Below are 57,671 nucleotides of genomic sequence, written 5' to 3' on the forward strand. Positions count from 1 at the left end.
CCCTTAAGGGGCAGCCCGTGAAAGAAATGCGGTCGGCAAACCTTTCGGGGCCCCTTAAGGGGCTTCGTCCGTATCATGCCCTTCTAGGGCTTACTCAAGCCTCCGGCTTTGCCGGAGGTTTTGACTCTCCCGTTTCCGAAAGGCGGAAGGGCCGCACGGCGCTTAAGCGCGCCGGTAGGTCCGGGTGATGTGCCGGAGCCGTTGGGCCACGTCGTCATTGAGCGCGGCCTGACGTACCCGCCAACTCCAGTTCTGGGGCCCGGAGGTGCCGGGCGCGTTCATACGCGCGTCCCCGCCCAGTCCCAGCAGGTCCTGCATGGGGGCGATGGCCAGGCGGCAGGGGGTCATCCAGGCCCCGCACACCGCGCCCCAGCCGAAGCCCTCGTCGGAGCGCAGGCGCAGGTAGTCGGAGGCAAAGGCCCGCTGCGCCGGACTGGCTTCGTCGAAAAGCCACTGCACGAAGGTAGGGGTATCGTGGGTGCCGGTGTAGGCCACGGCATTGACCGGACAGTTATGGGGCAGGTAAGCGCTCTCGCCTTCGGGGTCGAACGCATAGAGCAGGATCTTCATGCCGGGCAGGCCGCTTTCAGCGATGAAATCCCGGGCGGCATCGTCCAGGTCGCCCAGATCTTCCGCGATGAGCGACAGGCCTTCGATCGGCCGGAGCGCCTCCAGCAGAGCCGCGCCGGGGCCGGGCTCCCAGTGGCCGGTACGGGCGTCCTGCGAACCGGAGGGAATGGACCAGTAGGTGTGAAAGGCGCGGAAGTGGTCGATCCGCACCACGTCGTACAGACGGGCCATATGGGCGCAGCGGCGTTTCCACCAGGCAAATCCGGTGCGCCTGTGGTAGTCCCAGTCATACAGCGGATTGCCCCAGTGCTGGCCCAGTTCGGAGAACGCGTCGGGGGGCACCCCGGCTTCCGCGGAGAGCGTCAGATCCTCATCCAGCTGGAACAGGCGCGGCTCGCCCCACACCTCGGCGCTGTCCGGAGAGACGTAGATGGGCAGATCTCCGATGATGGATACGCTTTTTTGATGGGCATAGCTCCGCAGGGCCTCCCATTGCCGGAAGAAAAGCAGCTGCAAAAAGGCGTGGAACGCGGCGTCGTCCGCCAGCAGAGCGCGGCAGCGCTCCATGGCCTCCGGTTCCCGGCGGCGGACATCCCGGGGCCAGTCTTTCAGTTCCGCGCCGCCGAAGTGGTCCCGCAGAGCCATAAACAGGGCAAAATCAGGCAGCCAGCCGCACTCCTGCGTCAGAAAATCCTGAAGAGGGGCGGCATACCGCGTTCGGGCCCGGTCCCACGCCTTCCGCAGCAGGGGCGGGCGGCTGTCGTGGAGCCAGGCGTAGTCCGCCCGGTCGGGACTGCCGGGGTAGCGGGCGCACGCCAATTCCGCGCGGGTGAGCAGGCCCTCCTGCGCCAACGCCTCCAGGTCCAGAAACAGGGGATTGCCCGCGAAGGAAGAGGGAGACATATAGGGGGAATCCCCTCCCCCGGGGGGCACCAGGGGAAGGATCTGCCAGTAGCGCTGGCCGGCCTGGGCAAGAAAATCGATCAGGCGCCGTGCGGACTCGCCCAGAGTGCCGATGCCGTAAGGGCCCGGCAGGGCCGAGACCGGAAGCAGGATGCCGCTGGAACGCCGTTGCATGGGAAGACCTCCATTCGGTAAATAACATCTCCCACATTATAATGCCTACCAAACCAAGCCGCAAGCCATACCTGAGCGGATATGCGGAAAAATGGCCCGGGTGGGCGCCGGCGTCCCGGCCTGCGCGGAATATGTGCAGGGGGCGCATGGCGCTTTGCCATGCGCCCCCTGCCTGTGGAGCGTTACTGTCCCTGTTCGATGGTGTCGCGGATGGAGTCGAAAACGGCATCCTGCCCCTCGCACATGACCATGAGGACGGTACCGTCGTCCAGCGTCTCCAGCCGGGTGTTGACGGCGTTTTCGTACTCCACCTCCAGATACTGCCGGAAGCTCTCCTTCTGGTTTTCCACATAATCGTTCAAGGCCTCCAGCACATCGTCGTCCTTTCCGGCGGCGGGCAGGACGGCCGCAATGGCGTAAGCACGCACATTGACTGGAGAGACCGACAGGGCGTAGGAGGTCATATCCTCCTCGGACAGACCCAGCAGCAGAAAGATCAGGGATGCCTGCTCGTCGTCGGCGGAGGTGATGATCCCCATATAGTCGTTGGTTTCGGAATCCCGGGCGTTCTCAATGGCAGTCTTATAGAGCTGGGTGCGCGCTTGCGCGGTCAAAGGCTCTTTCTGGGCCGGACTTTTACAGCCGCCCAGGGCGCAGAGCAGCGTCAGGGCGGACAGCGTGAGGGCAAAGATGCGTCTCATGGCGTTAAATCTCCATTTCCTTGGTATTGAGCGCCTGCTGCGCGGCAGGCACGGGGGTAAGGGAAAGCGCGGCGTCCTGCACGTGGAGCAGGGCGGCGCAGCCCCGTGTCAGCGCTCCGCTGAGCAAAAGCTCGGCGCAGATATCCTCCACCTGGGTCCGGATGGCCCGGCGCAGGGGCCGGGCGCCGTAGTCCGGGTCGAAGCCGGAACGGGCCAGGGCGTCCACCGCCTCGTCGGTATAGCGCAGCTCCACCCCGAGGGCCTCCAGCCGCCGGGCCACCTGCTCCAGCAGCCGCCGGGCGATGGCGCGGATTTCCTCCCGGCCCAGCTGGGTAAAGACGATCGTCTCATCCAGACGGTTGAGAAATTCCGGACGGAAGACCTTTTTCAGATCCTCCAGCACCGCCGCGCGCAGCTCGGACTGGGGGCGGGTCTCGTCCCCGCGGCGCTCCTGAAGGGCAAAGCCCAGGCGGCTGCCCTTGGAGGTGATGCGCCCGGCGCCCACATTGGAGGTGAGCACGATGACGGTGTTGCGAAAGTCCGCCTTGCGCCCCTGGGCGTCGGTGGCCACGCCGTCCTCCATGATCTGGAGCAGGATCCCCCAGATGTCCGGGTGGGCCTTTTCGATCTCGTCGAAGAGCACCACGGAGTAGGGCCGCCTGCGGACCCGTTCGGTGAGCTGTCCGCCCTCCTCGTGTCCCACGTAGCCGGGGGGCGAGCCGATGAGCCGGGAGACCGTATGCTTTTCCATATACTCCGACATGTCAAAACGCAAAAGGGCTTCCTCGCTGCCGAAAAGCGCCTCGGCCAGGGCCTTGCACAGCTCGGTTTTGCCTACGCCGGTGGGGCCCAGAAAGAGGAAGCACCCGGTAGGCCGGCCCGGCTCCTTCAGGCCGACCCGGCCCCGGCGCACCGCCCGGGCAACGGCCCGGACGGCCTCCTCCTGCCCCACCAGGCGCTGGTGGAGCACTTCCTCCAGACGCAGCAGCCGCTGGCTCTCCGCCTCGGTGAGGGTGGTGACGGGCACGCCCGTCCAGCCGGACACCACCGCCGCCACATCCTCAGCGGTGACGCACCCGGCGTGCTGGCCGGAGCGCCATACGGTCTGCTGCGCCTCCAGCTCCCGGCGGAAGTCGCCCTCCGCGTCCCGCAGCATGGCGGCCTTCTCAAAATCCTGATTCCGGATGGCCTCCTCCTTCTCCCGGCGGGCGGCGGACACCTTCTCCTCCAGGGCGCGCAGGTCGGGCGGCGCGCCCAGCCGTTCCATCCGCACCCGGCTGGCCGCCTCATCGATCAGGTCGATGGCCTTGTCGGGCAGCCGCCGGTCGCAGATGTACCGGGTGGAGAGGGAGATGGCCGCGTCGATCGCCTCATTGGTGATGGTCAGCTTATGGTGGGCTTCGTACCGGTCCCGCAGACCGTGGAGAATGGCGCGTGTGGTGTCCGGATCGGGCTCCTGGATGGTCACGGGCTGGAAGCGCCGCTCCAGGGCGGCGTCCTTTTCGATATACCGGCGGTACTCGTCGGTGGTGGTGGCGCCCACCACCTGGATCTCGCCCCGGCCCAGGGCCGGTTTGATGATGTTGGCCGCGTCAATGGCGCCCTCGGCGGACCCCGCGCCCACGATGGTGTGCAGCTCGTCGATGAACAGGATGATATCCCCCAGACGGCGCACCTCAGTCAGAATGTTCTTCACCCGCTCCTCAAATTCGCCCCGGTATTTGGTGCCTGCCACCATGGCGGACAGGTCCAGGGACAAAAGCCGCTTCCGGCGCAGCTCGTCCGGGACCTCTCCGGCGACCAGCCGCCGGGCCAGCCCCTCCGCCACGGCGGTCTTGCCAACGCCGGGCTCTCCGATCAGGGCGGGGTTGTTCTTCTGCCGGCGGGAGAGGATCTGGATGACCCGGTCGATCTCCTTGTCCCGCCCGACCACCGGGTCCAGCAGCGCGCTGGCGGCCATGCGGGTCAGGTCCCGGCAGAACTGCTCCAGCAGCTTGCTTTCCCCGGCGTAATCCCGTTCCGAGCGGGGCTTTCCGCCGCTGCGGTACGGGGGCGGCGCCTCGCCGCCCATGGCCGCGGTCACATCGCCCAAAAGCCGGCGGGGCTCCAGCCCGGCTCCGCTCAGTACCCGCACCGCCACGCCGTCCCCTTCCCGGAGGATACCAAGCAGCAGGTGCTCCGTGCCTACATAGTGATGGCCCAGGCGGGCTGCCTCCGCCAGAGAGATTTCAATGATTTTTTTGCACCGGGGCGTGAGTCCCTGCGAGGGCAGCGCCCCAGGCGCGCCCACGCCCACCGTGCGCGCGATGGCGGCGCGCAGCGTCTCCGGCTCCAGTCCTGCGCTCTGGAGCACCCGGGCCGCCACGCCCCGCCCCTCCCGGGACAGGCCCAGCAGCAGATGCTCGCTGCCCACATAGCCGTGGCCCAGTTCGGCCGAACACTCCTGGGCCAGACGGAGCGCCGTCTGGGCCCGTTCGGTAAATCTGGTCTCGTTCAAGGGATCACCTCGCCTCTTTCTCAGCCAAAACAGGAACCTGTGCTTTCGTTTGACGGGCTTCATCTGCGCTCCCACGCCCCTTCTCTTTCGTGTTGCGGAGGTGCTCGGCACTGTGCGGCGCGCCCTCCAATGCCGGGGTCAGGCTCCCGGCGGCCTCCATTCGGAAGCGGTCCTGCTTACGTTCCATTCCGCAGCCTCCTTGTCCCCTATTTTTTCCCGCTGTATGAAAATATACCCGGCCTGACTGCAAATTAGCATTGCAATTTCAAAAAGTTGTGGTAAAATGGCTTTAGTTTTATGTAGGAGGTGTATCCCCATGGCCTATGTTATCAGCAGTGACTGCGTGAGCTGCGGCGCTTGCGAGGGCGCCTGCCCCGTGTCCGCTATCTCCCAGGGCGATGAGCACTACGAGATCGACGCCGGTACCTGCATCGATTGCGGCACCTGCGCCGATACCTGCCCCACCGGCGCGATCTCTCAGGGTTGAGCGGGTACTTAAGGTAAAAAAACAGCGGCGCGCCGTACGGTGCGCCGCTGTTTTTCCGGTTGCAAAGCAGGGGGAGAGCTGGTACAATAGAGGCCGGGCAATAGCCCTGTTATGTTCTGTCCGCGCGGTATGCGCCGCGCAATTTCTCGGAAAGTGGCGGTGAGCGTATGTCGGCAGAGATTTCCATCGGGGTCCTGTTTGTGGTAATGGGGCTGGTGTTCGTGCTGATCCCGCTGGAGCACCTGAAAAAGGCGTTCCCCCGGATGCGGTCCAGCTATACCACCAAGTTGGGCGGCGCCGCTCTTTTGATCGCGGGCCTGGGGCTGATCATCAGCCGCCTGACCGCGCTGTACGGATAAATGGAGACGAAGCATTGGCGCAGCGGCGAGGGCCGCTGGGCGCTGGAGGCTTGGGCCGTGCATACCGGCGGAGGGATCGCCGTGTACCTGGGCGGAGGCGAAACGCCCCATGTGGGCTGTAGCGTCCTGGCCGAACCGCGGGCCAGCCTGACCGGGGCGGGGCGGTCCTGTACGCTGAGTATGCTCAACCGGCTGGGGCATAAGGACGATCAGTTTGCTCAGGAGTTGGCCCGCCGTCTTTGCGTGGGGACGGGGGAGCCCGTCAGTGTCGCCGCCGGCGTCCATGTGGAAGGGGCCGGGGGGGAAGACCTGCTTCGTCTCCAGGAACAGTTTTATGCCCTTTGTGCGCAAATCGAGGCGGATTTTTCGTGAAATCCATCCGCGGTCCCGCTCAGACAGCCGGACAGGCGTAAGATCCCGTCCGACGGATTCTTGTTTTTAAGTCCATCGGAAAGCCGCACCGGCGCTGGCGTCCGGTATGGCTCAGACTGTCGAAAAACCCTCCTGGAGAAGGGCCTCGCAGAGTTGAGTCGTCCGCAGACGACGGAAGGAAAGGAAGCTCCGTCATTTTCGGCGACAGGTGCGTCGGAAATGACACCTCGCATGACGGACAGGGCGACTTTTCTGCAAGAATCGAGCCCTGTCCGTCATGCATTCCGCTGTCGGAAAAGGCCAAAGGCCTTTTTCGACAAGCTGAGCCGCACCGGCGCTGGCGTCCGGCACGGCTTTTTTCAAGTACCGAAGAGATGCCCCAAACGCCGGCGGAGCGGGACATATGAAAATGTTGGAGAAATTTGCCGCAGGAAGTTGACAAAATGTTCCAATAGTGGTATGTTTAAGTGGGCCGCGGCAGAGGATGCGGAGGCCCAGGCCGATCAGGAAAGCAGCAGAAACCCGTATTGAGGGGAGGCGCATGCGGCAGGCAGACAGTGTTCCGCAGCGATCCGATCGTGCGAAAAGGGGGATACGATATGCAAAAAAATGTCGCAAGCATGCTCAACGAACAAGTCAACAAGGAATTTTACTCCGCCTATCTGTATCTGAGCTTTGCAAACTATTTTGTTGAACAGGGGCTCAACGGCTTTGCAAACTGGTATCAGGTGCAGGCGCAGGAGGAGCGGGATCATGCCATGCTGTTTGTCAAGTACCTGCAGAACAATGATGAGCCGGTCGTGTACGAGGCCATTTCCAAGCCCGACGGCACATGGACGCAGAGCCTAGAGGTGCTCGAAGCGGGTCTGGCCCATGAAAAGTATGTGACAGGTTCCATCCACGAGATCTATCACGCCGCTGCGGAAGAGAAGGACTACCGCACGATCCAGTTTCTGGACTGGTTCGTCAAAGAGCAGGGCGAGGAAGAGACCAACGCTGCCGATCTGATCAAAAAAATGACGCTGTTTGGAAGCGATGCGAAGGGGCTCTATCTGCTCGATCAGGAATTGGCAACGCGGGTCTACGCGGCGCCTTCGCTCGTCCTGTAGTCAAAAGGGAATACGGCGCGGCCGCCTGCGCTTGAAAGGAAGGTTTTCCATGAAATTTTATGAATGCAGCCATTGCCATAACATCATCGCCTATGTCAAGAACTCCGGGGTACCTGTGATTTGCTGCGGCGAGCCCATGAAGGAGCTGGTCCCCAACACCACGGATGCCGCCAATGAAAAGCACGTCCCGGTGGTGAAGGTGGAGGGGACGAAGGTCACCGTTACGGTGGGTTCCGTGGAGCACCCCATGCTGGACGAGCACTACATCATGTGGATCGCGCTGGAGACCAAGCAGGGCAATCAGCGCAAAGAGCTGCGTCCGGGCGCCAGACCGGTTGCGGAGTTCAGGATCTGCGAGGACGACGAAGTGGTCGCCGCCTATGAATACTGCAATCTGCACGGCCTTTGGAAGGCGGAGGCGTAAAAAGCGGCGGTCCCGTTGGGCATTTTTGCAGGCCCGGCGGGTTCAGCCGTAAAACGCGCGCTTGTCCCCTGAGAGCCGAAAGCGATTCTTCTCGACTTCGAGCAGCCCCTCCCGCTGCATCTTTCCCAGTTCGTTGGAGAGCGCGCTCCGGTCCACGCTGAGGTAGTCGGCAAGCTGCTGGCGGTTAAACGGAATCGTAAAGTCGCGGCGGCCCTGGCGGACGGCCTGAAACGACAGATAAGACAGCAGCCGTCCGCGGATGGATTTGGAAGATGTATGAAAAATGCGGCGGGATAAATTGAGATTCTTTTGGGCCGAGATGGTCAGCAGATTGCGGATGAGCTTGCCGTGATGCTCGCAGGCATGCGGGCAGATGCGGAGCAGGCGGCTGACGTTCATAAAGAGGATATCGGAGGCTTCTGCTGCCACAACGCTGACCATCAGCGCCTCTCCGGAAACACAGGCGTAGGTCTCCGCAAAGACTTGGCCCGGGCCGATGCGGTCGAGAATGCTTTTGTTGCCCCAGAGGTCGTCGTTTTCGATCGATACGCTGCCCGAAAGCACCATTCCGAGCGATGTGACGCTATCACCGGCGTGATAGATCACATCGCTCTTTTGATAGTGTTTTTTCTCTGCCTGGAGGCATTCCAGTATGGACTGCACCTCCTGCGGCGTGGTCCCCCGGAACAAAAGGGTCTTTGATAAGAACAAAACGTCCATCTTTTTTCACTCCTGTTGTTAAAACAACATACTTGTCGCTGAGACTATATTATAGTAAGCCCAGAAAGTCAAGGCCCGAGCAACAGGTCGCAAGCGCGGCAGAAAAAAACGGTTCGAACGATCTGTTTTCTGGTTCAGATGCAAGGAGGAAATTAGATGGAAAACAAAATGTTCTGCTATCAGTGTCAGGAGACTGCGGGCTGTTCCGGATGCACGCAGTCCGGCGTGTGCGGCAAGAAGCCTGATGTAGCGGCTGCGCAGGATCTGCTGGTCTACGTGACCCGCGGCCTCTCGGCCGTTACCACCGCGCTGCGCGCCGCGGGAAAGCCGGTTGCCCCGGAGATCAATCATCTTGTCACGTTGAATCTGTTTACGACCATTACCAATGCAAATTTTGACAAGGAAGCGATCGTGGCCCGCATCCATATGACGCTGGACGCCAAGCGGGACCTTCTTTCCCAACTCGACGGCACCGGCACGCTTCCGGAGGCGGCTGTCTGGGACGGAGTGGAAGCTGATTTTATGGCCAGGGCCGCCGAAGTGGGCGTGCTGGCCACGGAACATGAGGACATCCGTTCCCTGCGGGAGCTCATTACGTACGGCCTGAAGGGCCTGTCCGCCTATTCCAAGCACGCCAATGCCCTGCTTCAGGAGGACGGCGAGGTGGACGCCTTCCTGCAGCGCGCGCTGGCCGCCACGCTGGACGACAGCCTTACGGTGGGCGAGCTGGTGGAACTGGCCCTGGAGACGGGGCGATACGGCGTGGCCGGCATGGCGCTGCTGGACCGGGCCAACACCGGGCGTTATGGCGCCCCTGAGATTACGCGGGTTTCGATCGGTGTGGGCAAAAACCCCGGCATTCTGGTCTCCGGGCACGACCTGCGGGACTTGGAGATGCTCTTGGAGCAGACGCAGGGGACCGGCGTGGATGTGTATACCCATTCTGAAATGCTGCCGGCCCACTACTATCCGGCCTTCAAGAAGTATGCCCACTTCGTGGGCAACTATGGCAATGCCTGGTGGAAGCAGAAGGAAGAATTCGAGTCCTTCAACGGCCCCATCCTGATGACCACCAACTGTATCGTTCCCCCGAAGGAGAGCTACCGGGAACGCCTGTACACCACCGGGGCGGCGGGCTATCCAGGCTGTAAGCATATCTCGGGCGGAATCGGGGAGGAGAAGGATTTTTCCGAGCTGATCGAACATGCCAAACGCTGTGCGCCGCCCATCGGGCTTGAAACCGGCGAGATCGTCGGCGGCTTTGCCCACAATCAGGTCCTGGCCCTGGCGGATCAGATCGTAGATGCCGTGAAGTCCGGCGCCATCCGGAAATTCGTAATCATGGCCGGCTGCGACGGCCGCGCCAAGAGCCGCAGTTACTACACCGATTTTGCCAAGGCGCTGCCCGGAGATGCCGTCATCCTCACCGCGGGCTGCGCCAAGTACAAATACAACAAACTGAATCTGGGCGACATCGGGGGGATCCCCCGGGTGCTGGACGCGGGGCAGTGCAACGATTCCTACTCGCTGGCGGTCATCGCGCTGAAGCTCAAGGAAGTATTCGGCCTGGAGGATATCAATGACCTGCCGATCGTCTATAATATCGCCTGGTATGAGCAAAAGGCGGTCATCGTACTGCTGGCCCTGCTGTATCTTGGCGTAAAGAAGATCCATCTTGGCCCCACGCTGCCTGCATTTCTCAGTCCGAATGTGACCCAGGTGCTGGTGGAGCGCTTCGGTATCGCCGGCATCGGCACGGTGGAAGACGACTTGAAGCAGTTTTTTGAATAACGACAGGGCCGTGGGATAATGTTGCCCCACGGCCCTCCGCCTGTCGAAAAGTTTTATACGATGGAAGAAAGACGTCTTCTTGCACAAAAAGAAGCCGGCGGCAGGGCTTGTGAGCCAGCTCCGCATCAAGAGGCGCCGGGTTCTACGCTCCCAATAGGCCGCTGGGATATTTCCTTGCTTTTTAGCGGCGCGAGATCCCGACGCGGTGACGCGGCGTCTTTTTGCCGCAGAGTTGATAAAGGGAGAGCTGCGCCGGGCAGATTCACTTTGCCGGAATAGTTCCATCACGCTCAGGTGGGGCGGTTAACGAAAATAAAACCAAAGCAAAAGGACATCCGTTCGGATGTCCTTTTGCTTTGGTGCGAGTGGTGATACAGAACTTTTTGAAAAAGCCAGTAATATCAACGATTTTCAAGGCGGACGAGTAGCAAATAACTTGTATATATCCCCTTTTCGGGCGACTGTTTTTAAGACAGTCGCCCTTTTTCTATACCTAAATTCAAGTGTTGTGATTAGGGTGTGAAAGCCTCTGTTTTTTCCTCTCTGACCGCCGCAAGCAGGCGGGCATGGATGTTTTCCTATGGATCACATCCGAGAGGCAAACCGGAGGCTTTTTTCATCGAAATCAACACTTTTCATTTTCAGAGGAAGGAGGTGCGAAGATGGCTGTATTCCGTATCGAAAAGACCAGGGATTACACGGTGATGTCCAACCACCACCTGCGGGACAGGTCGCTCTCGCTGAAAGCGAAGGGCCTTCTCTCCCTCATGCTCTCCTTGCCGGAGGAATGGGACTATACCACCAAGGGGCTGGCTCGGATCTGCAAAGATGGCGTTGACAGCATCTGCGCCGGGGTGCGGGAGCTGGAGGAACACGGCTATGTGATCCGCCAGCGGGTCCGCAACACAAACGGTCAGCTCGGCGCCATCGAGTACACGATCCTGGAGCAGCCCAGACCGCCGGAACCTAAACCGGGAAAACCTGAACGGGAAAATCCAGTCTTGGATAATCCAGAACAGGCTTACCCTGTCTTGGGAGACCCTGAACAGGAAAACCCCGCACAATTAAATACTAAAGAATCAAGTAAAGATAAATCAAAAAAAGATTTATCAAGTACGGAAGGATCAAATCCTATCCTATCAAGCCCCCAAACCCCCAGGGGCTCGGATAGGGCCGGACGGGATTTGATGCGGGAGCGAGAGAGCTATCGGGCATTGATCTTAGAGAACATCGAATATGACGTTCTCTCGCAGAACGTGCAGCTTGACAAGGACCGACTGGACGAGCTGGTGGAGCTTATGGTGGATACCGTCTGTTCCAACCGGGAGATGATCCGCGTGGCCGGGGACGACTACCCGGCAGAGGTCGTCCGATCGCGGTTCCTGAAGCTGAACGCCTCGCACATCGAGTATGTCCTTGACCGGATGCGGGAGAACACCACCTATGTCCGCAACATCAAGAAATATCTGCTGGCGGCGCTGTATAACGCCCCGGTCACGATGGATAGCTATTACACATCCCTTGTCAGCCACGACCTGTACGGCAGCGGAGATCGGAGGTGAACGCCTTGCAGGAAGAAATCACGCAGAAAACCCTTGCGCTATGTGTGGAGGCCAGCAAAATGACCGCACAGCTCTTGCAGCAGGCCATGAAGAAGGTGCTGGCAGACATGGAGAAGCACAAGAAAAATCCCCAGCTCCGGCACGGCAAGCAGACGCTCCGGCAGCTTATGAAACACAACACCGGCGTTTCCAACATCGAGATCACGAATCAGAACATCCGGGCCTTTTCTTCCACGGCGAAGAAGTACGGCCTGGATTTTGCTTTGAAGAAAGACACCTCCGGGGAGCATACCCGTTACCTGGTGTTCTTCAAGGGCCGGGATGCCGATGTCATTACGGCGGCCTTCCGGGAGTTTTCCGCTAAAAACCTGAGCCGCGAGAAAGCAACTTCCATCCGGCGCAAGCTGGAAAAGGCGCAGGATCAGTCCAAAACACAGCACAAGGAGCAGGAGCGCGGCGAAAAGGTCAAGACCAGAGAACGGAGCGTGGAGCGATGAAGGACAAACTCAAAAAATATCTTCTGCCAAACCTGCCGTATCTGTTCTTTGTGTATCTCTTTGATAAGCTCTGCCAGGCGGTGCGGCTGACGCCGGGGCTTGACGTCTCGGAAAAGCTGCTGCATATCGGGCAGGGCTTTCAGACCGCCTTTGCCAGCTCCGCGCCCAGCTTTCATGTGCTGGATATCTGCGTCGGCATCCTCGGCGCAGTCCTCGTCCGGCTGGCGGTGTATGTCAAGGGCAAGAACGCGAAGAAGTACCGCAAGGGTATCGAATACGGCTCTGCCCGCTGGAGTGCATAATTTTAAGTGTAAATGACACATACATGGACGCACAGGAGGTTATGCACATGACTGATTATAGTAAAATTACAGCCCTTTACTCCCGCCTTTCTGTGGGCGACGAGGACAGGGACGGCGGCGAGAGCAACAGCATACAGAACCAAAAAATATTTTTGGAGAACTATGCCAAAGGGCAGCACCTAACCAATATCCGGCACTACATTGACGATGACGAAAGCGGCAGGTTTTTTGACCGTTCCGCCTACTCCCGCATGATGGACGATGTGGAAAACGGGAAAATCGGTGTCTGCATTATGAAAGACCTTACCCGCTGGGGGCGTGACTATCTCCAAGTCGGCAACGCGATGGAGATATTCAGACGGAACAATGTGCGCTTTATCGCGGTCAACAACGGCATTGACAGCGAGAAGCCCGACACATTGGAGTTTGCGCCCTTTATCAATATCATGTCGGAGTGGTACGCAAAGGACATCAGCAAGAAAGTGAAAACAGGCATTAAGACCAAAGGCATGAGTGGAAAGCCGATTGTCACCGAAGCCCCTTACGGCTATGTCAAAGACCCGGACAACAAGGATTTCTGGATAATCGACGAGGAAGCCGCCGAGGTTGTCCGTTTGATTTTCCGTCTGTTTATCGGCGGGAAAAACCGCAACCAAATCGCCGTACATCTGACACAGGAGCAAATCCCAACCCCCACTTTCTACATGAAAGACCGCGGGCGGGGAACCTGTAAAAATAAGACGCTCAACGAGGATAACCGCTGCAAGTGGAACAAAGCCACCTTGACCAATATCCTCACACGGCAGGAGTATTGCGGCGATGTGGTCAACTTCAAGACTACAAAGCATTTCCGGGATAAACATAACCACTATGTAGACCGGAGCCAATGGCACATCACAGAAAATGTGCATGAGCCGATTATCAGCCGCAGTGATTTTGAAACCGTACAGCGGATTTTGGAAAACGCACCCGTCAAACGCCCCAACGGGGACGGGGAAATCCACCCTCTGTCCGGCTTGATTTTCTGTAAAGACTGCGGCGCAAAAATGCACATTCGTATAGATTATCGGAATGGCGGCAAGCGTCATGTTGCCTATTGCAGCGAGTACCACAAGGGAAAAGCCAAGAACCCCAAATGCCATTCCCCGCACATCATGGACGCGGACTTGCTCATGCAGACCGTCGCGGAAGTGCTGAAGAAAATCGAGGACTATTCTATCAGCAACCGGGCGGAGTTTGAAGCCTTAGTGAAAAAGAACCTTGCCATGCAGCAGACCGACCAGACCAAGAAGCAGCAGAAGCGTATTCCGCAAATCACGACGCGCCTTGAACAGATTGACAAGGTGCTGAACAAGCTCTATGAGGACAACGCCCTCGGCACGATCCCGCAAGACCGCTATGAGCAGATGTCGCAGAAGTATTCGGAAGAATACTACTCACTGAAAGCCGAGCTTGAACAGCTTAGGGAGCAGCTATCCGCTTATGAGAACGCGGGAGGACGGGCGCAGAAGTTTTTGAAGCTGACGGAACGCCATGCCGCCTTTACCGACCTTACCCCCGCCATTCTCAACGAGTTTATCAGCCGGATTGAAGTGCATGAGCGCGACCAGAAAAGGGCGAGATACGCAATTCAGCACATCAGCATATATTTCAACTATATCGGCAAGTTTGAGAACGAGGTGACGCAGCTTGCAGAGCCGACGGAGCAGGAAATCCGACAAATGCGGGAGGAAATCGAAGAAGCCAAAAAGGAAAAGAGCCGCGCCTATCATCGGCAGTATTCAAGGGAGTACCGGGCGCGAAACCTTGAAAAGCAGCGGGAGTATGACCGTATCAAGGCGCGGGAATACCGGGCAAGGAGAAAGGCGCAGGCTGCCGCCGCACAGTCCACACAGTAAAACAGAACAGCTGAAAAAGCTGCAAAACGGCTGGACAAACAAGCGCGACAAGTACGAGGAAGCCCACCGCGCCGAGCTGACCCTATGGAACGCAGCAAGCCGCTATCTCCATGCAAATCTGCCGAAAGGAACAAAGACCTTGCCTATTGCGGAATGGGAACAGGAATATGCTGACCTCAAAACACAGAGGGACAGCGATTATACCAAACTGAAAGAGACCCGCGCCGAGGTTGCCGAGCTTCAGAAGATACGCAAATGCGTGGATATTGCACTCCGCGCCGACCAACCGGAACAGACACAGAACCGCACCAAGCTGCACGAACAGGAGCGATAAAGAAAAGGACGGGCAAGCTGTTTTACTTGTCCGTCCTCTGTACTATTGGATGGATAAAAGGTAACTCATTTCTTTTTGAATTTTGTTACAATCTTATTTACCCATATATCTGCAATTATATCACCTATGGTTGCAAGGAAATCAACTATTAAATCAATCATAAGATCACCTCTTAAATCCAACTTGCTAACCCCATTATATTTGAAATCTGTGAACAATTCAACCACAGAAAGAGAGGTATTAACCATGTATTACACTCAAGAACAAATAGACCGCGCCAACCAAGCCGACCTTGTTTCTTTCCTGCAATCACAGGGCGAGCAGCTTACCCGCGCCGGACAGGAATACCGCTGGAAACGGCACGACAGCTTGACCGTCCGGGGAAACAAATGGTACAGGCACAGCCAGAGCAAAGGCGGCGGCCCCGTTGATTTTGTCATGGAGTTTTTCGGCAAGAGCTTTACCGAATCCGTGGAACTTCTCACAGGCGAAAAAGGAGCCGCCCCGCCGCCGGACAGACCAAGCCCCGCGTCCTTTTCTGACTTCCGACTGCCGCCCCGTAGCCCCGACAACCGAACAGCGAGGAACTACCTCACAGCCGCTCGCCGCATTGATGAAGATGTGACGGGCTTTTTCTTTTCTGCCGGGGATATTTACGAGGAAGCCGCCCGCCATAACGCCGTATTCGTAGGGCGGGACGAGGACGGAGTACCACGCTACGCCCACCAGCGCGGCACAGCCGGGAACTTCCGGCTTGATGTGAAAGGCAGCGACAAAGCCTTTAACTTCTGCTACCGGGGCGAGGGCGAAAGGCTTTTTGCCTTTGAAGCCCCGATAGATTTACTTTCTTTCCTCTGCCTGTTCAAAAAGGATTGGCAGAAGCAAAGCTACCTGTCATTGGGCGGCGTGGGAGAAAAAGCCCTGCTCCGCTTTCTCTCTGACCGTCCGAACATCAAGACCGTTTTTCTCTGCCTTGACAACGACAACGCCGGAAACGATGCTTGCAGCCGCCTTGCGGAGCTTGTGCCGGAGGGCTTGACCGTCCACCGCCTTGTGCCGCTTTACAAGGACTGGAACGAGGTACAGACGCGCCGGGGAGAAATCACAGACGGGAAATATCTCCGCGAAGCGGTCTATGGACTGAAAGAGCCGCCACAGGTGGAAACCGTCGAGATTATCCGCATGAGCGAGGTTGACACGCAAGCCGTTGAATGGCTATGGGAGCCGTATATTCCATTCGGCAAGGTTACAATCGTACAGGGCAACCCCGGCGAGGGCAAGACCACCTTTGCCTTGCGCCTTGCCGCCGCCTGCACCACCGGGAGGACGCTGCCGAACATGAAGCCCCTACCGCCTTTCAATGTGATTTATCAGACAGCGGAGGACGGTTTGGGCGATACGGTCAAGCCCCGGCTAATGGAAGCCGCCGCAGACCTTGACCGGGTACTTGTGATTGACGAAGCGAAGCAGGAACTATCCCTATCCGACGAGCGCATAGAGCGAGCTATCCGGCAGACCGGGGCGCGGCTGATTATCCTTGACCCCATACAGGCGTACATGGGAGAAAAAGCGGATATGAACCGCGCCAATGAAGTGCGCCCTATCTTTCGCCGCCTTGTCGAAGTTGCCGAGCGTACCGGGTGCGCCGTTATCCTTATCGGGCATTTGAACAAAGCGGCGGGCGGTCAATCAGCCTATCGCGGTTTAGGTTCTATCGACTTCCGGGCGGCGGCGCGGAGCGTCTTACTCATTGGGCGCGTGAAGCGCGAGCCGAATGTGCGCGTAGTCATTCACGACAAATCTTCCCTTGCGCCGGAGGGGAAGCCCGTAGCCTTTTGCCTTGACCCGGAAGCGGGCTTTGAATGGATAGGCGAATACGACATCACCGCCGACGAGCTGCTGTCCGGCGCGGGCGGCAACAACGCCACCAAAACCGAACAGGCTGAAAGGCTGATACTTGACCTGCTTGCAGACGGGAAAGAGCTTGCCAGCGAGGACATTGTAAAAGCCGCAGCCGAAGCCGGAATATCCGAAAGGACGGTACAGAACGCCAAGCGCAACATGGGCGGCATTTTAGACGCAAGGCGTGTCGGCGGTCAATGGTACAACTTCATCAAGAAGAAGCAGCCCCCCGAACCCGCAAGCTGAAAGTGCAAAGCGCAGACCCTTTGCACTTTGCACTTTCGCACTTTCACGATAATTTGCGTCAATAACTCAAAAAAGCACTTGACAAAACGCTTCATGGGGCACGGCGGCGGATATCGCACCCTACATAGACCCTGTTTCCGATTGGAACATCCCGCTGACCCGGACAGAAAGCCTCACCATGACCAGCCGCCCGAAGCAGCCAAAGTATGCGAGAAACAAAAATATTCTCGTCATCGGCGGCTCCGGCAGCGGCAAGACGCGGTTCTTTGTCAAACCGTCCATCATGCAGATGCACAGCTCCTATGTCATCACCGATCCAAAGGGGCAGCTTTTGACGGAAACAGGAAAAATGCTCCTGCACGGCGCACCGAAGCTGGACGAGAACGGAAAGCCGGTGCGGGACAGTCGCGGCAAGGTCATCTATGAGCCCTACCGTATCAAGGTCCTGAACACCATCAATTTTTCAAAAAGCATGAAATATAACCCGCTGGCCTATGTGCGCTCCGAGAAAGATTTCCTCAAACTGGTCAATGTCATCATTGCCAACACGAAGGGCGACGGCGAAAAATCCTCCGAAGATTTTTGGGTCAAAGCCGAGCGGCTTTTATACTGCGCCCTGATCGGCTACATCTGGTACGAGGCGGAGCCGGAGGAACGGAACTTCATCACGCTTCTGGACCTGCTGAACGCCTGCGAAGCCAGAGAGGACGACGAAACCTATAAAAGCCCCGTGGATATCCTCTTTGACGATCTGGCGAAAAAGCAGCCGGAGCACTTCGCTGTCAAGCAATATGTCAAATTCAAAATGGCGGCGGGCAAAACGCTCAAGAGCATTTTGGTGAGCTGCGGTGCCCGCCTCGCCCCCTTCGATATCAAGGAGCTGCGGGACATTATGACGGAGGACGAATTAGAGCTGGACACAATGGGCGACCAGAAAACGGCGTTGTTCCTCATTATGAGCGATACGGATACCACCTTCAATTTCGTCATAGCCATGCTGCAAAGCCAGCTTTTCAACTTGCTCTGCGACAAGGCAGACGATTTCTATAACGGGCGGCTGCCTGTTCATGTGCGGTGCCTTTTGGACGAATTTGCCAACATCGGCCAGATACCAAACTTTGATAAGTTGATCGCCACCATCCGAAGCCGTGAGATATCGGCTTCTATTATTTTGCAGTCGCAAAGCCAGTTAAAGACCATCTACAAGGACGCGGCAGATACCATTGTCGGCAACTGTGACAGCACCTTGTTTTTGGGAGGCAAGGAGAAAGGGACGCTGAAAGAGATTTCGGAGCTGCTGGGCAAGGAGACCATCGACAGCCTGAGCCAGTCCGAAAATCGCGGCGCGCAGACTTCTCACGGCCTCAGTTATCAGAAATTAGGAAAGGAGTTGATGACCCAGGACGAAATTGCAGTCATGGACGGCGGCAAGTGTATTTTGCAGCTTCGGGGTGTGCGCCCGTTTTTCAGCGACAAGTTTGATATCACGAAGCACCCCCGCTACCAATACCTGTCCGACGCCGACAAGAGAAACGTCTTTGACGTAGAACGGTACATGAAACGCAGACCGGCCATTGTGAAGCCGGACGAGCCTTTCGATATGTACGAATTGAACGCATCCAATCTGGAACCCGACAACAACAATTCTACAAAACGAAAGGAAACATGATTTATGGAGTTCTTCAACAGTGCTATTGACGTATTGCAGACTCTCGTGATTGCCCTGGGCGGCGGCCTGTGCGTATGGGGCGGCATCAACCTTCTGGAAGGTTACGGCCAGGACAACCCTGCGGCCAATGCTCATGTACGGTAAGGAAGCAAGCAACCGAAAACAAGAGATAGACCGCCAGCACTACACTATTCCGAACCAAAGACCAAAAGATAAGCATTGTGGGAAAATCTAAACTTTTGGATTTTCCTACAATGCCAACTACGGCGGAATCCCTCCCACTCCTTATATCTTTCTGTATACATTGAATTTGTATTTAGTAAAATGCAGACAACACCACGGATCGGCTTTTGGTTGGACAATTCCAACCAAACACCACAGCAGACAGCAGAAAACATTCTGAACGCTAGGAAGCCGGTATGATTGTTACATATAAGGGGAAGAAAAATTTCTTTTAGGTACTTGCTTTCCTAAAACTGATGTGATACAATGATTTAATCCAGAAAAGGAGTAAAAAATATGCGGCAAGGTATTCTTAAATAAAACTATAATCAAATAGTGGGAACAAAGGATTATGATAGCTCCTTTTGTAGGGGCTTAGTTTTTTGTACCCAATTTAAGAATACTTTTGCCTTATCAATTTTGACATATCCCCAAAAACAGCAATCACAAACAGGTGTATGCTGTATATGTGTATGTCCGCAACTTATAATCCCCAGTGGTAAAAGTATTTTACTGCTGGGGATTTTTATGCCCTTTGGGGCTGTAAAGGGAGGACAATCACATGAAAATAATCAATATTGGAATTCTTGCCCATGTAGACGCTGGAAAGACGACCTTGACGGAGAGCCTGCTATATGCCAGCGGAGCCATTTCAGAACCGGGGAGCGTCGAAAAAGGGACAACGAGGACGGACACCATGTTTTTGGAGCGGCAGCGTGGGATTACCATTCAAGCGGCAGTCACTTCCTTCCAGTGGCACAGATGTAAAGTTAACATTGTGGATACGCCCGGCCACATGGATTTTTTGGCGGAGGTGTACCGCTCTTTGGCTGTTTTAGATGGGGCCATCTTGGTGATCTCCGCTAAAGATGGCGTGCAGGCCCAGACCCGTATTCTGTTCCATGCCCTGCGGAAAATGAACATTCCCACCGTTATCTTTATCAACAAGATCGACCAGGCTGGCGTTGATTTGCAGAGCGTGGTTCAGTCTGTTCGGGATAAGCTCTCCGCCGATATTATCATCAAGCAGACGGTGTCGCTGTCCCCGGAAATAGTCCTGGAGGAAAATACCGACATAGAAGCATGGGATGCGGTCATCGAAAATAACGATGAATTATTGGAAAAGTATATCGCAGGAGAACCAATCAGCCGGGAAAAACTTGCGCGGGAGGAACAGCAGCGGGTTCAAGACGCCTCCCTGTTCCCAGTCTATCATGGCAGCGCCAAAAATGGCCTTGGCATTCAACCGTTGATGGATGCGGTGACAGGGCTGTTCCAACCGATTGGGGAACAGGGGGGCGCCGCCCTATGCGGCAGCGTTTTCAAGGTTGAGTACACCGATTGCGGCCAGCGGCGTGTCTATCTACGGTTATACAGCGGAACGCTGCGCCTGCGGGATACGGTGGCCCTGGCCGGGAGAGAAAAGCTGAAAATCACAGAGATGCGTATTCCATCCAAAGGGGAAATTGTTCGGACAGACACCGCTTATCAGGGTGAAATTGTTATCCTTCCCAGCGACAGCGTGAGGTTAAACGATGTATTAGGGGACCAAACCCGGCTCCCTCGTAAAAGGTGGCGCGAGGACCCCCTCCCCATGCTGCGGACGACGATTGCGCCGAAAACGGCAGCGCAAAGAGAACGGCTGCTGGACGCTCTTACGCAACTTGCGGATACTGACCCGCTTTTGCGTTGCGAAGTGGATTCCATCACCCATGAGATCATTCTTTCTTTTTTGGGCCGGGTGCAGTTGGAGGTTGTTTCCGCTTTGCTGTCGGAAAAATACAAGCTTGAAACAGTGGTAAAGGAACCCTCCGTCATTTATATGGAGCGGCCGCTCAAAGCAGCCAGCCACACCATCCATATCGAGGTGCCGCCCAACCCGTTTTGGGCATCCATAGGACTGTCTGTTACACCACTCTCGCTTGGCTCCGGTGTACAATACGAGAGCCGGGTTTCGCTGGGATACTTGAACCAGAGTTTTCAAAACGCTGTCAGGGATGGTATCCGTTACGGGCTGGAGCAGGGCTTGTTCGGCTGGAACGTAACGGACTGTAAGATTTGCTTTGAATACGGGCTTTATTACAGTCCGGTCAGCACGCCGGCGGACTTCCGCTCATTGGCCCCGATTGTATTGGAACAGGCATTGAAGGAATCGGGGACGCAGCTGCTGGAACCTTATCTCTCCTTCATCCTCTATGCGCCCCAGGAATACCTTTCCAGGGCTTATCATGATGCACCGAAATACTGTGCCACCATCGAAACGGCCCAGGTAAAAAAGGATGAAGTTGTCTTTACTGGCGAGATTCCCGCCCGCTGTATACAGGCATACCGTACTGATCTGGCCTTTTACACCAACGGGCGGAGCGTATGCCTTACAGAGCTGAAAGGATATCAGGCCGCTGTCGGTCAGCCGGTCATCCAGCCCCGCCGTCCAAACAGCCGCCTGGACAAGGTGCGCCATATGTTTCAGAAGGTAATGTAAAGATACATAATCGTCAAGACGGCAACAATCAGAAGTTATGGAGGGTAACAATGGAATATAGTAAGGAAGATTTAATGGAAGCAAAAAAGCAAATTTGGGGAGTGGGAGAGAACATGGGAACAGAGGAAAGTAAAAAAATCTGGGAGGAGAACGCACAATTTTGGGATAATGCAATGGGTGACGAATCTAATGAATTTCACAGAGAGGTAGTGCGTCCCAAAGTAACGGAACTTCTATCTCCTAATCCTGCGGATTACATTTTGGATATTGCGTGTGGCAATGGAAATTATTCTTCGTATCTTGCACAAAGAGGCGCTTCGGTTGTCGCTTTTGATTACAGCAAAAAAATGATAGAATTGGCTAAAAGACGGCAATCACAATATGCAAAACAAATTGAATTTTGTGTGGCGGATGCGACCGATAGAAAAAGTATATTAGAATTAAAAAGAAATCGAGCCTTTACGAAAGCAGTTTCTAATATGGCAATTATGGATATTACGGATATTGAACCACTTCTTATGGCTGTTTATGAACTGTTGCAGGAAAGCGGAATTTTTGTCTTTGCAACGCAACACCCTTGTTTTGTCACGTTGACTGAAAAATATATGACACCGCACAGTTACTATGATATAGCGATTGAAGGGCAACCGAAAGAGCAGATTTATTATCATCGTTCCATACAAGATATTTTTAACCTTTGTTTTAGAGCTGGATTTGTCATTGATGGATTTTATGAAGAATGTTTTAAAACCAACAAAGAAATTCCTATGGTAATGATAGTAAGGCTTAAGAAGGTAAAACGTGATAGCTTAAAATAAATTCAAGTTTGTCGGGTAAATAGCAAACCCAGCCGAGCCAGTCAACGGTCAAGATGAACGGCGCATATGCGCAGCCGTTGACAGCCCCGCCCGCCTTTGCTGGTAGGCAATCAAGGGGCGACAGCAAGAAGTGCCACCGCCCCGCACTATTATTCAGAAAGGGGAATTTCCATGACCGACCAGATAGCCTATCAAGAATATATCCAGCGCAGGTACAACGCCTTTTGCAAGACTGTTATCCGCTGTGCCGCCTTGGACAAGATTTTGAAGCTTAAACGGCAATGGGAACGGCAAGTTTCCCTTGACTATCTGATGAACGAGAAGTTTGTCCAGTTTGCCGCGTCGGAGCCGGACGAGGAATACCCATTTACCGTCCTGCTCTGCAACGCCGCCCTTGCCGACGCGATCTCTGTTTTGCCGGAGCAGACGCGGGAAGAAATCCTGCGCTATTACTTTCTGCGCCAGCCGCAGCGCGTGATCGGCGCGTGTATTGGCCGGTCACGCAGCACAGCGGGGCGGCATATCCAGCTTGCCTTGCAGCGGCTACGCGAAGAAATGGGGGTGAGCCGGTATGAGTAGACTTCTCCCCTATGAAACAATCCTCAAAGCCCGTGAGGGCGACCCAGAAGCCGTGAACGCTGTCCTGCTCCACTACGCCGGATATATCCGCTATTTCTCAAAAGTGAACGGGCAGGTCAACGCCGAGGTGGAGGACTATGTAAAGCAGCGGTTAATTGACTGTCAATTCAAGTTCCGGCTTGACGAACCACCGGACAAGTCATAAAAACTGAATACCAGCCGCCACCGACGCGGCCAGCGAAAGCAGTAAGTCTTGAAAAAGATTTACTGCTTTTTTTGTTGTCCGGCTCCGCTCCCGGCCATTTTGCCCCCTGCCGGTTGTAGTAGTAAGCGAGGAGGGAATTTTTCTGCCCTGGTGTTTGGCATTTGGAGCATTTACCCGTAGTAGAGGGCAAAGAGAAAGGATTTCTCCAACACCGGGTAGAAACCACTGCGTCCGGTGTCATTTTAGCGAAAGCGGGCAGGAATGCCCTTTACAGGATTAGTAGTAGCAGAAAAAGAGAAACAAACTTTTGTGGTTGCAGTTTTCCAAAAAAGTGGCGGACGGAAGTGAGAGAAAGTTTGCAGTCACGGAGAGCAAGTTTCTACCACGGTGCCAAAATCCGCAATTCTGCAGTTTTGCCCCTCGCGGGAAACTTGTTGGGGAGTGCCTTCCCCAAACCCTGCTCATGCGCCCTTACGGGCGAGAAAGGAGGTCACACCATGCGAAAGAAATACAACACGCCCCACCGCAGCCGCGTTGTGAAAACCCGGCTGTCCGAAGATGAGTATGCCGACTTCACAGCGCGGCTTGCGCCCTATGGTATCAGCCAGTCCGAATTTCTCCGGCAGGCGATACGGCGGGCGACCATACGCCCGGTTGTCCATGTGTCGTCGGTCAATGACGAGTTGCTTTCCGCTGTCGGGAAGCTGACAGCCGAGTACGGCAGGATCGGCGGCAACCTCAATCAGATTGCCCGGTATCTGAACGAATACGGCGTACCCTACAACACCCTTTCCGGCGAGGTACGCGCCGCCATATCCGACCTTGCCGTCCTCAAGTATGAAGTCCTCAAGAAAGTAGGTGACGCGGTTGGCAACACTCAAGCATATCAACTCTAAAAACGCCGACTACGGAGCCGCCGAGCAATATCTTCTCTTTGAGCATGACGAGTTTACCATGAAGCCCGTCCTTGATGAAACCGGCAGGCTTATCCCCCGCGAGGACTACCGGCTGTCCACGCTGAACTGCGACGGGGAGGATTTTGCCGTTGCGTGTATGCGGGCCAATCTCCGCTATCAGAAAAACCAGCGGCGGGAAGATGTGAAAAGCCACCACTACATCATCAGCTTTGACCCGCGGGACGGGCCGGACAACGGCCTGACCGTAGACCGGGCGCAGGCGTTGGGGGAACAATTCTGTAAAGAGCATTTTCCCGGCCACCAGGCCCTTGTCTGCACCCACCCGGACGGGCATAACCACAGCGGCAACATTCATGTGCATATCGTCATAAACAGCCTGCGGATTGAGGAAGTGCCGTTCCTGCCCTACATGGACAGGCCGGCCGATACGAAAGTCGGCTGCAAGCACCGATGTACCGACGCTGCCCTGCGCTACTTCAAATCCGAAGTCATGGAGATGTGCCACCGGGAGGGGCTTTATCAAATCGACCTCTTGAACGGCAGCAAGAACCGCGTCACCGACCGGGAGTATTGGGCGCAGAAAAAGGGACAGGCCGCGCTGGACAAGCAGAACGCCCCCATGATTGCCGATAGTATCACGCCCCGGCAGACCAAGTTTGAAACGAACAAGGAGAAGCTGCGGCAGACCCTACGGAAAGCCCTTGCCACCGCCGCCAGCTTTGACGAGTTTTCCTCTCTGTTGCTGCAGGAGGGTGTGACCGTCAAGGAGAGCCGGGGGCGGCTTTCCTACCTCACGCCGGACAGGACAAAGCCAATTACCGCCCGGAAGCTGGGCGACGATTTTGACCGCGCCGCTGTCTTTGCCGTTTTAGAGCAAAACGCCGCCAGAGCAGCCGAAGCGCCAGCCAGATCCCCCGATCCCCCACGCACCATAAAAGACCGCTTGCAGGTTGCCAGAGCCGAGATAGCCGCCCCGAAACAGGACGGAGTGCAGCGGCTTGTGGACATTGAGCAGAAAATGGCCGAGGGCAAAGGCCGGGGCTATGAACGCTGGGCGAAGATACACAATCTGAAGCAGGCCGCCAAAACGCTGTCCGTCTACCAGCAATACGGCTTTACTTCCCCGGAGCAGTTAGAAGCCGCCGTTGACACCGCCTATCAGAAAATGCGCCAGACCAGCGGCGAACTGAAAGCACTGGAAACGAAGCTGCAAGGGAAAAAGAAGTTGCAGCGGCAGGTGTTGGCCTACGCCCAGACCAAGGCCGCCCGCGACGGGCTGCGGGCACAGAAATCCGAGAAAGCCCGCGCCGCATACCGGCAGGCCCATGAGAGCGATTTTATCATAGCCGACGCAGCAGCCCGGTATTTCAAGGCGCATGGCATTACCAAGCTGCCCGCCCGGAAAGCGTTGCAGGCCGAGATCGAGCAGCTTATCTCCGAGAAAGACGGCCTGTATAACACCTATCACGAACAGAAACAGCGGTTCAAGGAGTTGCAGACCGTCAAGCGGAACATCGACCAGATTTTGCGCCGGGACGAGCCGCACCGCAGAAAGGAGCAGAGCCATGAGCGATAACCTGCCCCACATGGACTACCGCCAGCACCGGCGGGCGCGGCGGCTGGTACATGAGTGCTGTAACTACGATGAGGGGAACTGCCTGCTATTGGACGACGGGGAGCCTTGCGTGTGCGTCCAGAGCATTTCCTTTTCCCTCATGTGCCACTGGTTCCGTGTGGCTGTCCTGCCCCTTGACGGGGAGCTGGCCGCAGCCCTCTTGTGCCGGGGAAGCCGGAAACGGTGTGCCGTCTGCGGGGCGGCCTTTGTCCCCAAATCCAACCGGGGAAAATACTGCCCCGACTGCGCCGGGCGCATGAAGAAAATCAAAGCCGCCGAGAGAAAGCGGAAACAAAGGCAGAGATGTCACGCTTTAGAGCCTTTCAAACCCGCATAAATCAAGGCTTTTTTCGTGGGTGTCAAAGGGTACGCGATACATTTATCCTTTTCCCCCGGAAACGGCGTTTTAATGCGTGACAATACGCCAAAATCAACCCGAACACAGGGAGGTGATCCTATCGCTGATTATATCAGGGCAGACACGCGGCTGCCCGCCTATCTGCCGTATCCCCGTTTCCTGCTGAAAATGGAGATTTCACAGACCGCCAAGCTGCTGTATTCGCTGCTGTTAGACCGTTCCACCCTCTCCCAGAAAAACAAGTGGCTGGACGACGAGGGCAGGATTTATATTATCTATCCCATCGCGGAGATAGCAGAAATACTGGATAAAGGCAGCACCACCATCAAGGGGGCGCTTAATGAACTGGACACGGCGGGGCTGTTGGAACGGGAACGGGGCGGCTTCTCCGCACCGAACCGGCTTTATGTCAAAGTACCGCCAGTGCCACAGGTACAGTTTTCAGACCAACTGATGGCCGGAAGTCCGCCCCTCATAGAGCCGGAAAACCGTCCTACTGATGGTCAGAAAACCGACCTTATGATGGTCGGAAAACCGTCCCCTAACCAAACTACTATAAACAACCTTACAGAGAGCCAAACAAAGGGAGTGAGTGGGGGGCCGTCCGCGCCCTATGGCCGATATGGAAATATTTTTCTGTCACAGACCGAATACGACGAGTTGCAGGCAGAGTACCCTGACAGGCTGGAACGGTTCATCGAGGAAATGAGCCGCTACCTTGCCGCCAACGGGAAAAGCTACCAGAACTATGCCGCCGCCCTGCGGATATGGGCGGGGAACGACAAAAAGGAAGCCCCTAAAAAGGGCATACCAGACTACTCATGCAAGGAGGGCGAGAGTTTATGAAGAATGAAATCAACGCGGTTTTGGAGAATATGACGACCACCATCCCGGAGCCGGAGGACTACACCGGCGAGGACGGTTTACTGTACTGCGGCAAGTGCCGCAAGCCGAAAGAAGCCTATTTTGCGCCGGATAAGGCCGCTATCTTCGGGCGCGACCGCCACCCGGCAGAGTGCGACTGCCAGAGAACCGCCCGCGAGGAACGGGAAGCCGCCGAAAAGCGGCGCAGACACCTTGACACCGTGGAAGAACTGAAACGCCGGGGCTTTACCGACCCCACCATGCGGGACTGGACTTTCGAGAACGACAACGGCAGGAACCCGCAGACCGGGCTTGCCCGCCGGTATGTGGAGCATTGGGAAGATATGCGGACAGACAATATCGGCTGCCTGTTCTGGGGCGGCGTAGGCACCGGCAAAAGCTACCTTGCAGGCTGTATCGCAAACGCCCTCATGGAGAAAGAAATCCCCGTCCGCATGACGAACTTTGCTCTTATCCTCAATGACCTTGCCGCCAGCTTTGAGGGGCGCAACGAGTACATTTCCCGCCTTTGTCGTTATCCGCTGCTGATCCTTGACGACTTCGGCATGGAACGCGGGACGGAATACGGGCTGGAACAGGTGTTCAATGTGATTGACAGCCGTTACCGCAGCGGCAAGCCGCTGATCGTCACGACCAACCTTACGCTGGACGACCTGCACAACCCGGAGGACACCGCCCATTCCCGGATTTATGACCGCCTGCTTTCCATGTGCGTCCCGGTACGCTTTACCGGCGACAACTTCCGGCAGGAAACCGCCAAGCGGAAAATGGAGAGCATGAAGAAACTGATTACCGACTGAAAGGAGTATTGCCTATGGCAGATAACAAGCAGCACGACACCCGCACCACCCGCCGCCCTGACTGTGTGACGGAAATCCGCATGGGCAATTCCGTCCTTGTCGTGTCCGGCTATTTCAAGAAAGACACCACAACCACAGCCGCCGACAAAATGGCGCGGGTACTGGAAGCGGAAGCCGCTGCTACACAGGAGCCGACTTATCCGGCGTGAACCGGGGCATGGAAAAGCGGCCATGCCAGGGAGCATGACCGCTGGAACGAAAATCGGAAGTGCTTTAGCAATTCTTAATCTCATTCTCTATAAAATAATTTGCAATTTCAAAGGCTTTTATTCTTCTCTTTGCCAATGTGATTTGTGATTTATAACGCTCGGAATTATCCTTTGATTCAAATGTTTTTACTGTTTCTCTTAGCTTGTGCAGAGTTGAATCAATTTGCCTTTTGGCCGCGGTTAATTCATCTATTGTATACTTCATGTTTTCTCCTTTAACTTCTGATTTTTTTGTTAAATCAGAGTATACCACGGAGTTATGAACTTTTCTACTGCAAATATGGGACGACAACCCATACCATAAAAATCGGAAAATTGAAAAGCTGTAAAGAAGCAAATTTAACGCTTTTGCCGCTGTACAGCCCCCGCCGTTCCGTGGTACAATGAAACCACGGAATAGTGGGGCTGGCTGTCGGAAACGGAGGATTTTATGTTAAGACAAGCCACCCAAAACCTCATTACCGCCCTTTATCCGAGATTGTCCCACGAGGATGAATTGCAAGGCGAGAGTAATTCCATATCGAACCAAAAAAGGATACTCGAAACCTACGCAAAACAGAACGGCTTTACCAATCTGCGCTGGTACACCGACGACGGTTTTTCCGGCGCGAACTTCCAGCGGCCCGGATTTCAAGCCATGCTTGCGGACATTGAAGCCGGGAAAGTGGGTACGGTCATCGTCAAGGACATGAGCCGGTTAGGGCGAAACTACTTGCAGGTAGGGTTTTACACGGAAATGCTGTTCCCTCAAAAGGGTGTGCGTTTTATCGCTGTCAACGATAATGTGGACAGTGCCAGCGAGGGCATGGACAACGATTTTACCCCGCTGCGAAATCTGTTCAATGAATGGCTGGTGAGAGATACGAGCAAGAAAATCAAGGCAGTGAAAAAGTCAAAAGGCATGAGCGGCAAGCCTGTTACCAGCAAGCCGGTTTACGGCTATGTGATGGACGAGGACGAGAATTTTATTATAGACGAGGAAGCCGCCCCGGTGGTGCAGCAGATTTACCAGCTTTGCCTTGCCGGGAACGGCCCGACCAAGATTGCCCGTATGCTGACGGAGCAGCAAATCCCCACGCCGGGGACGCTGGAATATCAGCGGACAGGCAGCACCCGCCGTTATCACCCAGGCTATGAGTGCAAATGGGCGACCAACACCGTCGTTCATATCCTCGAAAACCGAGAGTACACCGGATGTCTGGTGAACTTCAAAACGGAAAAGCCTTCTTATAAGGTCAAGCACAGCATAGAGAACCCCGTCGAGAAGCAGGCCATTTTCGAGAACCACCATGAGCCGATCATCGACAAGGAAACATGGGAACGGGTGCAGGAGTTACGCAAACAGCGCAAACGCCCGAACCGCTACGATGAAGTGGGGCTGTTCTCCGGGATTTTGTTCTGCGCCGACTGCGGCCATGTGCTGTATCAGCAGCGGTATCAGAACAAAGACCGCAAACAGGACTGCTACATCTGCGGCAGCTACAAGAAGCGCACCCGCAACTGTACGGCGCACTTTATCCGCACCGATCTGTTGACCGCTGGTGTCCTGGCAAATCTCCGGCAAGTGACCGAATACGCAGCCAAGCATGAGAGCCGGTTTGTGAAACTACTTGTCCAGCAGAACGAGATCGGCGGCAAGCGAAAGACCGCCGCAGCCATCAAGCAGCTTGAACAGGCGCAGGAACGCATTTCTGAAATCAGCCGCATTATCAAGCGGCTGTATGAGGACAATGTAAACGGCAAAATCAGCGATGAGCGTTTCATGGAACTGTCGGCTGACTACGAAGCCGAGCAAGCGGAGCTGAAAAAGAGAGCCGCCGCCCTGCAAGCCGAACTGGACAAGTCACAGGCAGCTACCGTCAACGCCGAGAAATTTATGGGCATTGTCCGCAAGCACCTTGCCTTTGAAGAACTGACCCCCACTCTCTTGCGGGAAATGATCGAGAAAATTGTGGTGCATGAGTGCAGCTATGATGAGAACGGCACCCGCAGGCAGGACATTGAGATTTATTACAGCTTTGTCGGCAAGATTGACTTGCCCGAATAACCGCCCGACCTATCCGACACAATGGCCAAGTGTCGGATAGGAACGGCAAAATTTTTTGCACTTCTATTGCTTCTTTATCACACATAAGCAAAAAGCCAGGGTGTCAAGCAGCTCGTCGCGGGCGGCGGCGTGGCGCTGATCGGCGTGACCCTGATCCCCCTGCTGTCCGGTCTGCTGGGCTGAGTCCTATCAAAATCTCAGAGGCGGCTCCCGTTTCACGGCGGGAGCCCCCGAAAGGAGGTGTGACCACCCGTGATAATCGACACAATCCAGGAATGGTTCAAGGAGGTGCTGATCGACGGCATCATCTCAAACCTTTCCGGGACCTTTGATACCGTGAATACGAAGGTGGCCGAGATCGCAGGCGAGGTCGGCATGACGCCCTCCGGCTGGAACGGCGGTATCTTCAACATGATCCGCAGCCTGTCCGAAACGGTCATTGTCCCCATCGCCGGCATCATCCTCACCTTCGTCATGTGCTATGAGCTGATCCAGTTGATCGTCGAGAAAAATAATCTCCATGATTTTGACACCTGGCTTTTCTGGAAGTGGATTTTCAAGACCTTCTGCGCGGTGCTGATCGTCACGAACACCTGGAATATCGTTATGGCGGTGTTCGACGTGGCGCAGAGCGTGGTCGATCAGAGCGCAGGCGTCATCATTTCCGATGCTGGGATCGACATTTCCGGCGTCGTGGGTGATCTGGAAACAACGCTGGCGGACTGGAGCATCGGTTCTCTGCTGGGCCTGTGGTTTCAAAGCGTCTTTGTGGGCCTCTGCTCCCATATCCTCACCATTGCCATCTTCCTTGTGATCTACGGAAGAATGATCGAGGTGTACTTGACCGTGTCCGTGGGGCCGATTCCATTTGCCACGATGGTCAACCGGGAATGGGGCCATACGGGGCAGAACTACTTGAAGTCCCTGCTGGCGCTGGGCTTTCAGGCGTTTCTTATCATGGTCTGCGTCGGCATCTATGCGGTGCTGGTGCAGAATATCGCCGTGGGGGATGATATCACCGTGGCAATCTGGGAGTGCATGGGCTACACGGTGCTGCTGTGCTACACCCTGTTCAAGACCGGCAGCCTTGCAAAAAGCCTGTTCGGAGCGCATTAAAGGAGGTATCAATTTTGGCATACGTAACGGTTCCAAAGGACCTGACAAAAATCAAAAGCAAGATGCTGTTCGGCTTGACGAAGCGGCAGCTTGTGTGTTTCGGATCGGCGGTGCTTGTGGGAGTGCCGCTTTTCTTTTTGAGCAAGAGCAGCATGGGTACGACCTCGGCGGCGCTGTGCATGATCCTTGTCATGCTCCCGTTCTTCCTGTTTGCCCTCTATGAGAAAAACGGGCAAACACTGGAAGTGATCCTGGGGCACCTGATCCAATGCAAATTCATCCGTCCGAAGCAGCGCATCTATCAGACCAACAACGCCTATTCCGCCCTGGTGCGGCAGGCAAAACTGGAAAAGGAGGTACGGGCGATTGCTGAAAAGAGCGGCAAAACCGGAAAACGCACAGCCCGCCGCAAAGCGTAAGCTCACGCGGGTGGAGCGAAGACAAATCGAAGCCATCATCCGGCAGGCAAAAGGCGACGGCAAACCCCATACCGTGCAGGACAGCATCCCATTTCGGAATCTGTACCCGGACGGTCTGTGCAGGCTGGACGACCGGCTTTTCTCCAAGACCATAGCCTATGAGGACGTCAACTACCGTCTGGCAGGGCCGGACGACCAGCGGGATATCTTTGAACGCCTCTGCGATTTCTATAACGGCTATGATCCCTCCATCGGCGTGCAAATGACCCTGAGCAGCCGCCATGAGGACAAGAACGGAAACCTGTTCGGCATGGATGCCCAGGGCGACGCGCTGGACGATATGCGCATGGAGGCCTCCGGCATCCTGCAAATGCAGTATGAGCGCGGCAACAATGGCTTCGTGAAAAGCAAGTATGTCACGCTGACCATCGAGGCGGAAAATCTTCCGGCGGCGCGGGCAAGGTTTTCCCGGATCGAGGCAGACACCCTGAACCGCTTCAAGGTCATGGGCGCGGGCGCAAGGGTGCTGGACGGCAAAGAGCGGCTGGCGCTGCTGCATGGCCTTCTCCATCCGGAGGGCGGACAGTTTGCCTTTGAATGGGACTGGCTCTCGGCAAGCGGCCTGTCCGTCAAGGACTTCATCTCACCGTCCTCCTTCGAGTTTGGCGAGACGCGGCGTTTCCGCATAGGTGAAATGTATGGTGCGGTGTCCTTCTTGCAGATATTAGCCCCGGAGATCCAGGACCGTATCCTCACGGATTTCATGGATGTGGAGGGAAACCTTCTCGTCACCATGCACATCCGCGGCATCAACCAGAACGAGGCAATCAAGATGGTCAAGCGCAAGATTACCGATCTGGACGCCATGAAGATTCAGGAGCAGAAGAAGGCTGCACGCAGCGGCTACGATCTGGACATTCTCCCCTCCGACCTCTCCACCTACGGCGGCGCGGCGAAAAATCTCCTGCAGGATTTACAGAGCCGCAACGAGCGAATGTTCAATATGACCTTCCTCATGCTGCATCTAGCGCCCACGAAGCAAAAGCTGGAGATCGCCGTTTCGCAGTCGGCCAGCGTCGCCCAGACCCATAACTGTATCCTAACCCGGCTGGACTTCCAGCAGGAGGACGGGCTTATGTCCTCGCTGCCGCTGGGCCTCAGCCGTATCAAGATCGAACGGAGCCTCACCACATCGGCGCTGGCGGTATTTATCCCCTTCGTCACCCAGGAACTTTTTATGGGCGGCAATGCCATGTATTACGGCCTCAACGCTCTTTCCAACAACATGATCCTGCTGGACCGCAAGCAGTCCCGTTGTCCCAACGGTCTTGTGTTCGGCACGCCGGGCAGCGGCAAGTCCATGAGCTGCAAGCGGGAGATCACCTATGTCATGCTGACCACAAAGGATAATGTCATCATCTGTGACCCAGAGGATGAATATTCTCCGCTGGTGAACCGGCTGGGCGGCCAGGTGATCCGGCTCTCTCCCAACAGCCGCGACTATGTAAATCCGCTGGATATCAACCTCAATTACAGCGAGGAAGAAAACCCGCTGGCGCTGAAAAGCGATTTCGTGCTGTCTTTCTGCGAGCTTATCATGGGCAGCAAGACAGGGCTGGAGGCTATCGAGAAAACCGTCATTGACCGGGCCGTGCAGAAGATCTATCAGCCGTACTTCGCAGATCCCCGGCCGGAGAATATGCCGATCCTCTCCGACCTCATGGCCGCCCTCACCGCCCAGCATATCCCGGAGGCGGACCGCGTGGCCCAGGCGCTTGACCTGTATGTGAACGGCTCACTCAACTTCTTCAACCACCGTACCACCGTGGATATCCGCAACCGCCTTGTCTGCTTCGACATCAAGGGGCTTGGCAAGAACCTGAAAAAGCCGGGGATGCTCATTGTCCAGGACGCGGTGTGGAACACCGTCACGGTGAACCGCTCCATTGGGCGGGCCACCTGGTATTTCGTGGACGAGTTCCATTTGCTCTTGAAGGAGGAACAGACAGCGGCGTACAGCGCCGAGATCTGGAAGCGTTTCAGAAAGTGGGGCGGCGTCCCCACCGGGGCAACGCAGAACCCGAAGGACCTGCTGCACAGCCCGGAGATCGAGAACATTCTGGAAAACAGCGATTTTATCTATTTGCTGAACCTCTCCGCGGGCGACCGCAAGCTGATGACGGAGCGGCTGAACATCTCCGCCGAACAGCTTGCCTATGTGACCAACGCGGACCCCGGCAGCGGCCTTCTGTTCTTCCAAAATGTGATCCTGCCCTTCAAGGACGAGTTCCCGAAGGATACGGAGCTGTACCGGCTTCTCACGACAAAGCCCAGTGAGGTTTCCCACGATGGGGAAAGCGGATAAGGAAAGGATGGGACAAGACCATGAAATATGTCATCGAAAGCAAGACCTATGAAAAGCACATCAACGACGAGGTGCATCTGTACGGCCTGCTCCACCAGCTTGCGTTCCTCGCCGAAAAGGCGAAGGACGAGAAGGATCTGGAAAATCTGGTCGAGACGGCAAAGCGCTACGGCGAGATCGCGGAGGAAAAGTTCGCCGCCTGGCGTATCCCCGGCCGCTATCTGGTGTTTGGGGACAGGAAGGACCTTGCGGAGCTGAAAGCGGCGGAGCTCACGCCCTTGACCGCCGTGCTGAAAGAGCACGACGCAAAAATCAGGGAAAAGCAGCGCGCCGCCACCGCCCACGATCCCGCCTACATCATCTCCGGCGGCGCCTTCCGTATGCTGGTGGGCGATCTCTTTGACCTGCTGGCACAGTACAGCTTTCTCCGCAACCGTGTTGTAGAAGTGAAAACGGAGCGGCAGCTTGCGCGGCTGCAGAAGAATCTCTCCGGCGAGAATCCGAGCATTCGAAGAATGTACCGCAGGTGGGGCATCACGGACAGCACAGGCATCACGGGCTTCGATATACTGGAAAGCGCCATTCGCAGGACGCACCTGACGCCCTATGATCCGGACGGCAGCGAGGACGACTATGACTGAGCTGGTCCACGTGTGTTTACCGATTCAGGGAGAGAGTTCAACGAAGCATATAGCTGGATAAGCCACTTGTTATTAATCAAAAGGTGCCCTGCGACGCAAAAGCGCAAAAGAGTTGTCTAATACTAATAAACGCGCAAAATAATTTGTTGAAAATATTGTAAATATAATATATAATCACTAATAGAAGGGAGGAACAAGTAGATGTTTATTTTTTGGGACAACTCAAACATTCACTATTCTGGGCTAGAATCCGTATATCCAATTTTTGAGCCGGGAAAACCACGAGAAATCTATCGAACATATTTTAAAAATTTGTTTGAATTGGTTCGCAATGGTCGAGTTATTGATGGGGCATACGCAGCAGGAAGTGTACCACCTCCTTCGGATGAATTATGGGGGTATTTGCAAAACCTCGGAATTGATATGACCCTCTTGGATAAAACAGCGGCCGGTAAAGAGCAAGATAGCGTGGATATGTCACTACAAACAAATATGTTCCGTGTCGCACTGGACAACAAGCCCAATACAATGGCGTTATTGACCGGAGATGGATCAGGCGGCGCTCTCGGCAAAGGTTTTTTGGCTGATTTGCAGCGTATTCATAGATTAGGTTGGAATATAGAAGTATATGCTTGGGAAACGACCTGTAACCGATATCTAAAAAAGTTTGCCGAGGAAAATGGCATATTTGTTCCGTTGGAAAAGTATTATTTTTCTATTACTTTCCTTAAAGGGGAGAGAGTTGTCAGTCCTCTATGAGATAACATAACTCCATACTTTATAAGAGAACCCCTGCTTCAAAGATGAAGTAGGGGTTTTCTTATGCCAAAAATCAGGAGGTGAATACAAAATAGCAAACCAACTGACCCATGTGAGCCTGTTCTCCGGCATTGGCGGGCTTGATCTGGCGGCGGAGGCGGCGGGCTTCCGCACCGTCTGTCAATGCGAGTGGGCAGACTATCCCTATTCCGTTCTGGAAAAGCACTGGCCGGATGTGCCGAGATTCCGGGATATCACGACTTTTACAAAGGAGGCGTTTTTTGAAAAAACAGGACTTGAAACCGTTACCGCCCTCTCAGGCGGATTTCCCTGCCAGCCCTTCTCCACCGCGGGGCAGCGAAGGGGCTTTGCGGATGAACGCTACCTGTGGCCGGAAATGTGCCGCGTTATTACCGAGCTGCGGCCCCGTTGGGTGCTTGGGGAAAATGTTGCTGGCTTCATCAATATGGGGCTCGACAAAACGATCTTTGACCTGGCAAAAGCGGGATACGCTGTTCTCCCATTCGTATTTCCGGCTTGCGGCGTCGGCGCATGGCATGAGCGCCAGCGAACTTTTATCGTCGCGGCTGATGTTTCCCACGCCCCTTGCCTCCGACAAGAACACCTGCAGGGACGCGGCCAACCTGGATGTGTACCTCTCCGACAACGGAATATTCCGCAAGGTGAACAAAAGCGGCGCAATCTGGAGCCTGAGCCTGTCGGCGGCGGTATTCTATCTGACCCCGGCAGCGTCGGAGGGCTACCGCTCCACGCTGAAACCGGCGGCGTTTCGCAACAGCGCCCCGTCTGCCAACCTGTCGGCGCAGGTGATCCGGCAGGAGCAGCCGCTATCCGAGACGGCGGCGCTGAACCCGGACTGGGTGGAATGGCTCATGGGCTTCCCCCGGAAATGGACGGACGTATCCTCTGGGCCGCCGAGCCGGATGGCGTCCCCCGTATCACCGAAAACACCGCGGACCGCGCCCTACGGCTGAAAACCCTGGGCAACGCGGTCTGCCCGCCCCAGGCATATCCCATTTTCAAGTATATCTCCATGATCGAGACGGGCGAGTGTGTGAGCATTTGTCCCTACGGAAAGGCAGGTGGTGACGCATGAAGGAATGGAAGGCCTCCGAGAAGGAGGCGCAGAAGATGACCCGCGACGGAGCCATTTCCGTCAACATGGTCACAGGCGAGGCGAGCCATGTTTCAGACCGTGCGCCGGAGCAGGACTATTCCCCCTCCGGCGATTCCACGGCGCTGACAAGGACTGCCCTCCACCATCTGGACGACCGGCGCGTCCGGAAGTCTCAGAAGAAAAAGCGGCGGAACCGCCGCAAAGCCTACCGGGAGGGTACGGCGGCAAATAGCCGTCCATCCTCCTGTTTGCAGTTTTCAGACGAGGAATGCGCCGCGCCGGAGCTGCAACAGGCGATCCGCAAGTCCGACAAGGCGGCGGATAAGCTGGACGCGGCAAGGGCCGCCATCCCCAAAAAGCGCATTCTGGGCACGGAGCGTGTCTTTGACGAGGCTTCCGGCGCCGGGCGTACAAGGCTGGTATTCCATGAGACGGATAAGCCGGCTTCGATCCGGCAGCCGGGGTCGAACCCGCTGACGCGGCCTTTGCAGGAGGTCGCCCACGCCGCCCACGCCAAGGTGCGGGAGGTGGAGCAGGAGAACTCCGGCGTGGCGGCGGGCCATCTCACCGAGCGCGGCATGGAAAAAGCCGTGGGCTATGGGAACCGTAAGCTGCAAAACTGGCGGGCGGAGCGGCAGGTGAAGCCCTGGCGGGACGCGGCAAAGGCGGAGCAGGCGGCGGTCAGGGCCAACGCGGAGGCACTTTACCAAAAGGCGCTCCATGATAACCCCCATCTTGCGTCCGGCAGCCCCATCTCCCGCATCTGGCAGAAGAAGCGGATGCAGCGGCAGTACGCGGCGGCCTACCGGGCGTCGCGCGGCGCGGAGGGTGCAAAGGCGGCGGCACAGACGGCAGCCAGGAGCGCAAAGAAAGGCGCGGAGGCGGCGAAGAAGGCCGGCGAGTTCATAGCCCGGCACAAGAAGGTGTTCCTTATCATCGGCGGGGTCGGCCTTGTGCTGGTGCTGCTGTTGGGCCTGTTGCAATCCTGCTCCTCCATGTTCGGCGGAGGCGTGTCCAACATCGTTGCGTCCTCTTATCTCTCCGAGGATGCTGACCTGCTGGCGGCGGAGGCCGCCTACTGCGCCAAGGAGGACGAGCTGCGGCGATATCTGGATACCTATGAGCAGACCCACGACTATGACGAGTATCACTACGATCTGGACGAGATCGAGCACGATCCCTATGTGCTGCTGTCCATTCTGTCGGCGCTCCATGAGGGCACCTTCACCATAGACCAGGTGCAGGGCGACCTTCAAATGCTGTTCGACAAGCAATACATCCTCACCGAGACGGTCACCACGGAAACCCGCTACCGCACAGAGACGAGAACGGACAGAGAGGGCAACGAGTATGAGGTGGAAGTCCCGTACACGTATTACATCTGCACCGTGGAGCTTGAAAACTTCGATCTGAGCCATGTTCCCGTTTACATCATGGATACGGAGACGCTTTCCATGTATGCCGTGTATATGTCCACGCTGGGGAACCGATCCGACCTGTTCCCGTCCTCCTGGTATGTGGACAAGTATATCACGACCCCGCCGGAGGACTATGAAATCCCTGCGGAATACCTCTCCGATGAACGCTTTGCGGCGCTTATTACGGAGGCGGAAAAATACCTGGGATATCCCTACGTCTGGGGCGGCAGCAGCCCATCCACCTCCTTTGATTGCAGCGGCTTTGTGAGCTATGTTCTGACCAACAGCGGTCTATGCAATATCGGGCGGCTGGGAGCCCAAGGCCTATACAACATTTCCACACGGGTATCTGATCCGCAGCCGGGCGACCTGGTATTTTTCGTTGGGACCTACGATACCGCGGGCATCTCCCATGTCGGCTTCTATGTGGGGCTGGACGATGCGGGCAACCCCATGTTTCTGCACTGCGGCGACCCAATCCAGTACGCAAGGCTCAATACAAGCTACTGGCAGCAGCACTTTTACGCCTACGGCAGACCGCCGTATGATTGATGGAGGTGAGTATATCAATATTGTTTCCTATGGCGGCGGTGCGAACAGCACCGCCCTTCTTGTTGGACTGCATCAGCACCGTATCCCTGTTGACCTGATCCTGTTTGCGGATACGGGCGGTGAGCATCCCCATACCTACGCCTATCTGGATATCATGGATCGCTGGCTGGAGGAACACGGTATGCCGAAGATCACACGGGTCTATAAGACCACGAAGGACGGCAGGAGGCTGACCTTGGAGGATGAATGTCTGAAAAGCGGCACGCTGCCCTCTATCGCCTACGGCTTCAAGCGGTGTTCTCTGAAACACAAGATCGGGCCGCAGGAAAAGTTCTGCAACAACTATCCTCCATGCCGCAAGGTCTGGGTCAGCGGGAAAAAGGTGGTCAAGTTCATCGGCTATGACGCTGGCGAGCACTACCGCAGCGACAAGGTCCTTCTGCGTGATCTGGCAGACCCGAAGTACAGCAAGTGGTATCCCCTGATGGAATGGGGCTGGGACCGGGAGGCGTGTATCCGGGCAATCGAGGCGGCTGGCCTGCCGCAGCCTGGAAAGTCCTCCTGTTTTTTCTGCCCCAGTATGCGGGCGGAGGAGATCATCGACCTGCGGGAGCATTACCCGGATTTGTTCCGGCGTGCGCTGGCATTGGAGGATAACGCACGGGCCAACCTGAAAACCGTTCAGGGGCTTGGACGCAACTATTCATGGAGAGAACGATTTGGAAAGGAGTTTATTTGACTATGGCAACTACTGAGAAGATCCGTCGTGATATTGAGAAGGTCCGGGAGAAGATCACGGAGCAGCAGAAGCGCCTTCGTGCGCTGGAGGCACAGCTTGCGGAGGAAGAAAATATGGAGATCGTCCGTATGGTAAAGGCTGTCCATATGGACAACAAGGAACTGACCGCCTTCCTGCGTGCCTACGCCAGCGGCATGATCTCCCTGCCGGAAGGAATGATGGAAATGGAGGCCGCCGCTGATTCCGACATGATGGAGGGCACCGACGATGAAGAATAAGCACACGATCCGCACACTTGCGGTGCTGCTGGCCGTTATGCTCTGCATGACGGCCTTTTCCACGGTCGCTTTTGCAAGCAGCGAGGATACAGTGCCTACCTCTGAGGCACAGACGGAACCGACTGACAGCGCGGATATCACCGGGGACGATCTCTCCGAACTAATCTCCACGCTGTTTGGCTCTGTGCTGGGCGGCGCAGAGAAATCCGGTAAGACCGGCACCGTCACCACGAATGGAGGCAAGCTGAATGTCCGCACGGGCGCCGGGCTGGATAACTACGCTTTCGCGCAGCTCCCGAACGGAACGGTGGTAGAGGTCGTCGGCACGGATGGCGACTGGTATATGGTCCGGCTGCCGGAAAAGATTGGCTACGTCTATTCCGGCTATATGACGCTCAACGATACGGGCGGCGAGGCTGACGGCGGCCTATCTCTGTCCATTGATCCCGACAAATTGAGCGAGCTGTTTGAGCAGCTTATGGGCGGCAGCGGCGATGCCGCCCTGACGCCGGACGGGAACCTTTCGCTGATCGACGATATCGGCAGCAGCACCCGGAGCGGCAAGCAGTTTATCACTGTGGAAACGAGAAACGGCAACGTGTTCTATCTCATTATTGACCGTGACAACGAGGGCGAGGAAACCGTGCATTTTCTGAACCAGGTGGATGAAGCCGACCTTCTGACGCTCATGGGCGACGATGCGCCTGCGGCGGAGGTACCCGCCGTCTGCAACTGCAAGGAAAAGTGTGCGGCTGGCGCGGTAAATACGAATTGCCCTGTCTGCAAGAATAACCTCTCCGAGTGCAGCGGCAAGGAGGTAGTGGCAGAGCCGGAGCCTGAAGCGGAGCAGCCGGAGAAAAAGAGCAGCGGCGGTCTGCTGGTCATCGTCCTGCTGCTGGCGCTGGCAGGCGGTGGAGCCTTCGCCTATGTGAAGCTCATCAAGCCGAAGCAGGGTGTGAAGGTTAGCGCTGATCCCGACGATTACGATTTTGAGAATGAATCGCCGTGGATAGAAGAAAATACTGTAGTTGACGAATAACAATAGTGCACCGCCTCTATAGCGGTGCACTATTAAATCAGAACGCAAGGCAAGTCCATCCGTGTAGCGTTGCAATATGTTCTAAATCATTGTGTAGCGGAGAATCAATTTCCATGATAAACGGCTTTAGTCCGACTGTGCAAACGCTGTCAGCATAATTAAAGCAAACAGACAGAACTTCTTGCTCATGTTCATCAGCTGGCCAATAACCATCTTCAACTGTTTCACCAATATGGGGAACTGCATGATCTCCAATATCAAATTCTTTTGTGAGAGATGCCGCAATACGTTTGGCTGAAATGTCTTTAAGGGCAAGAGTCTCATCTTGTAGAGCAATATGTTCCTCATGGGTAACGGCATATTGCAACTGATAAAGTCGCAGCTTCATTGTATCCCTCCTTTCATTTAAAATTATACAAATTATACAATAGCTAAGGGAAAATTTCAACAAAGGAGTAGCAAGATGTACTTGATTATCGCAGAAAAACCGAGCGTAGCAAAATCTATCGCGTCGGCCCTGGGTGCTTCATCCAGGGCCGATGGCTTTTATGAGGGCAGCGGCCTTCTCGTATCCTGGTGCGTGGGGCACCTGGTATCCCCAATGGATGCGGGCGGCTATGACGAGCGTTTCAAGAAATGGCGCTATGATGATCTGCCCATTCTGCCGGAGCCGTTCCGCTATGTGCTGGCACCGGGTAAGGAGGATGCTTTTGAAAATCTCCGTGCCCTGATGAACCGCCCCGATGTGGATACCATCGTCAATGCCTGTGACGCCGGGCGTGAAGGGGAGCTAATCTTCCGTTTGATGTATGAAATGGCTGGATGCCGCAAGCCAATTCTTCGTCTTTGGATTTCCTCGATGGAGGACAGCGCCATCCGGGAGGGCTTTTCTGATCTGCGCCCCGGCGCCGATTATGAAGCCTTGTATCAATCTGCCCTCTGCCGCCAGAAAGCGGATTGGCTGGTGGGGATCAACGCCACGCGCCTTTTCTCCGTTCTCTATCACCGCACCTTGAATGTGGGCCGTGTTCAGACCCCCACACTGGCAATGCTGGCGGAGCGTGACGCGAAGATCACGCTGTTCCGCAAAGAAAAATATCATCTGCTGCGCCTGACGCTGGATAGAGCTGAAGCAGTGTCGGAGAAATTCACCGATCCGGCGAAGGCGGAACAGGCAGCGGTCATGTGCAAGGGTGCGGCCGTCACCTGTACCTCTGTCACGAAGGAACAGAAGAAAGAACAGCCGCCGAAGCTCTATGATCTCACCACCTTGCAGAGGGAGGCAAACCGCCTGTTCGGATACACGGCAAAGCAGACCTTAGATTACGCACAGAGCCTCTACGAAAAGAAGCTGCTGACCTATCCCCGCACGGACAGCCGGTATCTGACCTCAGATATGGCGGAAACAGCCTCCTGCGTCATCCATCTGGCGGCGAACGTGCCGCCCTTTGACGGGATCAGCAATTTCTTCCCGCTGGTAGAAACCATGATCTCCGACAAGGAGGTATCCGACCACCACGCCATTATTCCCACGATGGAGATGGAAAAAGCGGATATCAAGGCTTTGCCTGTGGGCGAGCGCAATTTGTTCCTCCTTGTCTGCTGCAAACTGCTGTGTGCATCGGCGGAGCCGTATGTGTATGAGACGGTCACGGTAACTTTCGACTGCGGCGGCTATTCCTTCACCGCAAAGGGCAAGCGCGTCATCTCCGAAGGCTGGCGGGAGATCGACCGCATTTTCCGTGCCTTCTTGAAGGAAAAGCCTGCGGATGGGGACGGCGATACGCTCCCGGACTTCACCGAAGGGCAGACTTTTGACGGTGCGGAGGTTTCCGTCACCGAGCATTTCACCCAGCCGCCGAAGCCCTATACCGAAGCTATATGCTGTGAAAGGGGGATAAGAAATCGCCCATAGAAAGGAGAGTTTTTCAATGAAAGCAAAGAAAACGGACAACGGCAAGATAACCGCACTATACGAGCGTCTTTCCCGCGACGACGACCTCACAGGCGACAGTAACAGTATAATCAATCAAAAGAAGCTGCTTGAAGATTATGCAAAGGAGCATGGATTTACGAATTGTGTCCACTTTACTGATGACGGCTGGTCTGGCGCAAACTTTGACCGCCCTAATTGGAAACGCATGATTGCAGCCATAGAAGCCGGAGAGGTTTCCCATGTGCTGGTAAAGGATTTGAGCCGCGTTGGTAGAGATTATCTGCAAGTGGGTTTTTATACCGAAGTTATGTTTAGAGAGCATGGCGTTCGCTTCGTTGCCATTGCAAACGGCGTTGACAGCGACAAGCGCGAAAGCAGCGAGTTTGCACCCTTTTTGAACATTATGAATGAGTGGTATGTTCGGGACTCAAGCCGCAAAATCAAAAGCGTTCTCCGGGCAAAGGGAATGTCTGGCATACACACTAATTCCATTGGTATTTATGGGTACAAGAAAGACCCTAACGACAAAAACCATTGGATTGTTGATGATGAAGCCGCCGAGGTTGTTCGCCGGATTTACCGCATGGCGATAGAGGGAAAAGGCCCGTATGAAATCGCTCGTATTCTTGCTTCGGAAAAAGTTGAAAGACCGTCCTACTACCTTGCACAGCGCGGTTTAGGCAAACATAAAACCAGTTACAACCCCGACGAGCCATACACATGGCGCGGCGGCACAGTTGCAGATATTCTATCCAAGCCGGAATATATCGGGCATACGGTAAACTTTCGGACTTATAAGGAGAGCTACAAGGACAAACACTCCAAAATGACACCAAAAGAGGATTTAGTCATTTTTGAGAATACGCAGGAAGCAATTATTGACAAGGAAACATGGGAGCGCGTTCAGACCTTGCGAAAGACAATCCGTAGGACAGATACCATAGGCACAGCAAATCCCTTAACAGGCTTGATGTTCTGTGCTGATTGCGGGGCGAAGATGTATAACCACAGGGGCAAGGCTGGCAATGCGCGGGATTGGGCTGGGCGACCAACTGGAAAGAAACGTCCAGACCGCGACGAATACAACTGTTCCCGTTATGATTTAGGCAATCAACACTTTGATGATTATTGCACCACACACCTTATCCGTACTGCCGTTGTTAATGAATTACTGCTTGAAGCGATAAAGGAAGTTTGCGACTATGCACAGAACAACGAAGCCGAGTTTATGGCGCAAGTCTGTTCCTCTTCCGAGGACAGACAGGCAAAAGCGGCTAAAGCTATCCGACAGAGGAAACAGCGCAGCGAAAAGCGCACCGACGAATTGAGCCGCTTAATTCGCAAGCTCTATGAGGACAATGTAAATGGGCGGCTTTCAGACAAGCTCTTTGAACAAATGTTGCATGATTTTGAAGCCGAGTTAGAGGGCTTGACCGATAGTATCACACAAGACCAGCAGGAGCTTGACCGCATAAGCAGGGAAACCGTCAATGCCGAGAAGTTTCTTGCCCTTGTCAAAAAATATACGGATTTTTCAGAACTCACCCCCGCAATGATAAATGAGTTTGTTGAAAAAATCCTTGTTCATCAAGCCGAGGGCAAAGGCGCAAGCCGTACACAGGAAGTCGAGATTTTCTTTAACTTTATCGGCAAGGTAGAAATCCCGCGCAAAGAAATTGAACTAACAGAGGAAGAAAAGGCAGCATTAGCGGAACAGGAACGACGCAGGGCGAAGAAAGCCGAGTATAACCGCCGCTATATGGAGAAGAAGCGCAGACAATGGAAAGAGCAACAGGAACGGGAGAAAGAACAGCAGGAAGCTCTTGAATTACCCGCTGCTTCCACCGAGAAAGGAGAACGCATAGCATGAGAATACTCATTGACAATGGCAACACCCCCGCCGCCCCGCGCCCGTATATCGGGCATTACGGGCGGTTGCGGAAAGCCTACCTTGAACAGTACCGCCCCGACCTCTACACCGCCCTTGTCGCAAATGAGAAGCTGCATGAGCATTGCGCCGAGATTGACGAAGCCGCCCGGAGCCGGATTGACCTTATCATGCCGCAGCTTGCAAGGAGCGCGGGAGCTACCGAAGCACTCAAAGCTACCGACCCCATGAAATGGGTGGGACTGATGAACGCTTGCAGGGCGCAAGCGGAGGAAATCGCCAAGTTTGAGCTAATCTATGTTTGACGGTCAAGAACCGGAAAAAACAGAAATCTTGCGATAACAGCCGCCCCGACGATACACTCCTCGTCCGGGCGGTTTCTATTTGAAAATCCTCATTTTCCCAAAGTCAAGAGCCGGGAAAAACACCCGAAAAATGCCCCTATTGCGTAATAGGGGCGCAGAAAGGAGAGTTTATGAGAACAGGGCTTACGAAGCAGGAAAAGACCACCGATATATGGTTTGACGAGAAAGACCCGCTAATCCATATCCGCACCCACAACACCGACTTAAAGAAGCGGCTTGCCGCCTACGCCGGACAGCACCCTGACCAGTGCCGCCAGACCGACGCAGACCCGGACACGGGCTGCATGGAGTTTGAGATTGCAAAGGGCCGCTTCTCTTTCCGTCTGACCGCCCCATACAGAGAGGAACGCCGGAGAGCCGCCAGTGAAGCGGCGAAAGCTGCCGCAAGCAATCTCACGCGAAGTATGATATAATTTTTTTGAAAAACTTTTCTCTTTCATTTAGTATTTGCCGCGAAAACCGTAGTATATAGGTGAAGCCGGAAAGGAGGTGGCGCAATGATTGATGATGAAAAAATTATTGAGTTATTTTTTGAGCGTTCCGAGCAAGCCATACGGGAGCTGGACATTAAATACGGAAAAATCTGCCACAACCTCTCGTATAACATCGTGAACAGCCGACAGGACGCAGAGGAATGCGTCAATGACGCTTACTTAGGCGCATGGAACGCCATTCCCCCGGTACGCCCGAACCCGTTGCTTAGTTACATTGTGAAAATCGTGCGAAACATTTCCCTCAAAATCTATTGGAGAAAGGAAGCAGCCAAACGAAGCGGACACTATACGATTGCCTTAGAGGAAATCGAGGGCTGTATCGCAGACCAAAAAACCGTGGAAGATGAAATTGAAGCCAGAGAGTTAGCCCGTATCATCGAAGCATTTTTGGATACGCTGACCGTAAAAGAGCGCGTTATCTTCATGCGCCGCTATGCGTATGCAGATACCTACGCGGATATAGCAAAGCGCGTAGGTATCTCTGAAAAAAATGTATCCGTCCGGCTTGCTCTAATCCGCCAGAAGATGAAGCAATATTTGATTGAAAGAGAGGTATTCGTATGAACGCAAAATTGTTTTCTGAAGCCCTGAGCGAAGTCAACGACAAGTATTATGAGGAAGCCGCAAACTACCATTGTAAAAAGCATGGGTGGGTAAAGTTTACATCTTTAGCAGCTTGTGCCGCTATTGTGTTAGCAGTATCATTTGCGACTTTGTGGAAGCTTCCAAGTCAAACTACGCCGCAGCCAGAATATGAACCGCCAATCATTACAAACCCGGATAATCAGTCGGACAATCCTGAGCAAGGTATTAGTCTTAACCTCAATGAAATTAAGGAACTCAATGCCACGAGTGGAAGTATCGCTCTTATGGCAGATGATTATACCGCAATGTCTTATGAAGAACTGCTCAGATATTTTGATGTATCACTCCCAATTACAGAAACGCTTCCCTACCTTACACTCCAGAGCAATGATTTTGGTATTTACCAAACAGATAATCGTGGAATTTATTATGATGGGAATTTTATTGAGTTCCGAAATTCTGGTGGAACGCAGGACATAAACATCGTCCTTTCTAAAGTGTTTAAGCACACTTCAGATGTTTTCGATTTAAGTGCGGACGAGTTACAATTTACAGAAATCAATGGCAGGGAGCTTGCAGTTTTCCACTACACAAATGAAAATGGAACAGATTGCTATTATGCTGAATTTCTGCAAAATGATGTTGCCTTCGTGGTCAGTTCGGAAAATATTTCAATGGAGGATTATGCGAAATGCCTGCAAGTCTTAGTTGAAAAAGCACAGCAAAACAGCGGCTCTGTCAACACCATCACAGGTGAAATTGTTGTAATCGACCCATACGCAAATCACATAGGAGTTCGTTTGGATAAGGAACAGGCCCCGGAATATAGCAGCGTATATGGAATTGACCTGCCAGACGGACAATCTGCCGGGGATTATTCGCTTGGCGACCGTGTAGAGGTAATGTATACGGGAGAGCCAGCAACCATTTTAACGATATGGGCAGAGCAACTTGTAGATATTAAATTATTGAAGTAAGCACAAAAAATATTACAGAGGGACAGTCGAGAAATCGGCTGTCCTTTTTCTATGCCGACGGGCAGAAAGGAGTGACCAGCCATGACAAAACCGAGAGAGAAAACCCGTGAAGAACTGCAAGCCGAGATTGAGGACGGAAAGAAGAAAATCCAGCAGTTTGAGAACCGGGAAAAAATGTTGCGTCAGAAGCTATCCAAAGAGAAACGCAGAACACGCAGCCACCACCTTATCGTCCGGGGCGCAGTCTTTGAGAGCATTGTGCCGGAAGCAAAGACCATGACCGACGAGGAAGCCACAGCACTTCTCCGGCTTGCCTTGACGAGTGAACCAGCGCGGGAGTTTTTGAGAAAACGAGCCGAAGCCGGGAACGCAGAATAAATCCCTTTGGAACAAAGGGCGCACTTATACACCCTTGCGGGCGTGTGCGCTCTGCCGAGGGCTTTATCTCCGCACAGGGAGATTTCCCCGCGCTCCGATATGGCGGCTTTGCCGCAACAAGGGGCTGCACCCCTTGCGCCGCTTCGCGGCTATCCCTGCACACCCACAAAAACAGTACACCCGCCGTTGGCGTCTGTACCATTTTTGCGGGTTTTATTATCCTATCCGGGAGGTGATACCCATAGCCATTTACCATTGGAACATCGGTATTGTGAGCCGAGGAAAAGGCAAATCAGCCGTTGCCGCAGCCGCCTACCGAAGCGGCGAAAAGCTGACAAACGAATGGGACGGAATGACCCATGACTACACTCGCAAAGGCGGCGTTGTCCATACAGAAATCATGTTGCCGCCCCACGCACCGCCCTCGTTCGCTGACCGTTCAACCTTGTGGAACAGCGTGGAGCTTTACGAGAAAGCCGGGAACGCCCAGCTTGCCAGAGAGATTGACGCGGCGCTCCCCACAGAATTATCCAGAGAGGAACAGATCCGGCTTGTCCGGGAATACTGTTCCTCTCAATTTGTTTCCAGAGGAATGTGTGTGGATTTTGTTATCCATGACACCGACAGCGGCAACCCCCATTGTCATATCATGCTGACTATGCGCCCCCTTGACGAGCGCGGCGCATGGGCGGCGAAATCCAAAAAGGAATATGACCTTGATGAAAACGGCGAGCGTATCCACTTGCCAAGCGGCAGATACAAGACCCACAAGGTTGACCTCACAGGCTGGAACGACAAAGACAACACCCTCTTGTGGCGCAAGGCATGGGCTGACTTTACCAACGACTTTTTGGAGAGGAACGGAAGCCCGGAGCGTATCGACCACCGCAGCAACGCCGAGCGCGGCATTGACGAGATACCCACCGTCCACATGGGCGTGGCGGCTTGCCAGATGGAGAAGAAAGGTATCGCCACCGAGAAAGGCGAACTGAACCGCAGTATCCAAAAGACAAACCGCCTTATCCGGGAAATCCGGGCGCAGATTGGGAAGCTCAAAGAGTGGATTGCCGACCTGTTCAAAGCGCGGGAAACCGCCCCGGAACAGCCGCCGCAATCTCCCAACCTTGCAAATCTGTTGATGAAGTATTTGAGCGTTCAGAGAGAAAAGAGCCGGAAGTATTCGCAGCGTTGGCAACAACAGCACACAGCCGACGAACTGAAAACCATAGCGGCAGCGGTCAACTATCTTTCCGAGCATGGTATCTCTAATCTTGATGAACTGGACGCTTCTCTTTCCTCTGTCAGTGATAAAGCCTATTCAATCCGGGAGGGAATGAAAACCGCAGAGCAGCGCATGAAAGAACTGCAAAAACTCATGGAGTACGGCAGAAATTATCAAACCTACAAGCCCATACAGGACGAGTATCGGCAAATCCGCTGGAAAGGAAAACAGGAGAAGTTTGCGGAAGCCCGCCGCGCCGAGCTTACCCTATGGGACGCGGCAAACCGCTATCTCCATGCCCATTTGCCGGAGGGCGTGAAAACCCTGCCGATCTCCGCGTGGGAGAAAGAATATACCGCCCTCAAAGTACAGCGGGAAGCGGAATATGACACACTGAAAGAGACCCGCGCCGAGGTTGCCGAGCTTCAAAAAATCCGCAGGTGCGTGGATATTGCACTCCGCGCCGACCAGCCGGAACAGACGCAGAGCCGTACCAAGTGGCACGAACAGGAGCGATAAAGAAAAGGACGGGCAAGCCATTTTGCTTGTCCGCCCTAAATGCTTTCTGATAAACGGGAATTTGTATTATTGGTTATTATATTTGGCGGCTTGTTCTTTCCAGTATGCCATAATATTTTCAACCATTGTAATACATTCATTTTTAGCAGTAGTTTCATTATATTCTTGCATATTGCTGAAAATATGTCCGCATAGTTCTAAATCATCATCTTCAAAGCCACCACAGACACCAACAAGCCATTTACCAAGCAACGACGCTTTGAATTTGAAAATGTAATAATGCATTTCATTAAAATCAAATTCACCTGCACATTCAATTTTGAAAGGCTTTTTTCCTAATTCATGAGGGTCAGATAACCACTCAATCATTGCTGTTTGTGCTGCGTATAGCTGTTCCTTATTCATTTCCATCTACCTCCAAAAATCCCGATTTGTCGATTTCATTATACTCAAAACCTATGAACAATTCAACCACAGAAAGCGAGGTATCAACCATGTATTACACCCAAGAACAGATAGACCGCGCCAACCAAGCCGACCTTGTTTCTTTTCTGCAATCACAGGGCGAGCAGCTTACCCGTGCCGGAAATGAATACCGCTGGAAGCGGCACGACAGCTTGACTATCCGGGGAAACAAATGGTACAGGCACAGCCAAAGCAAAGGCGGCGGCCCCGTTGATTTTGTCATGGAGTTTTTCGGCAAGAGCTTCACCGAAGCCGTTGAACTGCTGACAGGCGAAAAAGGAGCCGCCCCGCTGCCGGACAGACCAAGCCCCGCGCCCCTATCCGACTTCCGACTGCCACCCCGCAGCACCGACAACCGCATAGCGAGGAACTACCTCACAGCAGCCCGCCGCATTGATGAAGATGTGACGGGCTTTTTCTTTTCCACCGGGGATATTTACGAGGAAGCCGCCCACCACAACGCCGTATTTGTCGGGCGCGACGAAAGCGGCATACCGAGGTACGCCCACCAACGAGGAACAACGGGAAACTTCCGGCTTGATGTGAAAGGCAGCGACAAAGCCTTTAACTTCTGCTACCGGGGCGAGGGCGAAAGATTGTTTGTTTTTGAAGCCCCCATTGACCTGTTATCTTTCCTCTGCCTGTTCAAAAAGGAATGGCAGAAACAAAGCCACCTTGCACTGGGTGGCGTGGGAGAAAAAGCCCTGCTGCGTTTCCTCTCTGACCGTCCGAACATCAAGACCGTTTTTCTCTGCCTTGATAGCGACGAAGCCGGAAACGACGCTTGCAGCCGCCTTGCAGAGCTTGTGCCGGAGGGGTTGACCGTCCACCGGCTTATCCCTCTTTTCAAGGACTGGAACGAGGTATTGCAGCACCGGGCAGAAATCACAGACGGGAAGTATTTGCGGGAAGCAATCTACGGCTTGAAAGAGCCGCCGCAGGAAGAAACCGTTGAGATTATCCGCATGAGCGAAGTTGACACACAGACCGTTGAATGGCTATGGGAGCCGTATATCCCCTTTGGGAAAGTAACCATTGTGCAAGGTAATCCCGGCGAGGGCAAGACCACTTTTGCCCTACGCCTTGCCGCCGCCTGCACCACCGGGGGAACGCTGCCGGGAATGAAGCCCTTGCCGCCATTCCAAGTAATTTACCAGACCGCCGAGGACGGTTTAGGCGATACCGTCAAGCCCCGCTTGATGGAAGCAGAAGCCGACCTTGACCGCGTACTTGTGATTGATGAAGCCAAGCGGGAACTTACCCTCTCCGATGAGCGCATAGAGAAAGCAATTACGCAGAACGGAGCGCGGCTGATTATCCTTGACCCCATACAGGCGTACATGGGCGAAAAGACCGACATGAACCGGGCAAACGAAGTGCGCCCCATGTTCCGCCGCCTTGCCGATGTTGCCGAGCGTACCGGGTGCGCCGTTATCCTTATCGGACATCTCAACAAAGCTGCCGGAGGGCAGAGCGCATACCGGGGATTAGGTTCTATCGACTTCCGCGCCGCAGCAAGGAGCGTCCTGCTGATCGGGCGCGTGAAGCGAGAACCGAATGTGCGCGTTATCGTCCATGACAAATCTTCCCTTGCGCCGGAGGGCAAGCCCGTTGCCTTTTGCCTTGACCCGAAAACGGGCTTTTCGTGGATAGGCGAATATGATATAACCGCCGACGAGCTGCTGTCCGGCGCGGGCGGCAACACCGCCACCAAGACCGAGCAAGCCGAAAGGCTGATACTTGACCTGCTTGCAGACGGGAAAGAGCTTGCCAGCGAGGACATAGAGAAAGCCGCCACAGAAGCGGGCATATCCGCCCGTACCGTCCGGGCGGCAAAGAGAAACCTTGACGGGCGCATTACCTCAAAGCGCATTGGCGCGGCATGGTATCACGCTCTTAAAAAGTGAAACGGCAAAATCCAAGTGGCAAAACCCAGATACCTTGCCACTTTGCCACTTCGCCACTTCAACCTCAAAACCACCGCCCCATGTATGACCGCATGGGGCTTTTCTCATGGAAAGGAGAGCCTATGAACAACGACACCAGCAACCGCAGCACCCCCGCAACCGCTTCCCCTCTGACCGTAAAGGAAGCCGCGCCACCTGTAATGATAAAGAAAATCGGAAAGACCACCTACCGCGTCAAAATCCATTTCAGTGAAACGAGCAAAGAAACCATGAGCGACAAAATCAAGCGTCTGATTTTGAATGACAGCGAAAAAAGTTCTTAAACACCCTTGACAAAACGTATCAGAAGATACCCTCCTGTCCGCTATGGAGAATGCGGGCAAGGACGATATCCCCGACGAGGCGGAGCGAAAAGGACTTGGCACACCTGCGACCAGGGCGGCCATCATCGAAAAGCTGGTAGCGGCCGGATTTGTGGAGCGAAAGGGCAAGAGCCTGATCCCCACGAAAGCAGGTATCAACCTTGTCACGGTCCTGCCGGAGCCGCTGACCTCTCCCATGCTGACAACGGAATGGGAACAGAAATTGACGGAGATCGCAAAAGGCGGCGCTGACCCGGATACCTTCATGGATGGTATCCGCACGATGGTTCAAGAGATCGTGTCCACCTATTCCTGCATTTCCGAGGATGGCAAAAAGCTGTTTGCCCCGGAGAAGGAAGTGATCGGTACCTGCCCCCGCTGCGGCCAGCCGGTTTATGAGGGCAAGAAGAACTTTGCGTGTTCGGATCGGTCCTGCGGTTTCGTCCTCTGGAAAAATGACCGCTTCTGGACGAGCCGCAAGAAGGAGCTGACAAAGAAGATGGCAACGGACCTTCTGAAAAAGGGTCGCACCAATGTCAAGGGAATGTGGTCTGAAAAGAAACAGGCCACTTATGACGCTGCGGTGATCCTGGATGACACGGGCGGCAAGTACATCAATTTCAAGCTGGAATTTCCAAAAAGAAAGGAAGGTGTCAATGGCAGAAAATAAGACTTTGGAACATTTACCCGAAGTGAGGGCGGCGGTGGCTGCCCTCTCCCCGGAGGACCGGGAGGTGCTGGCGGCGGTGCAGACCTCGCCCTTCAAGCTGACAGCGCCGGAGCAGTTCAAGGAGTTTGCGGCCAACATCGACTATTTCGTATTTGAGCCCAATATCCACGATCTGAATGATCTGGGGTGGCGGTATCTGGCACAGCACATGGATATGCTGCTGCCCCCGGAACTTCTGAAAGCAATCGACCCTGTTCCGTTTGGCAAGTACGCCATGCAGGAGGAACAGGGCCATTTTACGGAACACGGATATATTTCTCTCTCCGGCGACGAGTGGGAGCATGAACGCCCTGCGGAGCCGGAGAAAAAGCCCTCCATCCGGGAACGACTGGAACAGGGCAAGAAGGAATGTGCGGAGAAAAACAAGGCGCAGCCCCATAAGGAAAAATCTGCGCCGGAACTATAAGGAGGTGCTGATATGCCATATTACGATCACGACAAGGATTATCCCTTTGCCGCCTTTATCACCAATCTTGGGAAGTACAATGAGGGCGAGCTTGTGGGCGAGTGGGTGAAGTTTCCCACCACCGCCGAGGAATTGAAGGAAGTGTTTAAGCGGATCGGGATCGGCCAGAAAGATGACTTCGGTCAGCCCTATGAAGAATGGTTCATCACGGACTATGATTGCTATGTGGATGGTCTTTACAGCAAGCTGGGCGAATACGAAAATCTGGACGAGCTGAATTATCTGGCGTCGAAGCTGGATGAAATGAGCGAAAGCGAATACGCACAGTTTCAGGCCGGTATGGAAATGGGCGACCATTGCGGCAGCCTGCAGGAGATCATCAACCTCACCGAGAATCTGGATTGCTATGAGGTTTACCCCGATATCCATGACTATGACGATCTGGGCCGCTATTACATCGAAGAACTGGACGTTATGCAGGTGCCAGAGCATTTGCAGAATTACATCGACTATGAGGCCTACGGCCGGGACGTTGCGTTGGAGGAAAACGGCACCTTCACGGATCAGGGCTATGTGCGTGATACGGGTGACAGTTTCCATGAGTATTACGACGGTGAGCGCGGCAGTATCCCCGACGAGTACCGGGTGATGACCTTTCAGGACGATCTTCCCGAAGAAGAAAAATCCGAGTGGGCTATGGATATTGCCTTTGACATGGACGAGTTTTTCCGTCAGAACGATCCACAGTATGCGGCGGAGCACCCGGAGGCGCACGCCGCAAAGGAAGAAATTTACGAAAGCCTGATGGCCGGACGCATTTCCGCTTTGGATGAAAAGCTGGCGGCGCTGGGACAGACGCAGGAAGACTATCTTCCTTCGGAGATTGAAAAATTCAAGGATGCCACGGGCTATGAGGAATTTCTTGATTTTGATCCGGCGGAGGTCAAGGCCGCTTTGGATGACCCGGAGAAGTCCCATGCGGATGAAATGCTGTCCGCCGCGGAGAGGGTTGCCTCGGAAAAGATGACTGTGCTTGTAGTGGAACCTATGAAGGAACCCTATGTGAAGGAGATCGGCCCCGACCTTCATTCCCTGCAGGCAGAGGTTGGCGGTGAAATTGGGGCAACCTATCCCTATTCTGACCCGGTGGCGCTGGTTTGCAATGATGAAGGAAAGCTCATAGGGCTTGATCTGAACCGTGGGCTGCGGGATGAAAATGGAGAAATTTATGATATCGTAGCAGGGACTTTCCTGGTGGTTGGACTTGGTGAGGAAGATTTTGCGTCCCTGTCCCCGGAACTGATCCAGAAATACACGGAACAGTTCAAAACGCCGGAACGATTTATGCAGATCAATGGCAATATCGTTGTTCTCCCTGTCCCGGCAGAGAAGCAAGACCTCGCTTATCTGCCAGACCGTTTTGAAACTGGCGAACGTGTGCAGACACCGAGGGGCAGCTTTCAGGTGACGGCTATGAGCCGGGAGCAGATGGAGGCAGCCGGTTATGGCATCCACCATATTTCCGATGATGGAAAGTACCTTATCATGGGAAACGGCACACGGGCCTTTGCCGTGGCAGCGGAGCAGCCGGAAAAGGACAATCCTCTCCGCACCGCTGAAATGACGCTGGAGGATGACTACGGCATGATCGACGGCGTTATCAACAACGGCAGACGCGGCGAAGAATTGGAAAAAGCCCAGGAGTACGCAGAACGGACAACGCCGGAGAAGCCTTCCATCCGTGAGCGGTTGGAGGATGCCAAACGGGAATGTGCTGAGCATAAGCCCCCGGAGGGCAAGAAGTCCGGCCGTGATGTGCCGGAGCAGGACTGCCTATGAGCCGAAGCAAGAAGTGGCGGCTGGAATGGGCGTTCTTCCTGGGTGAGAACGGCAGGCGGCAGTATAACCATATCTGCAAAAAATGTGTTCACGGCTGCAAGCAGAGTTTCCGGGCGTGTCTGGTCGCTTGTCCGCATTACAGTTCCAAACGATCTAAAATCTGTGAGGATAAGGGTAGAAAAACCGCAGAATAATTCCCTGTATCCGTACTTTCAAAGAGAGCCTTTATGATTTCTCATGTGTCGGTCTGCTTGCTGGCACATAGAGAAAATGGCTCGATTCCAAACACTTTCTGATACACAAAACGGGAGTACAGCTTTTCGGTTCATCCGATTGGCTGTACTCCCGCTTTTTTGAATATGATGTTTTCTCCGCACATTTCTCTATTTATATATTTCGAAATAATTGTCCCAATATATTGACTTTTGTCCCGTTCCGATTTATAATATAACTACAATCAGTCCTGGAGGGATTCCCATGAAAAAGAAGAACATTATAAATCTGATACGATACCATTCCGAAGGAAATGAAGCAGGCTTTCGGAGTGAAGCATATGAGGTTGCAAAAGAATTTGACCAGTTGGGCGATTACCAATTGGCGGAGTATATTATGGCACTCCTCTCGAACGCCAATACCTTTGTCCCCCAAGCAAGTGACTTATCATCTGGCTTTTTTGAAAAGGTGACTGTTGGAAATGACCCTCTTCCTCTTCCTGAATTGATCGAACAAGATGTAATGGGAATGGTCAACGCTATTAGTCGAAATCTCGGAATTAACAAATTTTTATTCCAAGGGGCTCCTGGGACAGGAAAAACTGAAACGGCCAAACAAGTTGCACGGATACTGAATCGTGAATTATATGCCGTAGATTTCTCCGCCGTGATTGATAGCAAGCTTGGGCAAACGCAGAAAAACATTGTTTCGTTATTTCGTGAGATAACAGAATTTACCCACCCAGAAAAAGTGATTGTGCTATTTGACGAAATTGATTCTATCGCATTGGATAGGACGAATTCAAACGATCTACGTGAAATGGGGCGGGCTACATCCACACTACTCAAAGAATTTGATAGATTGGATGACCGTGTTGTTTTACTTGCGACGACAAACCTATTCGACCATTTTGATAAGGCTTTGATTAGAAGATTCGACTCTATTATTGACTTTAATAGATATTCACAGGAGGATTTGGCAGAAATTGCAGAAGTCCTGCTTAATGATTTTCTAAACAAGTTTAAGTGCGCAGGAAAAAATATTAGGCTATTCCGCAAAATCGTCAGTCTGATGTCACCCATCCCTTACCCTGGTGAATTAAAGAATATCATCAGAGCATCTGTTGCATTTAGCAATCCTTCGGATGAATTTGATTATCTTAAACGTTTTTACAAAGCTGTATATACTGAACCAACGGATATTCACGTCATGCAATCGCAAGGGTTTACTGTGCGAGAAATAGAAATTCTAACCGGAATATCAAAAAGCCAGGTATCTCGAGAGTTGAAGGAGGACTAAATGAATAGCATACTTCAATTAAAGGGCCAGTTTGAGCACCATAGTGGAAATCCCGGTGGCGGCAAACGAAATATTCCTGTTGGAAAGTTTGTTGAGTCTGCTCATATCTTGGATTTAATTAACGATTTACATTCTTTACAGACATATTGGAACAAACACACTTTAATTAAGGGTGCGCTTATTAGTGTGTACTACACAAGCGTGGTTGCAAAGAGCAACCGAATTCAAGGACTTTTGTGCCGCGGTGCTTCTGATCCTAATGACTCCATTCGTGGCGCCAAATTTGCCGGAGAAACACCTCATATCCAGCATGTATTCACTTACTATGTCGGATTGGATGTCATTACAGAAAGCATCACACGGCTAGTTACGGTCAAAGAAATTGTAGAGCACGATTATGATGGTAAAATTTCTCACAAAGATATCGAGGCTCTAAATACCGGCCATAAGCAATACAAGCACTCGGCTCGTTTGGCAAAGACAAACTTTGTAAATGTAGTTGTAGATGCTTTTTACGTCCAAAAGTTTTCGGTCGATTTTGCAGAAGCAGGCGAGGATGAAGAGGCGATCGTCACTCTTTATCGTACAGATGTAAAAACAGAGGATGTATTTCGTGCAATCGGTATTGATTATCTAAATGCAAAGCAAATTGATGAAAACACCATGCTTTTGCGCCCTGATGAAATTGCACGCCTCAAAGAAAGCGCTCCTTATCTAATTGCCATGAAGGTTCGTGATCTGAGAGAAGTGCCTCCTGAGGAAAGTGTCGCAAGTGATCCTCGTATTGTCCAAATACCTATGCCGAAGCAAGAACCCGTCATCGGAGTAATTGATACACCATTTTATGAAGATGTCTATTTCAAAGATTGGGTTTCATACGAAAGTATGCTTGGAGACAGTATAGAACTGGATGCACGCGACTATACGCATGGTACAGAAGTTACGTCTATTATTGTGGATGGTCCAACGATCAACCCCATGTTGGATGATGGGTGTGGGCGGTTCAGAGTAAAGCATTTTGGCGTTGCTAAAAAGGGTAGGTTTAGCTCTTACACAATCCTCAGATCAATTCGTAGAGCAGTTTCTCAAAATCGAGATATCAAAGTATGGAATCTTTCGCTGGGCTCGATATTACCCATAAAGCCGAACTTTATTTCTCCAGAAGCTGCAGAACTTGATAAGATTCAAAGCGAGTTTGATGTTGTGTTTGTGATTGCGGGGACCAATGGCAATCCAGACCAGGAACCAATTCCAATAGGAGCACCTGCTGATTCCCTAAACTCGTTAGTTGTAAATTCTGTGACGCTTGAAGGGACTCCGGCTTCGTATCACCGCGTCGGTCCAGTACTTTCGTTTTTTCACAAGCCAGATGTTAGCTACTATGGTGGAGATACTGGTCAGCCTATGCATGTATGTACGCCGACTGGCGAGGGCCTTGTAAAAGGAACGTCTTTTTCCGCTCCGTGGATAGCTCGCAAGATGGCTTATTTGATTTGTACATTGGGGTTTTCACGCGAAGTTGCAAAGGCGTTAATAATTGATGCTGCGGCCGGCTGGAATCGAAGAGATGGAGCCTCATGTTCTGTCGGGTATGGGGTCGTTCCTCAACGAATTGAAAACATTGTCAAAACAGCAGATGACGAAATCCGCTTTGTTATGACGGGGACGACTGATGCATATGAAACTTACACATATAGAATCCCCGTGCCGATTTATAAAGATAAACAACCGTTCTATGCTCGGGCGACACTCTGTTACTTCCCCAAATGTATGAGGGATCAGGGGGTTGATTACACAAGCACAGAAATGGATATCCATTTTGGCCGAGTTGTGGAAAAGGATGGGAAGGCATCTATCTCAAGTATCAACTCCAATTCTCAGGGAGATGAAGGGGGAAAACATCTTTAT

Annotated in this window: 53 protein-coding genes and 6 pseudogenes (1 of these 59 running past the window's edge); 51 read left to right on the plus strand and 8 right to left on the minus strand. The window is 54.1% G+C overall.

Annotation, left to right across the window (positions count from 1 at the left end; genetic code table 11):
* Positions 1 to 162 precede the first annotated feature (162 nt).
* The 4 genes from malQ to NE547_RS05995 form a co-directional block, all read right to left on the minus strand.
* Positions 163 to 1,647, minus strand: coding sequence for a 4-alpha-glucanotransferase (gene malQ / locus NE547_RS05980; protein ID WP_186907077.1), 1,485 nt, complete (start codon positions 1,645 to 1,647; stop codon positions 163 to 165).
* A 182-nt stretch (positions 1,648 to 1,829) separates the two neighbouring features.
* Positions 1,830 to 2,348, minus strand: coding sequence for a DUF4358 domain-containing protein (locus NE547_RS05985; RefSeq protein WP_186907078.1), 519 nt, complete (start codon positions 2,346 to 2,348; stop codon positions 1,830 to 1,832).
* 4 nt (positions 2,349 to 2,352) lie between these two features.
* Positions 2,353 to 4,845: an ATP-dependent Clp protease ATP-binding subunit gene (locus NE547_RS05990; protein ID WP_186907079.1), complete on the minus strand. Its 2,493-nt coding sequence runs from the start codon at positions 4,843 to 4,845 to the stop codon at positions 2,353 to 2,355.
* A 4-nt stretch (positions 4,846 to 4,849) separates the two neighbouring features.
* Entirely contained in the window at positions 4,850 to 5,032 is a 183-nt protein-coding gene (locus NE547_RS05995) for a hypothetical protein (RefSeq protein ID WP_186907080.1), read from the minus strand.
* Positions 5,033 to 5,161: 129 nt separating this feature from the next.
* On the opposite strand from NE547_RS05995, the gene NE547_RS06000 reads away from it, so the two are divergent.
* From NE547_RS06000 to NE547_RS06020, 5 genes are all read left to right on the plus strand, one after another.
* The gene (locus NE547_RS06000) at positions 5,162 to 5,332 is read left to right on the plus strand and encodes a DUF362 domain-containing protein (protein WP_186907081.1); all 171 of its coding nucleotides are present in this window, start codon (positions 5,162 to 5,164) and stop codon (positions 5,330 to 5,332) included.
* A 167-nt stretch (positions 5,333 to 5,499) separates the two neighbouring features.
* Positions 5,500 to 5,691, plus strand: a complete 192-nt coding sequence (locus NE547_RS06005) for a hypothetical protein (protein WP_186907082.1) — start codon at positions 5,500 to 5,502, stop codon at positions 5,689 to 5,691.
* Positions 5,692 to 6,063 carry a hypothetical protein gene (locus NE547_RS06010; RefSeq protein ID WP_256175002.1) on the plus strand — a complete coding sequence of 124 codons (372 nt, stop codon included), beginning with the start codon at positions 5,692 to 5,694 and terminating at the stop codon, positions 6,061 to 6,063.
* Positions 6,064 to 6,662: 599 nt separating this feature from the next.
* Positions 6,663 to 7,172, plus strand: coding sequence for a ferritin (locus NE547_RS06015; protein WP_186907084.1), 510 nt, complete (start codon positions 6,663 to 6,665; stop codon positions 7,170 to 7,172).
* A gap of 49 nt (positions 7,173 to 7,221) precedes the next feature.
* Positions 7,222 to 7,596 carry a desulfoferrodoxin family protein gene (locus tag NE547_RS06020; protein ID WP_186907085.1) on the plus strand — a complete coding sequence of 125 codons (375 nt, stop codon included), beginning with the start codon at positions 7,222 to 7,224 and terminating at the stop codon, positions 7,594 to 7,596.
* A gap of 42 nt (positions 7,597 to 7,638) precedes the next feature.
* Here NE547_RS06020 and NE547_RS06025 read toward each other — a convergent pair whose 3' ends face one another.
* On the minus strand, positions 7,639 to 8,316 hold the full coding sequence (locus NE547_RS06025; protein WP_186907086.1) for a Crp/Fnr family transcriptional regulator: 678 nt from the start codon (positions 8,314 to 8,316) through the stop codon (positions 7,639 to 7,641).
* A 156-nt stretch (positions 8,317 to 8,472) separates the two neighbouring features.
* On the opposite strand from NE547_RS06025, the gene hcp reads away from it, so the two are divergent.
* The 19 genes and pseudogenes from hcp to NE547_RS06120 all read left to right on the plus strand — a co-directional run bounded on the left by hcp (position 8,473) and on the right by NE547_RS06120 (position 27,607).
* On the plus strand, positions 8,473 to 10,107 hold the full coding sequence (hcp, locus tag NE547_RS06030) for a hydroxylamine reductase (protein WP_256175003.1): 1,635 nt from the start codon (positions 8,473 to 8,475) through the stop codon (positions 10,105 to 10,107).
* 662 nt (positions 10,108 to 10,769) lie between these two features.
* A complete protein-coding gene (locus NE547_RS06035; RefSeq protein ID WP_256175004.1) occupies positions 10,770 to 11,669 on the plus strand; it encodes a DUF6017 domain-containing protein in 900 nt (299 codons plus the stop codon).
* A 5-nt stretch (positions 11,670 to 11,674) separates the two neighbouring features.
* The gene (locus NE547_RS06040; protein WP_256175005.1) at positions 11,675 to 12,166 is read left to right on the plus strand and encodes a PcfB family protein; all 492 of its coding nucleotides are present in this window, start codon (positions 11,675 to 11,677) and stop codon (positions 12,164 to 12,166) included.
* A pseudogene (locus NE547_RS06045) lies at positions 12,163 to 12,459 on the plus strand (recombinase); the annotation flags it as partial. The gene NE547_RS06040 and the pseudogene NE547_RS06045, both read left to right, overlap by 4 nt.
* 32 nt (positions 12,460 to 12,491) lie before the next feature.
* Entirely contained in the window at positions 12,492 to 14,366 is a 1,875-nt protein-coding gene (locus NE547_RS06050) for a recombinase family protein (protein ID WP_256175007.1), read from the plus strand.
* Positions 14,293 to 14,700 (plus strand): hypothetical protein, encoded by a 408-nt coding sequence (locus tag NE547_RS06055; protein WP_370866822.1) that lies wholly within the window; start codon positions 14,293 to 14,295, stop codon positions 14,698 to 14,700. The genes NE547_RS06050 and NE547_RS06055 overlap by 74 nt, the downstream gene beginning before the upstream one ends.
* A gap of 246 nt (positions 14,701 to 14,946) precedes the next feature.
* A complete protein-coding gene (locus NE547_RS06060) occupies positions 14,947 to 16,848 on the plus strand; it encodes an AAA family ATPase (protein ID WP_256175060.1) in 1,902 nt (633 codons plus the stop codon).
* An 85-nt stretch (positions 16,849 to 16,933) separates the two neighbouring features.
* Positions 16,934 to 18,517: pseudogene (locus tag NE547_RS06065) on the plus strand (VirD4-like conjugal transfer protein, CD1115 family); the annotation flags it as partial.
* Between the two features lie 3 nt (positions 18,518 to 18,520).
* A pseudogene (locus NE547_RS06070) lies at positions 18,521 to 18,649 on the plus strand (Maff2 family mobile element protein); the annotation flags it as partial.
* Between the two features lie 652 nt (positions 18,650 to 19,301).
* Positions 19,302 to 21,221 carry a tetracycline resistance ribosomal protection protein Tet(W) gene (gene tet(W) / locus NE547_RS06075; protein WP_002586627.1) on the plus strand — a complete coding sequence of 640 codons (1,920 nt, stop codon included), beginning with the start codon at positions 19,302 to 19,304 and terminating at the stop codon, positions 21,219 to 21,221.
* A 50-nt stretch (positions 21,222 to 21,271) separates the two neighbouring features.
* Positions 21,272 to 22,039: a class I SAM-dependent methyltransferase gene (locus NE547_RS06080; protein ID WP_002586626.1), complete on the plus strand. Its 768-nt coding sequence runs from the start codon at positions 21,272 to 21,274 to the stop codon at positions 22,037 to 22,039.
* Positions 22,040 to 22,210: 171 nt separating this feature from the next.
* Positions 22,211 to 22,618 (plus strand): sigma-70 family RNA polymerase sigma factor, encoded by a 408-nt coding sequence (locus tag NE547_RS06085; RefSeq protein WP_256175008.1) that lies wholly within the window; start codon positions 22,211 to 22,213, stop codon positions 22,616 to 22,618.
* Positions 22,611 to 22,823 carry a helix-turn-helix domain-containing protein gene (locus NE547_RS06090; protein WP_002586615.1) on the plus strand — a complete coding sequence of 71 codons (213 nt, stop codon included), beginning with the start codon at positions 22,611 to 22,613 and terminating at the stop codon, positions 22,821 to 22,823. The genes NE547_RS06085 and NE547_RS06090 overlap by 8 nt, the downstream gene beginning before the upstream one ends.
* A gap of 497 nt (positions 22,824 to 23,320) precedes the next feature.
* Positions 23,321 to 23,719 carry a plasmid mobilization relaxosome protein MobC gene (locus NE547_RS06095; RefSeq protein ID WP_002596229.1) on the plus strand — a complete coding sequence of 133 codons (399 nt, stop codon included), beginning with the start codon at positions 23,321 to 23,323 and terminating at the stop codon, positions 23,717 to 23,719.
* The gene (locus tag NE547_RS06100) at positions 23,691 to 25,316 is read left to right on the plus strand and encodes a relaxase/mobilization nuclease domain-containing protein (RefSeq protein WP_002596230.1); all 1,626 of its coding nucleotides are present in this window, start codon (positions 23,691 to 23,693) and stop codon (positions 25,314 to 25,316) included. The genes NE547_RS06095 and NE547_RS06100 overlap by 29 nt, the downstream gene beginning before the upstream one ends.
* Positions 25,306 to 25,692, plus strand: coding sequence for a cysteine-rich VLP domain-containing protein (locus NE547_RS06105; RefSeq protein WP_002596231.1), 387 nt, complete (start codon positions 25,306 to 25,308; stop codon positions 25,690 to 25,692). The genes NE547_RS06100 and NE547_RS06105 overlap by 11 nt, the downstream gene beginning before the upstream one ends.
* Positions 25,693 to 25,764: 72 nt before the next feature.
* A complete protein-coding gene (locus NE547_RS06110; RefSeq protein ID WP_006356266.1) occupies positions 25,765 to 26,559 on the plus strand; it encodes a replication initiator protein A in 795 nt (264 codons plus the stop codon).
* Positions 26,556 to 27,398: an ATP-binding protein gene (locus NE547_RS06115; RefSeq protein WP_002596233.1), complete on the plus strand. Its 843-nt coding sequence runs from the start codon at positions 26,556 to 26,558 to the stop codon at positions 27,396 to 27,398. Before NE547_RS06110 ends, NE547_RS06115 begins: the two co-directional genes overlap by 4 nt.
* Before the next feature lie 14 nt (positions 27,399 to 27,412).
* The gene (locus NE547_RS06120; RefSeq protein WP_002596234.1) at positions 27,413 to 27,607 is read left to right on the plus strand and encodes a transposon-encoded TnpW family protein; all 195 of its coding nucleotides are present in this window, start codon (positions 27,413 to 27,415) and stop codon (positions 27,605 to 27,607) included.
* 64 nt (positions 27,608 to 27,671) lie between these two features.
* Here NE547_RS06120 and NE547_RS06125 read toward each other — a convergent pair whose 3' ends face one another.
* Entirely contained in the window at positions 27,672 to 27,872 is a 201-nt protein-coding gene (locus tag NE547_RS06125; protein ID WP_002596235.1) for a hypothetical protein, read from the minus strand.
* A 225-nt stretch (positions 27,873 to 28,097) separates the two neighbouring features.
* Here NE547_RS06125 and NE547_RS06130 point away from each other — a divergent pair, with 225 nt between their 5' ends.
* The 12 genes and pseudogenes from NE547_RS06130 (at position 28,098) to NE547_RS06185 (ending at position 40,178) form a co-directional block, all read left to right on the plus strand.
* The gene (locus NE547_RS06130) at positions 28,098 to 29,714 is read left to right on the plus strand and encodes a recombinase family protein (RefSeq protein WP_002596236.1); all 1,617 of its coding nucleotides are present in this window, start codon (positions 28,098 to 28,100) and stop codon (positions 29,712 to 29,714) included.
* Between the two features lie 87 nt (positions 29,715 to 29,801).
* Positions 29,802 to 29,897 (plus strand): annotated as a pseudogene (locus NE547_RS06135) (Maff2 family mobile element protein); the annotation flags it as partial.
* A gap of 69 nt (positions 29,898 to 29,966) precedes the next feature.
* Positions 29,967 to 30,830 (plus strand): VirB6/TrbL-like conjugal transfer protein, CD1112 family, encoded by an 864-nt coding sequence (locus tag NE547_RS06140; RefSeq protein ID WP_113992836.1) that lies wholly within the window; start codon positions 29,967 to 29,969, stop codon positions 30,828 to 30,830.
* A 14-nt stretch (positions 30,831 to 30,844) separates the two neighbouring features.
* A complete protein-coding gene (locus NE547_RS06145; RefSeq protein WP_256175009.1) occupies positions 30,845 to 31,249 on the plus strand; it encodes a PrgI family protein in 405 nt (134 codons plus the stop codon).
* Positions 31,200 to 33,614, plus strand: a complete 2,415-nt coding sequence (locus NE547_RS06150) for a VirB4-like conjugal transfer ATPase, CD1110 family (RefSeq protein ID WP_370866826.1) — start codon at positions 31,200 to 31,202, stop codon at positions 33,612 to 33,614. The genes NE547_RS06145 and NE547_RS06150 overlap by 50 nt, the downstream gene beginning before the upstream one ends.
* A gap of 20 nt (positions 33,615 to 33,634) precedes the next feature.
* Positions 33,635 to 34,255: a hypothetical protein gene (locus NE547_RS06155; protein ID WP_256175011.1), complete on the plus strand. Its 621-nt coding sequence runs from the start codon at positions 33,635 to 33,637 to the stop codon at positions 34,253 to 34,255.
* Positions 34,256 to 34,456: 201 nt separating this feature from the next.
* A complete protein-coding gene (locus tag NE547_RS06160) occupies positions 34,457 to 35,014 on the plus strand; it encodes an NYN domain-containing protein (protein ID WP_256175012.1) in 558 nt (185 codons plus the stop codon).
* Positions 35,015 to 35,105: 91 nt separating this feature from the next.
* Positions 35,106 to 36,131, plus strand: a complete 1,026-nt coding sequence (locus NE547_RS06165; RefSeq protein WP_256175062.1) for a DNA cytosine methyltransferase — start codon at positions 35,106 to 35,108, stop codon at positions 36,129 to 36,131.
* Entirely contained in the window at positions 36,128 to 38,122 is a 1,995-nt protein-coding gene (locus tag NE547_RS06170) for a C40 family peptidase (protein WP_256175013.1), read from the plus strand. The genes NE547_RS06165 and NE547_RS06170 overlap by 4 nt, the downstream gene beginning before the upstream one ends.
* 13 nt (positions 38,123 to 38,135) lie before the next feature.
* Positions 38,136 to 38,861: a phosphoadenosine phosphosulfate reductase gene (locus NE547_RS06175; protein WP_256175064.1), complete on the plus strand. Its 726-nt coding sequence runs from the start codon at positions 38,136 to 38,138 to the stop codon at positions 38,859 to 38,861.
* Between the two features lie 2 nt (positions 38,862 to 38,863).
* The gene (locus NE547_RS06180) at positions 38,864 to 39,139 is read left to right on the plus strand and encodes a DUF4315 family protein (RefSeq protein WP_256175014.1); all 276 of its coding nucleotides are present in this window, start codon (positions 38,864 to 38,866) and stop codon (positions 39,137 to 39,139) included.
* Complete coding sequence (locus NE547_RS06185; RefSeq protein WP_256175015.1) at positions 39,129 to 40,178, plus strand: CD1107 family mobile element protein; 1,050 nt, start codon at positions 39,129 to 39,131, stop codon at positions 40,176 to 40,178. Before NE547_RS06180 ends, NE547_RS06185 begins: the two co-directional genes overlap by 11 nt.
* Positions 40,179 to 40,215: 37 nt before the next feature.
* On the opposite strand, the gene NE547_RS06190 is transcribed toward NE547_RS06185, so the two are convergent.
* On the minus strand, positions 40,216 to 40,566 hold the full coding sequence (locus NE547_RS06190) for a hypothetical protein (RefSeq protein ID WP_256175016.1): 351 nt from the start codon (positions 40,564 to 40,566) through the stop codon (positions 40,216 to 40,218).
* A gap of 75 nt (positions 40,567 to 40,641) precedes the next feature.
* On the opposite strand from NE547_RS06190, the pseudogene NE547_RS06195 reads away from it, so the two are divergent.
* The 8 genes and pseudogenes from NE547_RS06195 to mobQ all read left to right on the plus strand — a co-directional run.
* Positions 40,642 to 42,054: pseudogene (locus NE547_RS06195) on the plus strand (DNA topoisomerase); the annotation flags it as partial.
* Between the two features lie 55 nt (positions 42,055 to 42,109).
* Positions 42,110 to 43,984, plus strand: a complete 1,875-nt coding sequence (locus tag NE547_RS06200; protein WP_256175017.1) for a recombinase family protein — start codon at positions 42,110 to 42,112, stop codon at positions 43,982 to 43,984.
* Entirely contained in the window at positions 43,981 to 44,307 is a 327-nt protein-coding gene (locus NE547_RS06205; RefSeq protein ID WP_055185910.1) for a TnpV protein, read from the plus strand. The genes NE547_RS06200 and NE547_RS06205 overlap by 4 nt, the downstream gene beginning before the upstream one ends.
* Before the next feature lie 170 nt (positions 44,308 to 44,477).
* Positions 44,478 to 44,780: a hypothetical protein gene (locus NE547_RS06210; protein ID WP_256175018.1), complete on the plus strand. Its 303-nt coding sequence runs from the start codon at positions 44,478 to 44,480 to the stop codon at positions 44,778 to 44,780.
* An 84-nt stretch (positions 44,781 to 44,864) separates the two neighbouring features.
* Positions 44,865 to 45,425 (plus strand): RNA polymerase sigma factor, encoded by a 561-nt coding sequence (locus NE547_RS06215; RefSeq protein WP_173795274.1) that lies wholly within the window; start codon positions 44,865 to 44,867, stop codon positions 45,423 to 45,425.
* Positions 45,422 to 46,423 carry a hypothetical protein gene (locus NE547_RS06220; RefSeq protein ID WP_256175019.1) on the plus strand — a complete coding sequence of 334 codons (1,002 nt, stop codon included), beginning with the start codon at positions 45,422 to 45,424 and terminating at the stop codon, positions 46,421 to 46,423. Before NE547_RS06215 ends, NE547_RS06220 begins: the two co-directional genes overlap by 4 nt.
* A gap of 81 nt (positions 46,424 to 46,504) precedes the next feature.
* The gene (locus NE547_RS06225) at positions 46,505 to 46,801 is read left to right on the plus strand and encodes a DUF3847 domain-containing protein (protein WP_256175020.1); all 297 of its coding nucleotides are present in this window, start codon (positions 46,505 to 46,507) and stop codon (positions 46,799 to 46,801) included.
* A 133-nt stretch (positions 46,802 to 46,934) separates the two neighbouring features.
* On the plus strand, positions 46,935 to 48,542 hold the full coding sequence (mobQ, locus tag NE547_RS06230; protein WP_370866823.1) for a MobQ family relaxase: 1,608 nt from the start codon (positions 46,935 to 46,937) through the stop codon (positions 48,540 to 48,542).
* A gap of 66 nt (positions 48,543 to 48,608) precedes the next feature.
* On the opposite strand, the gene NE547_RS06235 is transcribed toward mobQ, so the two are convergent.
* The gene (locus NE547_RS06235; protein ID WP_117492758.1) at positions 48,609 to 48,947 is read right to left on the minus strand and encodes a hypothetical protein; all 339 of its coding nucleotides are present in this window, start codon (positions 48,945 to 48,947) and stop codon (positions 48,609 to 48,611) included.
* A gap of 89 nt (positions 48,948 to 49,036) precedes the next feature.
* Here NE547_RS06235 and NE547_RS06240 point away from each other — a divergent pair, with 89 nt between their 5' ends.
* From NE547_RS06240 to NE547_RS06275, 7 genes and pseudogenes are all read left to right on the plus strand, one after another.
* Positions 49,037 to 50,914 carry an AAA family ATPase gene (locus tag NE547_RS06240; protein WP_256175021.1) on the plus strand — a complete coding sequence of 626 codons (1,878 nt, stop codon included), beginning with the start codon at positions 49,037 to 49,039 and terminating at the stop codon, positions 50,912 to 50,914.
* Positions 50,915 to 51,036: 122 nt separating this feature from the next.
* Entirely contained in the window at positions 51,037 to 51,237 is a 201-nt protein-coding gene (locus NE547_RS06245; protein ID WP_022473970.1) for a transposon-encoded TnpW family protein, read from the plus strand.
* 19 nt (positions 51,238 to 51,256) lie between these two features.
* Positions 51,257 to 51,946 (plus strand): annotated as a pseudogene (locus NE547_RS06250) (DNA topoisomerase); the annotation flags it as partial.
* Entirely contained in the window at positions 51,933 to 52,412 is a 480-nt protein-coding gene (locus NE547_RS06255) for a hypothetical protein (protein WP_256175022.1), read from the plus strand. The pseudogene NE547_RS06250 and the gene NE547_RS06255, both read left to right, overlap by 14 nt.
* A gap of 12 nt (positions 52,413 to 52,424) precedes the next feature.
* Positions 52,425 to 54,251, plus strand: coding sequence for an antirestriction protein ArdA (locus tag NE547_RS06260; protein WP_256175023.1), 1,827 nt, complete (start codon positions 52,425 to 52,427; stop codon positions 54,249 to 54,251).
* A gap of 477 nt (positions 54,252 to 54,728) precedes the next feature.
* Positions 54,729 to 55,763, plus strand: a complete 1,035-nt coding sequence (locus NE547_RS06270) for an ATP-binding protein (RefSeq protein ID WP_256175024.1) — start codon at positions 54,729 to 54,731, stop codon at positions 55,761 to 55,763.
* On the plus strand, positions 55,764 to 57,671 hold the 5' portion of the coding sequence (locus NE547_RS06275) for a S8 family peptidase (RefSeq protein WP_256175025.1). The gene runs 321 nt beyond the window's last position; only the first 1,908 of its 2,229 coding nucleotides appear in the window; it begins with the start codon at positions 55,764 to 55,766; its stop codon lies beyond the right edge, outside the window.

The sequence above is a fragment of the Flavonifractor sp. DFI.6.63 genome (assembly GCF_024462255.1).
Lineage (GTDB): Bacteria > Bacillota > Clostridia > Oscillospirales > Oscillospiraceae > Lawsonibacter_A > Lawsonibacter_A hominis.

Bases quoted from the DNA above. Each gene is read 5' to 3' on its own strand.
- malQ (WP_186907077.1), bottom strand. From the start codon at position 1,647: ATGCAACGGCGTTCCAGCGGCATCCTGCTTCCGGTCTCGGCCCTGCCG.
- NE547_RS05985 (WP_186907078.1), bottom strand. From the start codon at position 2,348: ATGAGACGCATCTTTGCCCTCACGCTGTCCGCCCTGACGCTGCTCTGC.
- NE547_RS05995 (WP_186907080.1), bottom strand. From the start codon at position 5,032: ATGGAACGTAAGCAGGACCGCTTCCGAATGGAGGCCGCCGGGAGCCTG.
- NE547_RS06000 (WP_186907081.1), top strand. From the start codon at position 5,162: ATGGCCTATGTTATCAGCAGTGACTGCGTGAGCTGCGGCGCTTGCGAG.
- NE547_RS06005 (WP_186907082.1), top strand. From the start codon at position 5,500: ATGTCGGCAGAGATTTCCATCGGGGTCCTGTTTGTGGTAATGGGGCTG.
- NE547_RS06010 (WP_256175002.1), top strand. From the start codon at position 5,692: ATGGAGACGAAGCATTGGCGCAGCGGCGAGGGCCGCTGGGCGCTGGAG.
- NE547_RS06015 (WP_186907084.1), top strand. From the start codon at position 6,663: ATGCAAAAAAATGTCGCAAGCATGCTCAACGAACAAGTCAACAAGGAA.
- NE547_RS06020 (WP_186907085.1), top strand. From the start codon at position 7,222: ATGAAATTTTATGAATGCAGCCATTGCCATAACATCATCGCCTATGTC.
- NE547_RS06025 (WP_186907086.1), bottom strand. From the start codon at position 8,316: ATGGACGTTTTGTTCTTATCAAAGACCCTTTTGTTCCGGGGGACCACG.
- hcp (WP_256175003.1), top strand. From the start codon at position 8,473: ATGGAAAACAAAATGTTCTGCTATCAGTGTCAGGAGACTGCGGGCTGT.
- NE547_RS06035 (WP_256175004.1), top strand. From the start codon at position 10,770: ATGGCTGTATTCCGTATCGAAAAGACCAGGGATTACACGGTGATGTCC.
- NE547_RS06050 (WP_256175007.1), top strand. From the start codon at position 12,492: ATGGACGCACAGGAGGTTATGCACATGACTGATTATAGTAAAATTACA.
- NE547_RS06055 (WP_370866822.1), top strand. From the start codon at position 14,293: ATGACCGTATCAAGGCGCGGGAATACCGGGCAAGGAGAAAGGCGCAGG.
- NE547_RS06060 (WP_256175060.1), top strand. From the start codon at position 14,947: ATGTATTACACTCAAGAACAAATAGACCGCGCCAACCAAGCCGACCTT.
- NE547_RS06080 (WP_002586626.1), top strand. From the start codon at position 21,272: ATGGAATATAGTAAGGAAGATTTAATGGAAGCAAAAAAGCAAATTTGG.
- NE547_RS06085 (WP_256175008.1), top strand. From the start codon at position 22,211: ATGACCGACCAGATAGCCTATCAAGAATATATCCAGCGCAGGTACAAC.
- NE547_RS06090 (WP_002586615.1), top strand. From the start codon at position 22,611: ATGAGTAGACTTCTCCCCTATGAAACAATCCTCAAAGCCCGTGAGGGC.
- NE547_RS06095 (WP_002596229.1), top strand. From the start codon at position 23,321: ATGCGAAAGAAATACAACACGCCCCACCGCAGCCGCGTTGTGAAAACC.
- NE547_RS06105 (WP_002596231.1), top strand. From the start codon at position 25,306: ATGAGCGATAACCTGCCCCACATGGACTACCGCCAGCACCGGCGGGCG.
- NE547_RS06110 (WP_006356266.1), top strand. From the start codon at position 25,765: ATGCGTGACAATACGCCAAAATCAACCCGAACACAGGGAGGTGATCCT.
- NE547_RS06115 (WP_002596233.1), top strand. From the start codon at position 26,556: ATGAAGAATGAAATCAACGCGGTTTTGGAGAATATGACGACCACCATC.
- NE547_RS06120 (WP_002596234.1), top strand. From the start codon at position 27,413: ATGGCAGATAACAAGCAGCACGACACCCGCACCACCCGCCGCCCTGAC.
- NE547_RS06125 (WP_002596235.1), bottom strand. From the start codon at position 27,872: ATGAAGTATACAATAGATGAATTAACCGCGGCCAAAAGGCAAATTGAT.
- NE547_RS06130 (WP_002596236.1), top strand. From the start codon at position 28,098: ATGTTAAGACAAGCCACCCAAAACCTCATTACCGCCCTTTATCCGAGA.
- NE547_RS06155 (WP_256175011.1), top strand. From the start codon at position 33,635: ATGAAATATGTCATCGAAAGCAAGACCTATGAAAAGCACATCAACGAC.
- NE547_RS06160 (WP_256175012.1), top strand. From the start codon at position 34,457: ATGTTTATTTTTTGGGACAACTCAAACATTCACTATTCTGGGCTAGAA.
- NE547_RS06170 (WP_256175013.1), top strand. From the start codon at position 36,128: ATGAAGGAATGGAAGGCCTCCGAGAAGGAGGCGCAGAAGATGACCCGC.
- NE547_RS06180 (WP_256175014.1), top strand. From the start codon at position 38,864: ATGGCAACTACTGAGAAGATCCGTCGTGATATTGAGAAGGTCCGGGAG.
- NE547_RS06185 (WP_256175015.1), top strand. From the start codon at position 39,129: ATGAAGAATAAGCACACGATCCGCACACTTGCGGTGCTGCTGGCCGTT.
- NE547_RS06190 (WP_256175016.1), bottom strand. From the start codon at position 40,566: ATGAAGCTGCGACTTTATCAGTTGCAATATGCCGTTACCCATGAGGAA.
- NE547_RS06200 (WP_256175017.1), top strand. From the start codon at position 42,110: ATGAAAGCAAAGAAAACGGACAACGGCAAGATAACCGCACTATACGAG.
- NE547_RS06205 (WP_055185910.1), top strand. From the start codon at position 43,981: ATGAGAATACTCATTGACAATGGCAACACCCCCGCCGCCCCGCGCCCG.
- NE547_RS06210 (WP_256175018.1), top strand. From the start codon at position 44,478: ATGAGAACAGGGCTTACGAAGCAGGAAAAGACCACCGATATATGGTTT.
- NE547_RS06215 (WP_173795274.1), top strand. From the start codon at position 44,865: ATGATTGATGATGAAAAAATTATTGAGTTATTTTTTGAGCGTTCCGAG.
- NE547_RS06220 (WP_256175019.1), top strand. From the start codon at position 45,422: ATGAACGCAAAATTGTTTTCTGAAGCCCTGAGCGAAGTCAACGACAAG.
- NE547_RS06225 (WP_256175020.1), top strand. From the start codon at position 46,505: ATGACAAAACCGAGAGAGAAAACCCGTGAAGAACTGCAAGCCGAGATT.
- NE547_RS06235 (WP_117492758.1), bottom strand. From the start codon at position 48,947: ATGAATAAGGAACAGCTATACGCAGCACAAACAGCAATGATTGAGTGG.
- NE547_RS06240 (WP_256175021.1), top strand. From the start codon at position 49,037: ATGTATTACACCCAAGAACAGATAGACCGCGCCAACCAAGCCGACCTT.
- NE547_RS06245 (WP_022473970.1), top strand. From the start codon at position 51,037: ATGAACAACGACACCAGCAACCGCAGCACCCCCGCAACCGCTTCCCCT.
- NE547_RS06255 (WP_256175022.1), top strand. From the start codon at position 51,933: ATGGCAGAAAATAAGACTTTGGAACATTTACCCGAAGTGAGGGCGGCG.
- NE547_RS06260 (WP_256175023.1), top strand. From the start codon at position 52,425: ATGCCATATTACGATCACGACAAGGATTATCCCTTTGCCGCCTTTATC.
- NE547_RS06270 (WP_256175024.1), top strand. From the start codon at position 54,729: ATGAAAAAGAAGAACATTATAAATCTGATACGATACCATTCCGAAGGA.